General features: G+C 42.1%; 50 protein-coding genes, 1 tRNA gene and 2 pseudogenes. 27 read left to right on the top strand and 26 right to left on the bottom strand.

The features are described 5' to 3' along the window. Positions 1 to 180: 180 nt before the first annotated feature. Positions 181 to 708 carry a M28 family peptidase gene (locus Q0017_RS05530; RefSeq protein WP_298143866.1) on the bottom strand — a complete coding sequence of 176 codons (528 nt, stop codon included), beginning with the start codon at positions 706 to 708 and terminating at the stop codon, positions 181 to 183. A 20-nt stretch (positions 709 to 728) separates the two neighbouring features. Next, positions 729 to 1,202 (bottom strand): M28 family peptidase, encoded by a 474-nt coding sequence (locus Q0017_RS05525; RefSeq protein ID WP_298143863.1) that lies wholly within the window; start codon positions 1,200 to 1,202, stop codon positions 729 to 731. 157 nt (positions 1,203 to 1,359) lie between these two features. On the opposite strand from Q0017_RS05525, the gene Q0017_RS05520 reads away from it, so the two are divergent. The 3 genes from Q0017_RS05520 to ruvB all read left to right on the top strand — a co-directional run bounded on the left by Q0017_RS05520 (position 1,360) and on the right by ruvB (position 4,389). Next, positions 1,360 to 2,700 (top strand): deoxyguanosinetriphosphate triphosphohydrolase, encoded by a 1,341-nt coding sequence (locus Q0017_RS05520; protein ID WP_298143859.1) that lies wholly within the window; start codon positions 1,360 to 1,362, stop codon positions 2,698 to 2,700. 69 nt (positions 2,701 to 2,769) lie between these two features. After that, complete coding sequence (gene ruvA, locus Q0017_RS05515; protein WP_297422808.1) at positions 2,770 to 3,372, top strand: Holliday junction branch migration protein RuvA; 603 nt, start codon at positions 2,770 to 2,772, stop codon at positions 3,370 to 3,372. A 9-nt stretch (positions 3,373 to 3,381) separates the two neighbouring features. Beyond that, positions 3,382 to 4,389 (top strand): Holliday junction branch migration DNA helicase RuvB, encoded by a 1,008-nt coding sequence (gene ruvB / locus Q0017_RS05510; protein WP_298143855.1) that lies wholly within the window; start codon positions 3,382 to 3,384, stop codon positions 4,387 to 4,389. A 14-nt stretch (positions 4,390 to 4,403) separates the two neighbouring features. Here ruvB and Q0017_RS05505 read toward each other — a convergent pair whose 3' ends face one another. Continuing rightward, complete coding sequence (locus tag Q0017_RS05505) at positions 4,404 to 5,204, bottom strand: hypothetical protein (RefSeq protein ID WP_298143852.1); 801 nt, start codon at positions 5,202 to 5,204, stop codon at positions 4,404 to 4,406. A gap of 198 nt (positions 5,205 to 5,402) precedes the next feature. Here Q0017_RS05505 and Q0017_RS05500 point away from each other — a divergent pair, with 198 nt between their 5' ends. The 7 genes from Q0017_RS05500 to pal all read left to right on the top strand — a co-directional run bounded on the left by Q0017_RS05500 (position 5,403) and on the right by pal (position 11,368). Next, positions 5,403 to 6,305, top strand: coding sequence for a hypothetical protein (locus Q0017_RS05500; protein WP_298143849.1), 903 nt, complete (start codon positions 5,403 to 5,405; stop codon positions 6,303 to 6,305). Positions 6,306 to 6,497: 192 nt separating this feature from the next. Then, positions 6,498 to 6,905 (top strand): tol-pal system-associated acyl-CoA thioesterase, encoded by a 408-nt coding sequence (gene ybgC / locus Q0017_RS05495; protein WP_298143846.1) that lies wholly within the window; start codon positions 6,498 to 6,500, stop codon positions 6,903 to 6,905. Between the two features lie 24 nt (positions 6,906 to 6,929). Beyond that, a complete protein-coding gene (gene tolQ, locus Q0017_RS05490) occupies positions 6,930 to 7,628 on the top strand; it encodes a protein TolQ (RefSeq protein ID WP_298143843.1) in 699 nt (232 codons plus the stop codon). Continuing rightward, positions 7,628 to 8,074 (top strand): protein TolR, encoded by a 447-nt coding sequence (gene tolR, locus Q0017_RS05485; protein WP_298143841.1) that lies wholly within the window; start codon positions 7,628 to 7,630, stop codon positions 8,072 to 8,074. Before tolQ ends, tolR begins: the two co-directional genes overlap by 1 nt. Before the next feature lie 3 nt (positions 8,075 to 8,077). Then, on the top strand, positions 8,078 to 9,304 hold the full coding sequence (tolA, locus tag Q0017_RS05480) for a cell envelope integrity protein TolA (protein WP_298143839.1): 1,227 nt from the start codon (positions 8,078 to 8,080) through the stop codon (positions 9,302 to 9,304). 175 nt (positions 9,305 to 9,479) lie between these two features. Next, positions 9,480 to 10,757 carry a Tol-Pal system beta propeller repeat protein TolB gene (gene tolB / locus Q0017_RS05475; protein ID WP_298143836.1) on the top strand — a complete coding sequence of 426 codons (1,278 nt, stop codon included), beginning with the start codon at positions 9,480 to 9,482 and terminating at the stop codon, positions 10,755 to 10,757. 32 nt (positions 10,758 to 10,789) lie between these two features. Further along, positions 10,790 to 11,368, top strand: a complete 579-nt coding sequence (pal, locus tag Q0017_RS05470) for a peptidoglycan-associated lipoprotein Pal (protein ID WP_298143833.1) — start codon at positions 10,790 to 10,792, stop codon at positions 11,366 to 11,368. A 36-nt stretch (positions 11,369 to 11,404) separates the two neighbouring features. Here pal and Q0017_RS05465 read toward each other — a convergent pair whose 3' ends face one another. Then, positions 11,405 to 11,590, bottom strand: a complete 186-nt coding sequence (locus Q0017_RS05465) for an NF038105 family protein (protein WP_298143831.1) — start codon at positions 11,588 to 11,590, stop codon at positions 11,405 to 11,407. A gap of 182 nt (positions 11,591 to 11,772) precedes the next feature. Here Q0017_RS05465 and Q0017_RS05460 point away from each other — a divergent pair, with 182 nt between their 5' ends. From Q0017_RS05460 to Q0017_RS05440, 5 genes are all read left to right on the top strand, one after another. Beyond that, complete coding sequence (locus tag Q0017_RS05460) at positions 11,773 to 12,744, top strand: class 1 fructose-bisphosphatase (RefSeq protein WP_298143828.1); 972 nt, start codon at positions 11,773 to 11,775, stop codon at positions 12,742 to 12,744. Between the two features lie 48 nt (positions 12,745 to 12,792). Continuing rightward, entirely contained in the window at positions 12,793 to 13,569 is a 777-nt protein-coding gene (locus Q0017_RS05455) for an RNA methyltransferase (RefSeq protein ID WP_298143824.1), read from the top strand. Positions 13,570 to 13,721: 152 nt separating this feature from the next. Continuing rightward, on the top strand, positions 13,722 to 14,336 hold the full coding sequence (locus Q0017_RS05450; protein ID WP_298143874.1) for an RNA polymerase sigma factor: 615 nt from the start codon (positions 13,722 to 13,724) through the stop codon (positions 14,334 to 14,336). Continuing rightward, positions 14,333 to 14,653: a hypothetical protein gene (locus tag Q0017_RS05445; RefSeq protein WP_298143821.1), complete on the top strand. Its 321-nt coding sequence runs from the start codon at positions 14,333 to 14,335 to the stop codon at positions 14,651 to 14,653. Before Q0017_RS05450 ends, Q0017_RS05445 begins: the two co-directional genes overlap by 4 nt. Next, the gene (locus Q0017_RS05440; protein WP_298143818.1) at positions 14,643 to 15,041 is read left to right on the top strand and encodes a DUF3106 domain-containing protein; all 399 of its coding nucleotides are present in this window, start codon (positions 14,643 to 14,645) and stop codon (positions 15,039 to 15,041) included. Before Q0017_RS05445 ends, Q0017_RS05440 begins: the two co-directional genes overlap by 11 nt. Positions 15,042 to 15,066: 25 nt before the next feature. Here Q0017_RS05440 and hda read toward each other — a convergent pair whose 3' ends face one another. Both hda and cxpE read right to left on the bottom strand, forming a co-directional pair. Further along, the gene (hda, locus tag Q0017_RS05435; protein ID WP_297422757.1) at positions 15,067 to 15,777 is read right to left on the bottom strand and encodes a DnaA regulatory inactivator Hda; all 711 of its coding nucleotides are present in this window, start codon (positions 15,775 to 15,777) and stop codon (positions 15,067 to 15,069) included. Positions 15,778 to 15,817: 40 nt separating this feature from the next. Then, entirely contained in the window at positions 15,818 to 17,020 is a 1,203-nt protein-coding gene (gene cxpE / locus Q0017_RS05430) for a chloramphenicol efflux transporter CxpE (RefSeq protein ID WP_298143814.1), read from the bottom strand. Positions 17,021 to 17,154: 134 nt separating this feature from the next. On the opposite strand from cxpE, the gene purM reads away from it, so the two are divergent. Both purM and purN read left to right on the top strand, forming a co-directional pair. Further along, positions 17,155 to 18,225 carry a phosphoribosylformylglycinamidine cyclo-ligase gene (gene purM, locus Q0017_RS05425; protein ID WP_298143811.1) on the top strand — a complete coding sequence of 357 codons (1,071 nt, stop codon included), beginning with the start codon at positions 17,155 to 17,157 and terminating at the stop codon, positions 18,223 to 18,225. Positions 18,226 to 18,231: 6 nt separating this feature from the next. Continuing rightward, positions 18,232 to 18,861 carry a phosphoribosylglycinamide formyltransferase gene (gene purN / locus Q0017_RS05420; RefSeq protein WP_298143808.1) on the top strand — a complete coding sequence of 210 codons (630 nt, stop codon included), beginning with the start codon at positions 18,232 to 18,234 and terminating at the stop codon, positions 18,859 to 18,861. A 36-nt stretch (positions 18,862 to 18,897) separates the two neighbouring features. Here purN and Q0017_RS05415 read toward each other — a convergent pair whose 3' ends face one another. Together Q0017_RS05415 and sppA are read right to left on the bottom strand one after the other, a co-directional pair. Beyond that, positions 18,898 to 19,686, bottom strand: coding sequence for an alpha/beta hydrolase (locus Q0017_RS05415; protein ID WP_298143805.1), 789 nt, complete (start codon positions 19,684 to 19,686; stop codon positions 18,898 to 18,900). Further along, positions 19,683 to 20,705: a signal peptide peptidase SppA gene (gene sppA / locus Q0017_RS05410; RefSeq protein WP_298143802.1), complete on the bottom strand. Its 1,023-nt coding sequence runs from the start codon at positions 20,703 to 20,705 to the stop codon at positions 19,683 to 19,685. The genes Q0017_RS05415 and sppA overlap by 4 nt, the downstream gene beginning before the upstream one ends. A gap of 125 nt (positions 20,706 to 20,830) precedes the next feature. Between sppA and Q0017_RS05405 the strand changes: the two genes are divergently transcribed. Further along, positions 20,831 to 21,817 carry a lysophospholipid acyltransferase family protein gene (locus Q0017_RS05405; protein WP_298143800.1) on the top strand — a complete coding sequence of 329 codons (987 nt, stop codon included), beginning with the start codon at positions 20,831 to 20,833 and terminating at the stop codon, positions 21,815 to 21,817. Positions 21,818 to 21,839: 22 nt separating this feature from the next. Here Q0017_RS05405 and Q0017_RS05400 read toward each other — a convergent pair. The 3 genes and pseudogenes from Q0017_RS05400 to Q0017_RS05390 form a co-directional block, all read right to left on the bottom strand. Beyond that, positions 21,840 to 24,104 (bottom strand): annotated as a pseudogene (locus tag Q0017_RS05400) (DNA internalization-related competence protein ComEC/Rec2); the annotation flags it as partial. A 124-nt stretch (positions 24,105 to 24,228) separates the two neighbouring features. Then, on the bottom strand, positions 24,229 to 24,909 hold the full coding sequence (gene lolD / locus Q0017_RS05395) for a lipoprotein-releasing ABC transporter ATP-binding protein LolD (protein ID WP_298143797.1): 681 nt from the start codon (positions 24,907 to 24,909) through the stop codon (positions 24,229 to 24,231). After that, on the bottom strand, positions 24,902 to 26,137 hold the full coding sequence (locus Q0017_RS05390) for a lipoprotein-releasing ABC transporter permease subunit (protein WP_298143794.1): 1,236 nt from the start codon (positions 26,135 to 26,137) through the stop codon (positions 24,902 to 24,904). The genes lolD and Q0017_RS05390 overlap by 8 nt, the downstream gene beginning before the upstream one ends. A gap of 24 nt (positions 26,138 to 26,161) precedes the next feature. Here Q0017_RS05390 and Q0017_RS05385 point away from each other — a divergent pair, with 24 nt between their 5' ends. Beyond that, entirely contained in the window at positions 26,162 to 26,728 is a 567-nt protein-coding gene (locus Q0017_RS05385) for a PilZ domain-containing protein (protein ID WP_298143791.1), read from the top strand. Here the strand turns inward: Q0017_RS05385 and Q0017_RS05380 are convergent. Both Q0017_RS05380 and Q0017_RS05375 read right to left on the bottom strand, forming a co-directional pair. Beyond that, complete coding sequence (locus tag Q0017_RS05380; RefSeq protein WP_298143789.1) at positions 26,725 to 27,633, bottom strand: EamA family transporter; 909 nt, start codon at positions 27,631 to 27,633, stop codon at positions 26,725 to 26,727. The genes Q0017_RS05385 and Q0017_RS05380 overlap by 4 nt on opposite strands. After that, positions 27,634 to 28,101: a YaiI/YqxD family protein gene (locus Q0017_RS05375; protein WP_298143787.1), complete on the bottom strand. Its 468-nt coding sequence runs from the start codon at positions 28,099 to 28,101 to the stop codon at positions 27,634 to 27,636. It abuts the gene before it with no gap. A 197-nt stretch (positions 28,102 to 28,298) separates the two neighbouring features. On the opposite strand from Q0017_RS05375, the gene Q0017_RS05370 reads away from it, so the two are divergent. Then, a complete protein-coding gene (locus Q0017_RS05370) occupies positions 28,299 to 29,228 on the top strand; it encodes a hypothetical protein (RefSeq protein ID WP_298143784.1) in 930 nt (309 codons plus the stop codon). A gap of 43 nt (positions 29,229 to 29,271) precedes the next feature. On the opposite strand, the gene serC is transcribed toward Q0017_RS05370, so the two are convergent. The 5 genes from serC to Q0017_RS05345 form a co-directional block, all read right to left on the bottom strand. Beyond that, complete coding sequence (gene serC / locus Q0017_RS05365) at positions 29,272 to 30,354, bottom strand: 3-phosphoserine/phosphohydroxythreonine transaminase (RefSeq protein ID WP_298143781.1); 1,083 nt, start codon at positions 30,352 to 30,354, stop codon at positions 29,272 to 29,274. A 245-nt stretch (positions 30,355 to 30,599) separates the two neighbouring features. Beyond that, entirely contained in the window at positions 30,600 to 31,004 is a 405-nt protein-coding gene (locus Q0017_RS05360) for a DUF3887 domain-containing protein (protein ID WP_298143778.1), read from the bottom strand. Positions 31,005 to 31,061: 57 nt separating this feature from the next. After that, positions 31,062 to 34,004 (bottom strand): DNA gyrase subunit A, encoded by a 2,943-nt coding sequence (gyrA, locus tag Q0017_RS05355; RefSeq protein ID WP_298143775.1) that lies wholly within the window; start codon positions 34,002 to 34,004, stop codon positions 31,062 to 31,064. A 298-nt stretch (positions 34,005 to 34,302) separates the two neighbouring features. Continuing rightward, complete coding sequence (locus Q0017_RS05350) at positions 34,303 to 35,235, bottom strand: FAD-binding protein (protein WP_298143772.1); 933 nt, start codon at positions 35,233 to 35,235, stop codon at positions 34,303 to 34,305. 13 nt (positions 35,236 to 35,248) lie between these two features. Further along, positions 35,249 to 36,001 carry an electron transfer flavoprotein subunit beta/FixA family protein gene (locus Q0017_RS05345; RefSeq protein WP_298143769.1) on the bottom strand — a complete coding sequence of 251 codons (753 nt, stop codon included), beginning with the start codon at positions 35,999 to 36,001 and terminating at the stop codon, positions 35,249 to 35,251. Between the two features lie 815 nt (positions 36,002 to 36,816). Here Q0017_RS05345 and Q0017_RS05340 point away from each other — a divergent pair. Further along, complete coding sequence (locus tag Q0017_RS05340; protein ID WP_298143766.1) at positions 36,817 to 37,305, top strand: Lrp/AsnC family transcriptional regulator; 489 nt, start codon at positions 36,817 to 36,819, stop codon at positions 37,303 to 37,305. A 36-nt stretch (positions 37,306 to 37,341) separates the two neighbouring features. Here Q0017_RS05340 and Q0017_RS05335 read toward each other — a convergent pair whose 3' ends face one another. The 6 genes and pseudogenes from Q0017_RS05335 to Q0017_RS05310 all read right to left on the bottom strand — a co-directional run bounded on the left by Q0017_RS05335 (position 37,342) and on the right by Q0017_RS05310 (position 42,608). Beyond that, complete coding sequence (locus Q0017_RS05335; RefSeq protein WP_298143763.1) at positions 37,342 to 37,704, bottom strand: hypothetical protein; 363 nt, start codon at positions 37,702 to 37,704, stop codon at positions 37,342 to 37,344. A 95-nt stretch (positions 37,705 to 37,799) separates the two neighbouring features. Further along, complete coding sequence (xerA, locus tag Q0017_RS05330) at positions 37,800 to 38,717, bottom strand: site-specific tyrosine recombinase/integron integrase (RefSeq protein WP_298143761.1); 918 nt, start codon at positions 38,715 to 38,717, stop codon at positions 37,800 to 37,802. A 46-nt stretch (positions 38,718 to 38,763) separates the two neighbouring features. Next, a complete protein-coding gene (gene dapF, locus Q0017_RS05325; protein ID WP_298143758.1) occupies positions 38,764 to 39,609 on the bottom strand; it encodes a diaminopimelate epimerase in 846 nt (281 codons plus the stop codon). A 13-nt stretch (positions 39,610 to 39,622) separates the two neighbouring features. Then, positions 39,623 to 40,867: a diaminopimelate decarboxylase gene (gene lysA / locus Q0017_RS05320; protein ID WP_298143755.1), complete on the bottom strand. Its 1,245-nt coding sequence runs from the start codon at positions 40,865 to 40,867 to the stop codon at positions 39,623 to 39,625. A gap of 94 nt (positions 40,868 to 40,961) precedes the next feature. After that, positions 40,962 to 41,087 (bottom strand): annotated as a pseudogene (locus Q0017_RS05315) (lipoprotein); the annotation flags it as partial. Positions 41,088 to 41,207: 120 nt separating this feature from the next. Then, entirely contained in the window at positions 41,208 to 42,608 is a 1,401-nt protein-coding gene (locus Q0017_RS05310; protein WP_298143872.1) for an amino acid permease, read from the bottom strand. A 298-nt stretch (positions 42,609 to 42,906) separates the two neighbouring features. Between Q0017_RS05310 and Q0017_RS05305 the strand changes: the two genes are divergently transcribed. Then, positions 42,907 to 44,253 carry a sodium:alanine symporter family protein gene (locus Q0017_RS05305; protein ID WP_298143752.1) on the top strand — a complete coding sequence of 449 codons (1,347 nt, stop codon included), beginning with the start codon at positions 42,907 to 42,909 and terminating at the stop codon, positions 44,251 to 44,253. 33 nt (positions 44,254 to 44,286) lie between these two features. On the opposite strand, the gene Q0017_RS05300 is transcribed toward Q0017_RS05305, so the two are convergent. Further along, the gene (locus tag Q0017_RS05300; RefSeq protein ID WP_298143749.1) at positions 44,287 to 44,658 is read right to left on the bottom strand and encodes a hypothetical protein; all 372 of its coding nucleotides are present in this window, start codon (positions 44,656 to 44,658) and stop codon (positions 44,287 to 44,289) included. 163 nt (positions 44,659 to 44,821) lie between these two features. Between Q0017_RS05300 and radA the strand changes: the two genes are divergently transcribed. Continuing rightward, positions 44,822 to 46,213 carry a DNA repair protein RadA gene (gene radA, locus Q0017_RS05295; RefSeq protein ID WP_298143869.1) on the top strand — a complete coding sequence of 464 codons (1,392 nt, stop codon included), beginning with the start codon at positions 44,822 to 44,824 and terminating at the stop codon, positions 46,211 to 46,213. Positions 46,214 to 46,320: 107 nt separating this feature from the next. Then, positions 46,321 to 47,319: a TIM44-like domain-containing protein gene (locus Q0017_RS05290; protein WP_298143746.1), complete on the top strand. Its 999-nt coding sequence runs from the start codon at positions 46,321 to 46,323 to the stop codon at positions 47,317 to 47,319. Between the two features lie 48 nt (positions 47,320 to 47,367). Here Q0017_RS05290 and Q0017_RS05285 read toward each other — a convergent pair whose 3' ends face one another. Then, positions 47,368 to 48,555 carry a trypsin-like peptidase domain-containing protein gene (locus tag Q0017_RS05285; RefSeq protein WP_298143743.1) on the bottom strand — a complete coding sequence of 396 codons (1,188 nt, stop codon included), beginning with the start codon at positions 48,553 to 48,555 and terminating at the stop codon, positions 47,368 to 47,370. Between the two features lie 129 nt (positions 48,556 to 48,684). On the opposite strand from Q0017_RS05285, the gene Q0017_RS05280 reads away from it, so the two are divergent. The 3 genes from Q0017_RS05280 to Q0017_RS05270 all read left to right on the top strand — a co-directional run bounded on the left by Q0017_RS05280 (position 48,685) and on the right by Q0017_RS05270 (position 50,434). After that, positions 48,685 to 49,443 carry a Nif3-like dinuclear metal center hexameric protein gene (locus Q0017_RS05280; RefSeq protein ID WP_298143741.1) on the top strand — a complete coding sequence of 253 codons (759 nt, stop codon included), beginning with the start codon at positions 48,685 to 48,687 and terminating at the stop codon, positions 49,441 to 49,443. 141 nt (positions 49,444 to 49,584) lie between these two features. Beyond that, positions 49,585 to 50,211 carry a superoxide dismutase gene (locus tag Q0017_RS05275; protein WP_298143739.1) on the top strand — a complete coding sequence of 209 codons (627 nt, stop codon included), beginning with the start codon at positions 49,585 to 49,587 and terminating at the stop codon, positions 50,209 to 50,211. A gap of 147 nt (positions 50,212 to 50,358) precedes the next feature. Further along, a tRNA-Asn gene (locus Q0017_RS05270) sits at positions 50,359 to 50,434 on the top strand. The last annotated feature ends 233 nt before the right edge of the window (positions 50,435 to 50,667 follow it).

The raw sequence follows: 50,667 nt of genomic DNA, 5'->3' as shown, positions 1-50,667 counted from the left end.
CATCATTAAATCTAGTTAAATTTTCATATTTCATGGGACTAGTATAAACAATTTTTTACTTTCGCAAGAGGTCTATTTATTTAAAAAACAAAGCCAACAAAATAAAAGCTGATCTAAATACAGTGGCTTTGTGATATCACCTTGCCAATCTTGTCTAAAAAATCGACTTAGGATGCTATTTTACTTTAAAGGCGCAGTTTGTGCTGCCTCAATCAGTTTTAATACAGCCTCATAAGCCAACTGTAAAGATGCAGGATCAATATGGCTTAAATCATCACACGCTTGGTGATAACACGGCGCAAATTCTAAAACGTCACCTTTGATTTGTTCATTAAATAAAATGATGGATGCGACCGGAACTTTGCCTAAAAAACCTGCCGTGTCACTGGCCACCAAGATAGATACATCTTCGCGAATTGGAATATTTTTACGCTTTAAAAAATCGCTTAACACCTGTTGTAAATGTGCATCACCTTGATGGCTTGGAATACTACGCAGCCCATCTAACATGGCTGCATAATCATTAAGTGGCATTCCATTGGCTTTGAGCTGCTGCTCTAAGTCATTGACTGAAGATTTATCGGCATCTAGTACCAAAGCAGTTGGATTTTTGGTGCCCACCATATCCACATTAATGTAGGCCAAAATAGCTTGCATTTGTGTGTCGGTCAGTTGCTTGGCAAAATGTTGCGAACCGGCAATCCCCACTTCTTCTGAATCCCAAAAGGCTAGATAAATATTATAAGGCGGTGCTGTGTTGTGTTGTGTTGGGCATAGTGTTGTAGCACAGCCAAAAGTACCGCAACCCCTGAGGCATTATCATTGATGCCGGGTCCCGTTGTGACTGAATCATAATGCGCGCCCACCATAATGGCTTTATTGGGGTTTTGACCTTTGATCTCGAGCATAATATTTTGCCCAACGGTTTTTTCACGATTTTCAAATGGCAACATTTGCACGCTATAAGGCGTGGTCTTGGCAATTTTTAAAATATATTCAGCACTGGCTTGGCCACCTAAACTTCCCACACTGCGTTGATTGTCGTGTTGCTTAGCAATGTTTTGAAATTGTTCAAGATGCTGCCACATGCTTGGCGCTGTATTGGCTGTTTGATGTGGTGTAGCTGGGCTTAGCGGAGGTAAATGGCTACAGGCAGTTAAACTCAAAGCTCCACATAAAGCAGCAATTAATGTGCGTTTCATAAATTATCTCGCTCTTGTTATGTCATTAGCATATCTGAGTTTTTAAGTTCGTAGCTTGAATTTTAACCACAAGACAAGTTATGTCGCACAGCGCTAGGCAGGCTGTGGTTTTTTTGGCATGATGATATTCACCGTAACACAATAAAATCGAGATGGCATGACACAAATGCGTTGGTTAGAGTTACTGTCCACAATACGCATGGGCAGCAAGACCCAAAGTTCTGAACAAGCCCGTAGCCCATTTCATAAAGATTATGATCGGATTATTTTTTCGCAAAGTTTTCGTCAGCTCAACCGTAAAACCCAAGTGCATCCAATGGCACAGCACGATGGGATTCATACCCGTTTAACTCACTCGCTTGAAGTATCCTGTATTGGGCGTTCATTAGGCATGCTTACCGCAGAAAAAATCAAAGACCAATTACCGCCTTGGGTCAGTGCCGCCGATGTGGGTGCCATTATTCAAGCAGCCTGTTTGGCACATGATATTGGTAATCCTCCGTTTGGACATGCCGGTGAATACGCCATTCGTGAGTGGTTTGACGATGCAACGCATAGCAATTTTTTAACTGCGCTTTCACCTGCTGAACAAGCCGATGTACGCCAATTTGAAGGCAACGCGCAAGGCTTACGCTTACTGACTAAAATTGACAATCATCCTGATGATGGTGGGATGCGTCTCACGTATGCCACTTTAGGTGCCTATTTAAAATATCCGTGGTTGTCTAAAACCATTGAAGAACAAGGTGATATTGCTGCCAATCAACGTGCAAAATTTGGTTGTTATCAATCTGAAAAACACATTTTGCAGCAGATTGCTGAACAGTTGGGTTTAATTCAATTAGGAAATTTACATTATTGTCGTCATCCATTGACCTATTTATTAGAAGCGGCTGATGATATTTGCTATGCCTTAATTGATTTGGAAGATGGCATTGTTTTAAATATGCTCAGTTATGAACAAGTGGAGCCGATTTTCTTAAATCTATTGGGTGACTATCCTCGTCCGCAAGAACTTGCTCTGCCGTTGAGCACATGGCAGCAAAAAATTGCCGCCTTACGTGGTCGAGTGATGAAACGCTTGGTAGAGGAAGTGTCCAATGCTTTTGCACGTTGTCATGACCAAATTTTAATGGGTCAATTACAAGGTTCACTGTTACAGTATTGTGCGCCCGATATTGCCCCCGGTATTCAAGCGGCAAAAAACTTAGCCCGTGATCACATTTTTGAACATCCACAAAAAGCCGGTCTTGAGATTATTGCCCATCAAAGTTTGCAAAATATTTTAGATGCTTTTGTGCCGCTGACCACACCGCATAAAACCTTAAATTTTAAGGAACAGCGTTTAATGGCCATGTTACAACGTGCAGGCGCCCAATTTAGCGATCATCATTACAGCAATATTATGCAAGTGTTGGATATCATCTCTAAATTTTCGGATCATCAAGCCTATCAATTGGCACAGCAACTACAAGGCAACAAGGTTGGTTTAATCTAAGCAAACTTTGCCTTTTTTAAGCTGCCTGTCTACTATGTAAAGCAGTCAAAATAGAGTGAATCAAAACAAATGATTGGATGTTTAATCGGTGAAGTCTTTGCCTTAGAAGCCCCAACCGTGGTGCTTAATGTCAATGGTGTGGGCTACGAAGTCGATACTTCGCTGTCGACTTTTTGCCAACTGCAAAAAGGTCAGCAGGTCACTTTATGGACACATTTGGTGGTACGTGAAGATGCGCAACAACTGTATGGCTTTTTAACTCAGCAAGATAAAACCATTTTCCGCACCTTACTCAAAGTTAATGGAGTTGGGCCTAAAATGGCGCTTGGTATTTTATCTACCTTAAGTGTGGAAATGCTCATTCATACCGTAGAACATGAAGATGTCAATACTTTAGTTAAAGTGCCCGGAGTAGGTAAAAAAACCGCTGAGCGTTTAATGATTGAACTGCGTGATCGTTTTAAAGCCTTAGCGGCTGCACCAAGCAGCATCAATGCCACCACCACGCAAATTCAGTTTGATTCGCATTCAGCTGTGGCTGAAGCCGAAGCTGCTTTACAATCTTTAGGTTATAAACCACTTGAAGCGCAAAAATTGATTAACGCGGTGAAAGGTGATTACACCGAAGCCAGTGACATTATCCGTGCGGCGCTCAAGTCGTTGAATAAATAAGTTGAGATTATGCAAGAACGTTTCATGAGTGGCACTGAAAAGCCCGAAGATCATTTTGACCGTGCCATCCGCCCCACCTCACTTGCCGACTATATTGGTCAGCCTGTGGTACGCGAGCAGATGGAGATTTTTATTGGTGCGGCGCGTGGTCGTGCCGAGGCGCTCGATCACACTTTAATTTTTGGTCCACCCGGTTTAGGTAAAACCACACTTGCCAATATTATCGCGCGTGAGATGGGCGGTAGTTTAAAATCCACTTCGGGGCCTGTCTTGGAGCGTGCCGGTGACTTAGCTGCCATGCTCACCAATTTAGAAGAAGGCGATGTATTGTTTATTGACGAGATTCATCGTCTGTCGCCAATGATTGAAGAGATTCTCTATCCTGCGATGGAAGATTATCAACTCGATATTATGATTGGTGAAGGTCCGGGTGCGCGTTCTATTAAACTGGATTTGCCTCCATTTACTTTGGTGGCTGCCACTACGCGTGCCGGTTTATTAACTTCACCCTTACGTGACCGTTTTGGTATTGTGCAGCGTTTAGAGTTTTATTCGGTTGAAGATTTAACCCATATTGTAAAACGCTCGGCAAGCTTAATGGATGTACCCATGACCGATGAAGGCGCGATGGAAATTGCCCGTCGTGCGCGTGGTACACCGCGTATTGCCAACCGTTTATTACGTCGTGTACGTGACTATGCCCAAGTCAAAGGCACAGGCGAAGTCAATCAAGATATGGCGCAACGTGCGCTTGATATGCTAAACGTAGATAAATCCGGTTTAGATACTTTAGATCGCCGTTATTTAAGTATGTTGCTTGAACGTTTTGATGGTGGCCCTGCCGGTGTGGAAGCCTTAGCAGCAGCGATGGCAGAAGATTCCGGCACTTTAGAAGACGTGATTGAACCGTATTTGATTCAGCAAGGCTACGTGATGCGTACTGCACGAGGACGTATTGCCACCAATATGGCGTATATGCAGTTTGGGATGACGCCACCTGAACCTAAAGATAAATAATATACAAGGGAGATTTATTCTCCCTTTAATGCTTTTTCTAATTCTTTAGATAAAAATCTATGAATGTGTTGCTTTAATTGTTTACTAATTTCAACAAAATTATCTACGTTTCCTAAGTCTTCGTTATCAAGAATCTTGTATTTAATTTTTTCATATTCTTCAAAATACTCTAACCACAAATCTGCTAATTTTTTTTGCAATTCATCATCAGTACTCAACAAAAAAATTAATCTATCAAGTGCTAATTTTATTTTTAGTCTTGTTTCATCTATGCGATTAATATTATCCCCTAATAGAGTATCTCCTAACTCTAATCTCATATCTGTAATTTTAGCGTGATCACCATAAGTTTTATAAAAATTTACTCCAAACTCTACTAACATGAGAACCTCGTGATCAATTAGGCTACTCAATGAACTCATCTCATTTCTTGCTTTCTCTATAAAGTCCAATCTTCTCTGGGATCTAATTTCGAGCGTTTTCAAAGCAATTTGTACATCTGAAAGTTTCACATTTGATTTTAAAGTAACATCTTTTGCAGCTTCAATTTGCGCTATCACCGTATCAAACGACTGTTTAGTTAAATCAAAGCTTTTCCGTCCATACCAATAAGCCAACCACGTTGCGAATCCACCTAAAGCCAATGCAACGACAGTTGCAATCACAAAAGAAGAAATTGCTGTTTTATCGGTTGTGGCATCTAAACGTAAATGTGTTTCGCTCGGCTGTTGTAAAATCACCGCTTGAGTCTGTGGCTGCGGTTCAACTGTCCACGGTAAAAAGACAATAGTTTCTTTATTTTCCTGTTCTGCCATTTTCCCCTCTTAAAATCGCACATATATAAAACCGCTATGCTATTGGGCAAAACCTATAAACACAAACACATTTTAAACAACAGATAAATTCAAGCATGACTCCTAAAATTTGAATCTAAAAACAATAATGAGAATTATTTACTTTAATTTTTTATGTATTTTCCTTAACATATATAAAAAATCATCCAATGAATAAGCATGAACATTAAAATATTTTTAGTCAGCCTGATCTGGCTCATTGCCTGTATCAATGCACAGGCACAACCAAGCAAAGACCTTGCAATTGCTCAACCACAATGGGAAAAAGCACCCGTACTTCAATACACCAATGTTGAGTTAGCGCATCAAGATCGCAACCTTAGCCTAAAGATCATTGGCAATTCAGCAGGTGACATTTTGAAAACCGAGGTCTTAAACAGCTCTGGTATCATTGAACTCGATCAAAAAGTACAACATGACATTATGCAAGCAAGATTTAAACCGCAAGGGCAAAGGTGGTATGCCACCTTACCTGTGGCGCTTAAATTAAATCAAGCTCCTTTAGATGCCAACAGTTGGCTGATTCAACCCAATCTGAGCTATCACCATACAGAACTACAAGGTCAAAATAGACGTCTAAACTTACGCCTCAGCCGCGATCACCAAGGCTTTATTCAGCGCATTGAAATTCTTGACAGTACAGGCTTAAAAAATCTGGATGAAAAAATCATGGCGCAAGTCCAAAATGCACGTTTTAACCCAAAACTCACACCTCAACATATTAGCCTGCCCATTGTGCTAACCAGCCCTATATATACACAACAAAGTCAGCATATTCAGTTACACGATGATCTTGATCCTGAAGATGCGGCAAAAATTTGGCAATATTTCCCTAAGCTTCAATACACAGCAGCTGATTTAAATGGGCAAACTCGCTATATCAGCTTTAGCTTAAACTTTAATACCCAAGGTAAATTGGTTCAAAGTCAGATCACACAAAGTACTGGTATAAAAGCGCTTGATCATAAAATTTACCAACAAATTCAAACCTCGCTTTTATATCGCCACCATGCTCCTGCGCGCTTAAATGTACCTTTCGTCCTTGAGCTCCTGCCACAGTAACGCCAGTTAAGTTTTTATAATTGCGCTTTGATTTTAGATACTTTTTGCCAATCGGGCTTTTTTGCAATTGATGACTTCAGCCATAGGACTCAGATCATGTTCTGCTAAAATGCGTTTTATCTAAGCAATCGCTTTTGGAGTGTTAGGCGTATAGTCGCGTACACTTCTAAACTTCATCGATGGAAACCCTATATGCAGAATAAATTTGAATTTCCTATTCGTATTTATATTGAAGATACTGATGCAGGCGGCATTGTATATCATGCCAATCATATTCGCTTTATGGAGCGTACCCGTACCGAATGGTTACGTGCTTGTGGCATCGAACATTATTGGCATCAAAAAGACTATAATTTTGTGGTGCACAAAATTGCCCTTAAATATATGCGCCCCATCTTAATGGATGACTTAATTACCGTCACAGCGACTGTTGTTTCTTGTAAATCCACATCTTTTGTATTGCAACAAAATATTTATCGTGATGAAATCATGCTAGCTTCAGGTGAGGTGGAATTGGCATGTATTGATGCCAATATGAAGCCGCGCCGACTTCCAGATGAAATGCGTGAACTAATTGCGCGCCACTTGGAAGCACATTAAAAAAATTAATTGGCACATGTAACTATGGCAACACAAATCGAATCTTCACTTCAGATCTCAGATCTTATTTTACAAGCAAGTCCAGTGGTACAACTGGTGATGTTGGTTTTATTATTGGCATCCTTTTACAGTTGGTATTTGATTGCTAAGTTACATTTGACCTATAAAAAAGCCCAGCGTGATGATGAACATTTTCAAAAAATGTTTTGGTCTGGCGCTGAAATTTCAACCTTATATAACAATGCCCAACTCAATACCCAGCGTACTGGTTTAGAAGATGTGTTCTACCAAGGTCAAGGTGAGTTTTTAAAATTACAAAAACGCCAAGCCACTTTAACGCAAAGTATTGATGGTACTGAACGCATTTTGCGCGTGGGTTTAAGCCGTGATCAGGGTCATTTAGAACGTGGTTTAAGCCATTTGGCCAGTATTGGTTCAGTTGCGCCATATATTGGTTTATTTGGTACAGTTTGGGGCATTATGAATGCGTTTATTGGTTTATCTGATGTTGCACAGGTGAGTTTAGCAACTGTAGCCCCAGGTATTGCTGAAGCCCTCATTGCCACTGCAATTGGTTTATTTGCCGCCATTCCTGCGGTATTGGCGTTTAACCACTTTACCAGTCAAAGTGACAGCATTTATGGTGATCGAGCCTTATTTGCCGAAGAAATGGTCGCATTTTTACAAGCACAATCGGTGGGTTCAAAACAGGATGATGCCTAATGCGACATTCAGGCCGTTTTAACCGTATCAAAAAACCACTCAACAGTGATATGAACGTGGTGCCATATATTGATGTCATGTTGGTATTGTTGGTGATTTTTATGGTCACAGCACCTATGATCACCAGTGGTATTCAAGTGGATTTGCCTCAAGCCAATGCCACACCGCTTGAAAACAATGCACCACCTGCGATTGTGACGCTTGATAAAAATGGTGAATATTTACTGAAATATCAAGACCATAATAACGATCAAGCATTAACATTAGCGGAACTTGAAACTGTTTTACAAGCAGCACAAAGCACACAGCAACAACAAAACAGTCAACTTACTGTCGTCATTAATGGCGAAAAATCACGTCCTTATGGTGATGTGATCCTTCTCATGCACCATTTACAAAATGCAGGTTTAAGTAAAGTGGCCTTGCTCACCGAGCCGGTGTCTTAAAGCATGAAAAAGTTTGAAAAACCGCCTTTTGCTCAGAAAAAAATTGCCCTTGCTTTTACCGCAGGGGTACATATTATTGCAATTGTGGGGTTATTGTATGTGGGTATGAATCAACCCCTTAAGCCACCTAAGCCGCTTGAAACTGTGTTGATTCGTCCGGAAGACTTAGTGCCTGAACCAATCCCTGAAAAGCCTGTTCCTGCCGAAATCGAAGAAGCAGACACAACACATACACAAGTGGCTGAGCAAATCACGCAAACCGCTGACCCTGTTGCTGCAGCTCCGATTATTCCTGTGCCTGCACCAAATAGCAGTCAGTTAAATGTGGCGAAAGCTGCGGAAGAAAGCAAACTCGCTGAGCAACAAGCTGCACGTTTAGCAGCACAAAATAAAGCGGCAGAAGCAGCACGTATCAAAGCACAAGCCGATGCCGATGCCGCCCAAAGAGCTGCCACCAAAGCACAAGCGGATGCTGCCAAAGCGACTGCAGCAGACAAAGCCAAAGCTCAGGCTGTGGCAGAAAAAGCGCAAGCTGAGGCAAAAGCCAAAGCTGACGCAGCTCAAAAAGCCAAAGCTGACGCAGCTCAAAAAGCCAAAGCTGATGCTGCTGCAAAAGCCAAAGCTGATGCTGCTCAAAAAGCCAAAGCCGACGCTGCTGCAAAAGCTAAAGCCGACGCTGCTGCAAAAGAACGTGCTGAAGCTGCTGCAAAAGCCAAAGCAGATGCCGCTCAAAAAGCCAAGGCTGATGCTGCTGCAAAAGCCAAAGCGGATGCTGCTGCAAAAGCTAAAGCAGATGCTGATGCAAAAGCCAAAGCCGACGCTGCTCAAAAAGCCAAAGCTGACGCTGATGCAAAAGCCAAAGCCGACGCTGATGCAAAAGCCAAAGCAGATGCCGAGGCAAAAGCTTCCGCTGCGCAAAAAGCCAAAGAAGAAGCTGCTGCTAAAAAAGCTGAAACCAAGAGGATTGCATCTACTGCCAAGCGTGATTTTGAAACTAAAATCCGCCGTGCATGGGACATTCCAAGCGGTATTGCAGGACAAAGAGCAACAGCGCGCGTGACTTTAAGTGATAGTGGATCAGTACAATCTGTGGTGGTGAGCGCCAGCAATCCAGATTTAAAAGCCAGCATTGAAGCTGCGGTACGTGCAGCTGCCCCTTACCCAATGCCATCCGACCCAGATGCACGCCGTGAAGCACGCAGTTTCACCTCAAGCTTTACTGCAAACTAAGCTTAAGCACAGTGCTACTTTTTTTAAAAGTAGCACTTTTTAAAAAAAGTGCTTACATCAATTGTGCAATAAATGCGAGCCACAGGGCTTTTTTCTGATGCAATATCTGTCATCATAACTGTTAAAATTTTTACAAAAATTCCAATCTTTTGCGTATTAAAATGGACCCAAGGATATGACGCGTAAACACCTACTCGGCTTAGCCATGATCGCAGCCTTAGGCGCGGGCTTAAGCAGCCAAACTTTTGCTCAATTGCATTTAGAAATTGTCAAAACTGCGGCAGAAAGCCCCAAAATTGCCATTGTACCGTTTAGCAGTGATTCTAGTATTTATCCGATTGTTGAAAATGACTTAAATCGCTCTGGTAAGTTCTCAAGTGGCTCTAAAAACTTACCTGCTACCGCTGCCATTGATCAACCCAATGCAGCAGCATGGAAAGCCACAGGTGTACCGTACGTGGTCACAGGTTCAAGTAAAACCAATCCCGATGGTAGCATTGCTATTCACTATCAATTATATGATGTGGAAAAAGGCAGTTATTTACTTAATGAAATGCTGACTGTGCCGGCTACACGTACTCGTCAAGCGGCACATTTAATCAGTGATACTATTTTCCAAGCCTTAACTGGAATTGCAGGTGATTTTAGCGGTCGTATTGCCTATGTATTACGTAATCCTGCCACGCCTGATCAACGTTATACCCTACAAATTGCCGACACCGACGGTGAGCAACCAAAGACAGTTCTGAGCTCACGTGACCCAATTTTATCTCCTGCATGGACGCCCGATGGCAAAGGCATTGCTTATGTATCATTCGAGACCAAACGCCCTGCAATTTATTTACAAAATCTCTCTACCGGTAGCCGTGAAAAACTCACCAGCTTCCGTGGTTTAAATGGCGCGCCAAGCTTCTCACCTGATGGCAAAAGCATGCTGTTTACTGCCTCTATGCATGGCAATCCTGAAATTTATCAAATGGATTTAGCTTCACGTAGCCTACAACGTCTAACCAACAACAGCGCTATTGACACCGAAGCGCGCTATACCCCAGATGGTCAAGGTTTTATTTTCACCTCAGACCGCGGTGGCTCAGCACAGATTTATCGTTATAATTTTGAATCAGGCGACACCAAACGTTTAACTTTCCGTGGTGCATTTAACGCGCGTGGTAGTTTAAGTGCCGATGGTAAAAAAATTGCCCTCGTGCATCGTCCAAGTGGCAGCAATTACAAAGTGGCTATTCAAGATATCAACAGCGGTGTGACCAACGTGTTAACCCCAACCAGTTTGGATGAATCACCGAGCTTTTCACCTAATGGTCAAATGGTGGTGTATGCCACGCGTGAAGCCAATCGTGGCTTATTGTCGATTATGTCGCTCGATGGACGTTTTCGTATGAACTTACCAAGTGAAGTGGGTGAAGTGCGTGAACCTGCTTGGGCACCCAAATAAGTAAAACTGATTTAATTTAAGGAAAAATAACCATGAAAACCATGCAATTGATGATGTTACCACTTTTGGCTGGTGCTTTAATCATGACAGGTTGTGCCAACCGCAAACCTGTAACACCCACCATTACTGATGCCGGTTTAAGCAACACTACCCCAAGTATCAGCGTTGACACTCAAGGCTTAAGCGAAGATGCCGCTCTTGCAGCACAAAGTCTAACAGGCGCATCAGCCAAAGGTGTCACCGAAGCCAACAAGGCGTTTTTAGCCAAACGTGTGGTACATTTTGACTATGACAGCAGCGAGCTTTCAAGTACAGATCTACAAACCCTACAAGCCCATGCACAATTTTTAATGGCCAATGCCAATTCACGTGTTGCACTCACAGGCCATACCGATGAACGTGGTACACGTGAATACAATATGGCATTGGGTGAACGTCGTGCCAAAGCTGTTGAAAGCTTTTTAGTGACTACAGGTGTGAGCCCAACACAACTTGAAGCGGTCAGCTATGGCAAAGAAATGCCAGTCGCGACGGGTCACACTGAAGCTGCATGGAAAGAAAACCGCCGTGTTGAAATCAACTACGAAGCTGTGCCACCTTTACTTAAATAAGCAGACACAAAAAAGCGCTCTTATGAGCGCTTTTTTTTATGAGCTTTGTTGCTCGTCTGGTTTATCTTGTAAAGATTCAATCAAATCATGTTTGTTAAATTCTTTATATTCAGGCTTGGCTGAATAGTCTTGCCATGCTTGTTTCATATGCTCAGCTGAAATTTCATCTAAGCTAATGCCCTCACTTGGCGTTGGGGTGGCATCAAATTTTTGGGTACTCATTGTGATACTCCTCACCATGTTTTTATCCTTTTCATCAACATAGCAGCTTTTAATGAACTTGCAAGCCCAAAAGATCGGTAAAAGGTCGAGTTTAATTTTTCTTTTTGTTGGTTCTCCTCTAAAATAGCCCTCAACTTTTTTAATTATCTATGTGTTTATTCACACTGTGGAGTCTTCCAGCGATGGCCTATCTTACTCTTTCCCAATTTTTACAACAACAAAGCGGCAATCTTACCCCTCAACTTGCGCAAGTCATTGACACTATTAGCAATACCTGTAAACGTATTGATGTGTTATTACAAAAAGGCGCTTTAGCAGGCGTTTTAGGCAGTGCAGAAAATGAAAACGTACAAGGCGAAGAGCAAAAAAAGCTTGACGTCATTTCAAATGATTATCTAATTGATGCTTTAAAAGTCCATCCGCATGTCGGTGGTTTGGCCTCTGAAGAACTCGATGATTTCACCCCTGCACAAGAAAATGGTGAATATTTAGTTTTGTTTGACCCATTAGATGGTTCAAGCAACATCGACATTAATATGTGTGTGGGTACGATTTTCTCCATTTTACCGGCAAAAAATGCAGTCACGCAAGCAGCTGACTTTATGCAAGCGGGTCATCAACAAGTTGCGGCAGGCTACGTGCTGTATGGCCCATCGACCATGATGGCACTCACTGTTGGGGCAGGCACTGTCTTCTTTACCTATGACTTAGACAGCCAAGAATTTTTATTGACCTCACAAGACATCCAAGTGGCTGCTGATACCAAAGAATATGCTATTAATGCATCGAATCAACGCCATTGGGAACAACCAGTCAAGCGTTATATTGATGAATTATTAGCAGGTAAAACAGGTCCGCGTGAAAAAGACTTTAACATGCGTTGGGTGGCGTGTATGGTGGGTGATATTCACCGTATTTTATGTCGCTCTGGTATCTTCATGTATCCATATGACCTAAAAGATCCTGCAAAAGCGGGTCGTTTACGTTTAATGTATGAAGCTAACCCAATGAGTATGCTGATGGAACAAGCCGGTGGTGCTTCAACCACAGGTCGCGTGCGTATTTTAGATATTCAACCAAATGACTTGCACCAACGTGTACCAGTGATTATTGGTTCAAAACATGAAGTTGATCTTGTCACCAGCTACCACTAATTTTTTATTGCCCGTAAGTCATTTGGCTTATGGGCATGAGCCTCTCCCATGTCTGTTATTTTTTTAGAATCAAAAGATAATCCAAAGATTAAGCATTTACGTGCCTTAATTGAACAAAATAGCTACCGTAAAAAGCAAGGTCAAACTGTGCTTGAAGGTACGCATTTGTGCCAAGCGTGGCTTGAACAAGATAAGAAAATTAATTCAATTTTCACAACCGAAAAATCACTCACACATCCTGAAATCTGCGATATTTTGGATTTATATCAAGGTTCGGTGTTTGTGATTGCAGAAAGCTTATATCGTGATTTAAGTACACTTGGCACTACCTTGCCATGTTTAGCGGTGATTGATCAGCCTACATCTCGCTTAAGCCTTGATTTTTCTTTAGATACCTTAATCTTAGAAAATGTCCAAGATCCAGGCAATGCGGGTACTTTGCTGCGCTCTGCTGCTGCGGCCGGCATTAAACAAGTGATTTGTAGCAAAGGTTCAGCGTCACTTTGGTCACCGCGTGTGTTACGTGCTGGTATGGGTGCACACTTTAGCTTACAAACCTTTGAAAATGTAGCCTTAGAAGATGTGTTGTCACGCTTTGAAATTCCGGTTTATGTGACCAGCTCACATCGCTCCACCAGTCTGTATGAACAAGATCTTACCCAACCTTGCGTATGGATTTTAGGCAATGAAGGTCAAGGTGCATCGGAATATGCTTTAGAACATGCCAAAGCACTTGCCATTCCACAACCGGGCGGTCAAGAATCTTTAAATGTTGCCATTGCAGGTTCAATTTGCTTCTTTGAAATGGTCCGTCAACGCCTGTAATGTTTTGACTTAAAACCGCATTTTTTGTCAAAACTCTACACTTGATTAAAAAAATAATAATTGCATTGTCAACCAAAGCATTATTTCTAACGTTATAACACTATGACAATGGAAATAATGCTGGGGATCCAATGACAGGATTTTCCATCTCTATGGATGTAGCACCGAAACACGCGCAAAGCCAAGATGCAAGTATGTTAAAACGTACCAGCGAACAACGTCTGAAAGTTTTTATGCAAGACGTAACTGGACGTGCTTTGGTGATGATGGAAAGTGCCACCCAAGGTCAACATGGTATTGCCATGGATTTGGTGCAAGAGGCTTTTATTGCACTACACGGCGCTTATAGCGATCGTCCAAGTGAACAATGGTATCCCCTGTTTTACACCATTTTAAACAATAAATTGCACGATTGGCGGCGGCGTGAAATGCGCCGTGCTCATCCATTTTCTTTTTTTAAAAAAGTCAGCTTAGATGATGAAGATCTCGCCGTTCAGGATGTGGTTGATGAAACTGCACTTAACCCGCTCGATTTTTTAGATCAAGCTGTCACTGCCGAGGAAATTCAAGCCGCCATTCAGCAATTGCCACTGCGTCAGCAGCAAGCCTTTATGTTGCGCGCTTGGGAAGGGTTTGATACTCAAACCACAGCGCAAATCATGAATTGTTCCGAAGGTAGTGTCAAAACTCACTATCACCGTGCCATTCAGGGGCTTCGTGCCACACTCGCACACTTAAATCCACATCTGGGAGGGTCATCAACATGAAACATGATGATTACTTAAAACAAGTCACTTCCAAACTCGACCATTTGGCCCACCGTCCACACGATCAAGCTCAAGTGATGAATCAGGTCTTGGAGCGTATTCAACAAAAAAAGACCGCTCGTTATGGTCTTTGGAAAATGTCAGGTTTTGCATTGGCAGCGGCCGTTACCGGTATTGCCATTTTACCGCAATCTCATGACCTGACCGACGCACAGATGAATCAGGCTGTGGTTTCACCTAAACTTTCACCACAAATGGTGGAAGATTTAGATATGTTGTTAGTTTTAGGTGAAGATCGAGGTCCACATGGCAGCTAAAAAGGTCGCCTTGGCACTGTGTGCTGTTGGTTTTTTACAAACCAGTTTTGCCGGTTTTGAACGTTTTTGGCTGTTTAGTCACGATGCCAATACGCAAGTGGACAGTTGGGAAGGGATGAGTGATGCCGAACAGCTCGCCGCGATCCAACGTTATCAAAGTTTAAAAGAATTACCTGAACAACAAAGCCATACGCTGCAACAACGTATTGATTGGTTTACGCAGTTACCTGAGCAAGATAAACAAAAAATGCGTGAAGTGTGGCAAAAAATGAGCAGTAGCGAACGACGTGATCTTGGCCAGCGTTTAGCAGAGGCCACGCCTGAAGCACGCAATGCCATCCGTGAAGAATACATCTTAAAATATACCTCACTCCCTGCTTCGCCATAAAAAAAGCCTCAAATGAGGCTTTTTTTTATTCTTGATGATATTCGTCAATCAAGGCAAAAATTTGTCTTAAGGTGGCACCACTGAGTTTGGTTTTCTCACCTTTGAGTAATTGAATCAATTGTTCGAGACTTTGCAATAAAATCGCAGCTTGATGTGGTCCATGATTGAGTAAATAGTCAATAATTTGTTGATCAATATGAATACCACGCCGGTCAAGCACAGAATTGACCAAAGCGTAGCGGTCAGCATATAAGCTGCCATTGGGAACACGTACACTCACCGCTTGGGTTAAACGCGACTGTAAATCAGGCAGTTCAAGTTTGAGCTCTATTGGTGCCATACGTGATGAAAACACCAATTGTCCGCCTTCTTCATTGTTATAGTTAATCAAATGAAAAACGGCTTTTTGCCAATGTGGTACACCACTAATCGCTTCTATGTCATCAAGCGCAACTAAATCATAACGTTCAAGTGAGGTAATGGCTTCTGTGGGTGCATCCAATAGCTCTAACAAAGACACTTGAATCGCAGATTTACCTACATCTAAATAAGAGTCACAAATTGCCGAAAGTAAATGACTTTTTCCTGTGCCAGCACCACCATAAACATAAAAGCGGCTCATTAAACCTGCGTGAAGCTGACGGACTGCATCAATCACATGGCCCCATCCCGGACCCGAAAAATCACTAATTCGAGCGTCGAGTTGAGGTTCAATATCGAGTTGCAATTGGCGCATATAGATCGTATAGCCTTTTCACTTACATGTTATTGTCAGGTCAATCCATCTTACTAGATTTTTCATCGAGTTGCTGTGTTTTTAGCTCAGGATCATTCATTTCTACATGAATATCTAATTGCTCTGTCACAATATTGACCGAACCATCTTGGCGACTATGAACCACTAAAGTCGGCTCATTTTGATACAACTGGCTACTTTGATAAAAATCACGTAAATGGCGCAGTAAAACTACAATCACTGCTGCAACTGGTAAGGCAATTAACATGCCTAAGAAGCCAGCCAACTGTGCCCCTGCCAATACTGCAAATACTACAGCCACTGGCGATAAACCAATTTTATCACCCAATAAGAAAGGCTGTAACACATAGCCTTCAATGGCTTGCCCGACCATAAACACCACCAATACCAGTGCCAACTGCATCCAATCTAAGCCAAATTGAAAAAGACTGGCAATCACCGCAGCAATAATACCTACAGCAAAGCCTAAATAAGGAATGATACTGGCAAGACCTGCAATCATGCCAATAATTAAACCAACCTCTAAGCCAATCAGTTGTAAACCAACTGCATAGACAACCCCAAGCAACACCATCACCAAAAGCTGACCTTTAACAAATGCACCCAAAACGCTATGGCATTCATTCACTACATGTAAGGTGCCATTTTCATAACGACGTGGAATCAGGCGGCGTAAACCATCTAACATACGATCCCAATCAAGTAGAAAATAAAAGGCAATGATCGGAATCAAAACCGCTGTGCCGCCAATTTGGATAAAATTTAAACCTGACTGTGCCAAACGCATGGCCATGACTTGTAAGCTGTCGGCACTGTAGTTGGTTTGCACATAATCCATGATGACCGTTGAAAATTGTTGCGTGTCAATTTCCATTTGATCAACGTTAAATGTTTCAGACACCCAAGGCAAAAAAGTATAATTAACCCAATGAATCCCTGCAGGAATACTGTCTCTTGCGTACTTTAACTGCTCCCAAATCAGTGGAAATAGATACCAAATTGCAAGTGTCATAAACACAGCAATACCGACAAAAACTAAAGTAATCGACAGCCATCTTGGCAAACCATAATGATGGAGTTTATCCACCAATGGGCTAAATAAATATGCAATTAAAAACGCGCCCACAAACGGGATTACAACAGGCTTTAATAAGTATAAAATCCAAACGAAGAGCGCGATGCCTGCCAATATAAATATACGACGCAAGGTTTTGTCACCCATAATTTCGCCTTTTTCCTTGTTATCGCTTATGAAACGTAAAATATTTTAATAAAGATAGCATTTTAGGTCATAAATAACATAAGAGTTTCGTATATTCAGGTTATAATCGCCGCGCGAATGCGGAGACTTCAATTATGAGCAACTCAACTTCTACCCCAAACACCGGTTTAAGCTACAAAGACGCAGGTGTCGACATTGAAGCGGGCGACGCGTTAGTCGATCGTATCAAATCAGTCGCAAAACGCACATCACGTCCAGAAGTGATGGGAGGCCTTGGTGGCTTCGGCGCACTTTGTAAAATTCCTAAAGGTTATGAAGAACCTGTTCTCGTATCAGGCACAGATGGTGTTGGTACAAAATTACGTTTGGCACTCAATTTAAACCGTCATGACACCATTGGTCAGGACTTGGTGGCAATGTGTGTAAACGACCTTCTTGTCTGCGGTGCTGAGCCGTTATTCTTCCTAGATTACTATGCAACAGGTCACTTAAATGTAGACGTTGCTGCCAATGTGGTGACCGGCATTGGTGCAGGTTGTGAACTTGCAGGCTGTGCATTGGTTGGCGGTGAAACTGCTGAAATGCCAGGCATGTATGAAGGCGAAGACTACGACCTTGCAGGTTTCTGTGTGGGTGTGGTTGAACAAAGCAAAATTATTGATGGCTCTAAAGTAAAAGCCGGTGACGTGTTAATTGGTGTAGCATCAAGTGGTGCACATTCAAACGGTTACTCTTTACTTCGTAAAATTTTAGACGTGAAAAATGTTGATTTAACTCAACTTGTCGATGGTCGCCCACTTGCTGATGTTGCAATGGAACCAACACGTATTTACGTTAAATCAATCCTTGAATTGCTCAAAACTGTAGACGTACATGCGATGGCACACATCACAGGTGGCGGTTTACCAGGTAACTTACCACGCGTATTACCAAACGGTGCTCAAGCAGTTGTTAATGAAGGCTCATGGGAATGGCCTGACTTGTTCAAATTACTACAACGCGAAGGCGGCGTAGAACAATTTGAAATGTACCGCACATTTAACTGTGGCGTGGGCATGGTACTTGTGGTTGATGCAAACGATGCAGAGCAAACTGTTGAATTATTAAATGGCCTTGGCGAAAAAGCATGGGCAATGGGTTCAATTGTTGACAATGCTGAATCAGTTGCAGGCGCAGACGAAAAAATTCGTGTAATTTTTGCTTAAATTGTAATGATTAAAATTGCCGTTTTAGTTTCAGGCAGTGGTTCAAACTTGCAAGCTTTGATCGATGCCAATCTATCAGGGCAAATTGTTGGGGTAATTTCCAACAAGCCTACAGCGTATGCACTTGAACGTGCTCAAAATGCCAATATTGCTACGGCGGTCATTGAACATCAACATTACCCAAAGCGTGAGCTTTTTGATGCAGCAATGCATCAACAGCTTTTAGATTGGGATGTAGATTTGGTGATTTTAGCCGGCTTTATGCGCATTTTAACCCCCGGTTTTGTTCAGCAATGGCACGGAAAAATGATTAACATTCATCCGTCGCTGTTGCCTGTTTACAAAGGTATGCATACCCATCAACGTGTGTTACGCACGGGAGATGCATATCATGGCTGTACGGTACATTATGTCACCGCAGAACTTGACGCAGGTCAAGCCCTCGCGCAAGGTGTGCTGCGTGTACATCAGCATGATGACGAAGACAGTTTAGCCAAACGTGTGCATGTACTTGAACATCTGATCTACCCACAAGTGGCAGAATGGATTTGTAATGGTACCTTGTTGCATACTGAACATGGGGTGTTGTATCGCGGTCAAGCGTTGAATGAACCTGTACAATTTACCAAGATTTAAATGCTAAAAAACGCAGCCTAGGCTGCGTTTTTTTATTTATATAAGCTTCTTGATAAAATCCACCACCTCAACAGGATGTTCAAGCGGAAACATATGTCCGCCCTTAAACACACTATATGGAATGCCTAATTTTTGCTGAATCAGCTGCGGAAAGCCTTTTTCATTAAAAATACTGTGCTCTCCCACCACCAAATGTGTTGCTACACTTGGCTGTGGTTTGGGCTGCCAATAGCTTGATGGATTGGTTCTAAAGATATTCACCTCATCCATCTTAGCAATGCTTAGGGTCACCCCACCACGCACAGGATCATCCCTTAAAGCATGCTGTATGTAAGCTTGAAAACAATCTTCATCAAAATCTTGATAAAAGCCTTTAGAACCTAAGCTTGCGGCTGCCTGTTCACGACTGTCCCAATGATCACGACGTTTTTTGGATAAACCCGCAGGACTCAATTGATCAATCTTTTTGGGTTGCAATCGTTTTGCCAAATCTAGGGCAAAAGCGGCTTTACCGACCAACAATGGCGGATCAAGCAAAATCACTTGATTAAATAATTCAGGTCGCGCATAAGCGGCTTGCAAGGTCAATAGTGCACCTAAAGAATGCCCCAAACCAATCACAGGTCGGCCTGCGGCTTGACGCACAATACTATCAATCACTTGTTGGGTTAGACCACGCCACCCTTCATCAATTGGATAGCGTTTATCTGTGCCTAAGGCTTCGGTATAAATGACATCGTATTCATCTGATAATAAATCAAATAGCTTTTGATAAACTCGACTAGGTACACCGTTGGCATGCGCAAAATGAATTATTGGTTTCATTGTAATTTTGGATCTTGTTGTGTTTGCAATTGTTGTTGCACAGATGATGCCACACCTTGACCAATCTCGCTGCCCATTCGTCCTAAAATTGAATCTAATGGATTATGCTCAATGGTGTAATTAACCGTTTTTTCCAATTTTAGTTCACGTTTCAAGGTGTACATGCTACCGACGCGATCTGCAATACCCAATTGAACTGCCTGCTCACCTGTCCAAAATAAACCAGAGAAAATTGCAGGATCATTAGATTTAAGCTTAGTACCTCGCCCGTCTTTTACCGCCTGAATAAAGTGACCATGCACATTATCAAGTACGCCTTGTACGTGCGCTTGTTGAGCAGGATCAATGGGTTGTGTCATGGACAGTAAGGCTTTATTGTCACCTGAGGTCATGGTGCGATCTTGTACCCCTAATTTTTGCATTAAACCGTTAATGCCATAATTGGGCATAATTACACCAATTGAACCCACTAAACTTGATGGATTGACAATAATTTGATCTGCCGCAGAAGCAATATAGTAGGCACCTGATGCACCGGTATCCCCAATCACAGCATAGAGTTTCTTTTCGTTATGCTTTTGCTTTAAGTAACGAATTTCTTGCCAAATTTCATCCGATTGTACCGGTGAACCACCCGGTGAGTTAATGTTTAACACCACCGCTTTGGCTTGATTATTACTAAAAGCTCTATTTAAGGCTTTAATGGTGTTTTCACTATTGACGCTTTGTTTATCTGCGCCAATGGTCCCAATCACATCAACCACAGCAATATGCGCTGAAGTACTACCAGATACAGTCTCTGATTTACTGGCCGTTGAACAGCCTTTGCCTAAAGCCAACAACACAAATAAAATATAAGCGAAAGTCAGGCATTTAAAGAAAACGCCCCAACGGCGAGCACGGCGCTGCTCTTCTACTGAAGCCAATACTGCTTTTTCTAAGAGTTTCCATTCTTGACCTGTCGGCTGAATAGGTTGCCCACGTGTTTCATCTTGTGGTTTTGGTGGCCAATCAGACATAAAAACAACCCAAAGTAATTTAAATTGTCCTCATTATATACAATGATTTTCACCTTGCTGTCTAAACACAACATTTTCGCCTATAATAATTTTCTTCTTTTGTTGCATCTGCCCTCGCGATCACCATGCCCACTAAGCAAAATTCAACCTATCGCTTGCTGAACTTGTTCAGCCGTCAGCCGATACAGTTATCTCGTTTTGTTGCCAAAATGTTGGCAGGTTTAGTCAATCATTTAAAAATTTCTAAAACTTCAAATACCATTCGGCTCAATTTACACATCGCTTTTCCACATTTACCCGAAGCCGAGCGCGAACGAATTTGCCGAACTGCGATTCAAAATGAACTGTGTTCATATTTTGAGTTCTTTAGTATTTGGGGCGCGAGCAATCAAAAAAATATTAGCCGTATTCACAATATTTATGGCAAAGACATTTTAGATGAAGCTTTAGCTGCACAAAAAGGTGTGGTATTGGTGGTGCCACACTTTGGTACATGGGAAGTCATGAACGCATGGCTGGCACAATATACCCAAATGACCATTATGTATAAGCCTGTGAAAAATCCTGCTGCGGATCAATTTGTGCGTAATGCACGTAGCCGTGAACAAGCAAACTTAGTTCCAACCGATGAATCAGGGGTTCGGCAAATTTTTAAAGCCTTAAAACAAGGCGGTACAACTGTAATTTTGCCCGATCACACCCCTAATATTGGTGGTGATATGGTGCCGTATTTTGGTGTGCCTTTGGCATCGAGCAACTTAAGTGCCAAACTGATTCAAAAAACCAAAGCCAAAGCTATTTTATTGTACGCAATACGTAATGCAACTGATGGTTTTGATATGCACATTGAAGCCATTGATGATGCGATCTATCAAGGTAGCGCTAATGAAGGCACCCAAGTGATTCATCAAGCCATTGAAGATTTAATTGCACGTTATCCTGAACATTATCATTGGAGCTATAAACGTTTTAAGGCCAACCCTGCCTTGGGTGGTTTATATAATGTTCCAACAGCTGAGGCTTTATCGCGGATTGCAGACCTTCGCGCTGCAACCAAAGCCGCTCATGCCGCTGCGCCTGTAGCCAAAGCTGATGACTTTGATCAATCTTAAACTGTACACTGCCTTGATCAATGGTGGTCAGCAGTGGCAGATTCAATGCCTCAACACGCGCATATAGCGCTTGACTTGGATGCCCATAACGATTGGCAAAACCGGCTGAGGCCAACACCAACTTGGGCTTGTAATGCGCTAAAAAAGCATAGGCTGAACTGTTTTTACTGCCATGATGCCCAAGCACCAATACATCCACCTTAAGATGCGGACGATTGAGCAGCAGTTGATGTTCTGTGGGCCATCCAGCATCCCCCATCAATAAAAAATACCGATTAGGCTCGCCCAAATAAGTCACATACAGCACACAGGACGTTTCATTCCTTGCATTTTTAGCACCCGCCAACACTGCCTCAGGTGGTGATAACACTTCAAATTTGACCCGTTGCCATTGCCAAGTTTTGCCACCATAACAATAGTCAATTGGCAACGGCGGATGCTTTGGTTGTTCATTACTAATGAGCTGCTTAATGGCAATTTTTTGGCTCAATGCTGGATATGCACCACTATGGTCTTGATCTAAATGGCTCAGCACCAACTGATCTAAATGTTGAATGCCTTGACGCATCAAAAATGGGAAAATCACGTTTTCACCAATACTAAAACGGCCTTCATCCATACTGCCGCCAACATCGACCATCAAACTTTGTCCTTGATCACGAATTAAAATCGCTTGACCTTGACCGACATCTAATACATGTAACTCAAAATCTTGCCGTGTTGAGTCATAAAAAAATAATGGTAATAAAGCCAGCATGCCCCAAGTTTTTGGCACAATACCGCGTGGTAAAAATAACAACAGCAAGGCCAAAATCAATGCAGCCAATTGCCATACATTCATTGCCCAAGGCACTAAGCTTGGGTTTAAAAGATGATCAAGAAGGTGAAGACAACCCAGTAATAGCTTTAGTAATTGATCATTGATTTGCCACAACAACAAGCCTAAAGGTTCAAAAAACAGCCAAGTCAAACCTGCCAGAATATCCAGTGGCACCACCACAAGTCCCAAATACGGAATTGCAATTAAATTGCTTAAAGGACTGATCCATGCCACTTGTTTAAAGAAAATCAGCATCAGTGGCAATAATGCGATGAAAATTTTCCATTGCGATTCAATAAATAGTTTAATGCTGTGTAGCAGCTGTTGACGGCCACTGACCACGCGTTGATCTTGCGCCTGTATGGTTTGATAAATTCTCAGCAAAATAAAGCAAGCACCATAAGACAGCCAAAAAGCCGCCGACAAGACACTAAACGGATCAAATAACAATAAAACAGCAGCGCTATAGAGCAACAAAGTGAAGGGCTGTAATGATTGGCGTAGCAACATAAAGGCACAGGTTAAGCTGCAAATCAGTAGCGTACGTAATGCCGGAATATCAAAGCCTACACAAGCGGTATAAATTGCCACACACAGCAAAAAAGGCACAATCAATACATATTGTTTGGGCCATTTTAAATACATATCAGCTCGGTAACGCGCTAATAGCCGTTGCAAAACAAAACACAGCATAGCTGCAAAAATTAATACATGTGGGCCTGAAATAGCCAATAAATGACTCAGACCAAAACGCTGAAAATCCGCCTCGGTTTGACCATCTAAACCGCTACGATCTCCGGTCAGCAAACCCAACAATAACCCATGTTGCTGTAAAGATTGATTTTGCAAATAATCACGTACTGCCAAACGCTGTTGATCCACAGATAAACGTAATTTTGCCCAAAAGCTTGGCCGATAAGCCAATGCTGCAATGTCTGCACTCGAGAGTTTTTCTACTTGCTCGATACGCAAAAAAGCCATGATATTTTGCTGCACATACCACTTTTCTTGATCGAATGCACCTTGGGTGGCATAGCCATGTGCAGGACGAACTTGCCCTGTAACCCGATAATATTCACCTAATTGCAAAATTTCGGTTTTGGGTTGTTGCGTACGCTCATTAATTGGCGTTGAGGTTAACCACTGCACAGGTTGAGCATGTGCATTTAAAACGGTGACTTGTTGCGTCACACTACGAGGACTAGGCTGATTTAAATGATTCACATAAACAATGACTTCGGCTGCTGCAATGTGGGTTTGCCTAAGATCAAGACGTTGTTGTAATTGTTGCTGCGCATAGCTGTAACCTAAAACCACCACCAAGGCCGCCGCAAGCAAGCCATTCAATAGTTTTAAAGTGGGATGTTGTAAGATGGCGTGTACATATATTTGCACAGCTACCAAGATGATGATCACAAGCGCAAAAGCCAAACTCAGCCTTGGAAGCAGCAGCCAAGACTGTCCCATGAATGCAATACCCAACAACCATGCCAACGCGAGTCCTTGGCGCATGACCCCACATCCATTGTGATCTTTTAAATAGCATAAAGCCCACATACGTGGGCTTCAATGAAAAACAGATTAAGGGTAATTAATTGACCCACACACCATCTTGCATATGCAAAATTGAATCGGCAGCTTGGGCAAGCGCTTCATCATGGGTCACAATCAACATCCCCATATTGAATTCACGGCGTAAGTCGCTGAGTAATTCAAAAATTTTCACTGCGGTTTTACGGTCTAAATTACCGGTAGGTTCATCGGCAAGCATTAAAGCCGGTTGAGTGACTAATGCCCGTGCCATGGCCACACGTTGTCGCTCACCGCCCGATAATTCACCCGGTTGATGGGTCAAACGATGCGACAAACCCACGCGCTCAAGTAAATATTCAGCCTGTTGCTTCACTTGTTTGTAATTGGTGCCTTTACGCAGCATTAACGGCATAGCCACATTTTCAAGTGCAGTAAATTCAGGCAGCAAATGATGAAATTGATAAACAAAGCCTAAATGCTGATTACGCAAAAACCCACGTTCTGCTTCACCTAAATGATCAAAGCGCTTCCCTTGTAAATACACTTCACCACGTGTGGGTGCATCTAAGCCACCCAACACATGTAATAACGTACTTTTACCCGAACCACTCGATCCTACAATGGACACAAACTCACCGGCTTTTACACCAAGCGATAAATCTTGAATCACCTCAACATGGTTTTTGCCATCATTAAAGGTTTTATTGATGTGGCGCGCTTCTAATACAAAATTACTCATAGCGTAACGCCTCAGCAGGTTGAATTTTTGCAGCACGCAAAGCCGGATAAATCGTGGCCAAGAAGCTCAGCAATAACGATAAACTGACAATGACTGCCACATCTTGCCAACGTAAATGCGAAGGTAAATAGTTGATAAAGTAAGCATCAAATAAATTTAAACCCAAGGTATTGTTTAACCAACCCATCAATCCACTAATATTTGAGGCAAATACCACGCCTAAAATTGCTCCTGCCACGGTACCAATCACCCCAATGACCGTACCTTGCACCATAAAAATTTTGGTAATGGTACTTGGTGATGCACCTAAAGTTCTTAAAATGGCAATATCGGCTTTTTTGTCGGTCACAACCATGACCAAACTTGAGACAATATTAAACGCAGCCACCAAGACAATTAAAAATAGCAACAGGCTAACCATGGCCTTTTCCATTTGAATGGCGCTAAATAAATTACCGTGGGTATAGGTCCAATCGGAAGCGTAGAAGTTGCCCGGTAAATCCGAGACAATCTCATTGGCCACTTTAGGTGCTGCAAAGATATCATCAAGCTTCATACGTACCCCTTGTGCACCATCGGGTAGACGTAACAAAGTGGATGCATCATAAAGCGCGATATAACCCATCATAGAGTCAACTTCGGCACCAATACTAAAAATACCCACAATTTTAAAACGTTTAAAACGTGGTACAACGCCTGCCGGTGATGGTGTCGCCTCAGGCAGTACCAAAGTAATGCTATCACCCACCCCAAGACCTAAGGCATCGGTCATTTGTTTGCCTAAAACAATACCAAACTCACCTTTTTTTAAGTCATCTAAATTACCCGCCACCATATGGTTTTGAATGATCGACACTTTACGCTCGTACTCAGGCTCAATCCCTGTGACCATAATCCCAGACACTTGACCTTGTGCTGTAAGCATGCCTTGTAGTTGGGTAAAAGGGGCTGCCCCAACGACATGCTCGTTTTGCTCAACTTTTTTGGCAAGTTCAGGCCAATCTGTTAAAATTTGTGTCGAAGAGACCGTGGCCTGTGGCACCATGCCTAAAACACGATTTTTAAGTTCACGGTCAAACCCGTTCATGACGGACAGTACTGTAATCAATACGGCCACCCCAAGGGTTAAACCGATCATTGAGACCAGTGCAATAAAAGAGATAAAGTGGTTACTTCGCCGTGCGCGAGTATATCTCAACCCTATATACAGCGAGATTGGTTTAAACATACCATCTAATCCGAGGTAATAATCATGGAAAACATTCAGCCTCAACACGAAAGCAGTGAACGTCGTGTAATGTCTCGTATTGATGCCGCTTTAAGAATAAATTATCAGCTGATTTGTGAAGCTGCAGCTTTAGATGATCCATATGCTGCCAATTTCATTTTACCGCGTTATTTTTTACTGCAAGCAGAATTGGATCAGTGTGATCATGCTTTAAATACCGAACTCAGCAAACTCACTGAAAAAGATCAACATGTGGCTAAAATCTTATCCTTATTCAATCAAAAGTTAAACTTATTTTCAGGGGCATTGTACGATTCTATTGTACAAAGCGTGTTACCTGAATCTGAACAGATCAATATTTCAGAAACCGGCTTGAGTTTTTATAGTCGTGAAAAAATTAGCAAAGACAGTTATCTGCATTTGACCTTAAGCCATGCTGATAATTTCTTCCATATTGCTGCCACAGCCCAAGTGGTCTATAGCGAATTGCAAGACAATGGTCAGTACCGAAATGGCGCATATTTTGTCACTATTTTACCCAGCGACCGAGCTAAACTTGCCCAATGCATTGAACAACACAGCGCTGTTTAATGCAGCTTACGCTTTAAATTACGGCTGGCTTTAAAATCACGGTAAAAATACACTGCCAAACCCAATAGCAACACCAATGCACCTACAAATACCATCAGTGATAATTTCTCTTGATTGAGCCATGCACCTAAAAAAATGGCCAACATGGGGGTCATCACGGTGGTTAAAGACAAGGTGGTGGCTTGAACGTTTTTCACCAATTTAAAGTAGCAAAACATGGCAATCAGTGAGGCCATAATCACGGTATACAATAAAGCGGTAAAGCTTTTTAGGCTAGGCAATTGGGTCGGTAGATACTGCCAAATAAACGGTAAAATACAAATAGCAAGCAAGGTAGATACAAAAATTGAACCGGTGGCTTGTGCTACAGGCGCAACATGGGCATTAACTTTTTTGACCCAAAAAATAGATGCAGCATAACTTAAAACGCTTAACAACATCAGGCCAATACCCATAGGGTTAACACTGGCTTGCTCACCAGCAAAGCAAATTAAACCCAAACCGGTTAATGCAATTAACATCCCTAACCATTGCAAGTAATGCAGTTTTTGCCCAAATACCAACCAGCCAATTAAACCCGCCATAATGGGTGCCAGCCCAAACATCAAAGCAATCATGCCAGAGCTTAAATAAGCGGTGGCCACATAAGTAAAAAACTGTGAGCCAATTAAGCTAAAAGCGCCTGCCAAATAACTGTGCCATGCCGTTTTGCTCATCGGAAAATGCTGCCTTAAAATCAGCATTAAGCCAATGGCCAATGGCAATGCAATAAAAAAGCGCAGCACCAACGCCCACAAGGCATGTAAGTCATCGACACTCCACACAATTGCTAAAGGCGTGGTCGACCAAATAAATACCAATAAGGCATAGGTCAGCACAATATTGGTTTTGCTTAGAGGTGCCATTTAAGCAGTCTTACGTTTTTGCTTAAAAATGGTTTGTTCTAAGCTATTGGAAAATTCACGTTTATCACGCTCAGATAAAGGCGGTGGACCACCCGTTTGTACCCCAGCGCCTCTTAAAGTATCCATAAAATCACGTAAATGTAGGCGTGCTTTGACATTGGCGGTGGTATAGATTTCCCCACGCGGATGAATGGCAATCCCGCCTTTTTCAATCACTTGTGCTGCAAGTGGAATGTCTTGTGTCATCACAATATCATTCGGTTGCATACGATCTAAAATTTCTTGATCGGCTTGGTCGGCACCACTCATCACCTGAATTGAATTGATACGCACCGAAGGTCGAATGCCCACATTTTGATTGGCCACAAAAGTCACTTCTAAGTGATGACGGTCGGATGCACGAATAATCACGTCACGCAAAATTTTAGGCAATGCATCTGCGTCAACCCACAGTTTAAATGGCAGCAACTTAAATACCTTTTTACTTAAAAACAAAACCAAGTGTAGCAATAATCTTTCAGCAATTGTGGTTGATCTTTGCTTTAGCTGTAGATCAGGTTTTATCGCTTTTGGATTTTATTTGTCTAAATTTACCTCAGCTCCCTTGAAAAAACCAAATCATCCTCGATTAAATCATTTAAACCACTCAAAGTTCTATTGTGCATATGAAAAATCAAAATAGACCAGAAATGATCACCATTGAAGATCAAAACTTCGGTAGCCACGTTGAGCATTGGAATTTACTCACCGAAAATCCAAGCGACGATGTACCTGCATGGTTAGGACTTGCACTTGATGCACCAGTCATGCCAATGGGTCTATGCATGCAAGAGTGTGATATGGATGAAAATACATGGCTCATTCAAGGCCCAAAACAATCTTCTGTTCTAATTAACCAAGTGATTGATGTTGAAAATCATCGTCCTAAAAAAGTCAAAACTGCGTTTCCAAGTTTTCCAAGTCCTTACAAAATTCGCGCCCAAATTGAGCGTATTATTACTTGTAGGACCAATACCCAAGCTGTACTGCGTTTAAATTTAGGCAACAATAATATTGTCTATGCCTTTGATAATTTATATAGCGTGAATCATCATCGTTATCAGCAACAACAAGCCTATAGTGGCGAACTAAACGCATGGGCTTATGTATTAGAGGCTGTGGGTGACCATGAACAATTGGTGGTCGATGACCCTGCATCGATTAAACATCATCGTGCTTTAAATGATATTTTAGCCGCCAATGACGGTGTCGCACCGCCTAATTTGCAAGAACAAATTGATGCATGGCAGCCTCAGTCTGAACAAGATCGTGAACCTGTCACGGTTGATTTTTCTCAGATGGTGGCTTATTTATACGGCGAAACCTTAGGCCAAGAAGACGAAGCATGGTTCCAAGGTCAAGTGGTGGGTAAAACCCAGATGCAATTTATGCAGCATGATTACACCTTGTACGATGTGACTTTGTTGCGTGAAGATAATGCTGAAGCAACCTTAGTGCGTGTGGCCACCCGTGACCCCAAATATGCAAATTTTAATGTGGGACAATACATTCGCGGTAATATTTGGCTGCAAGTCAATTTGCAACACACCGCATAAAAAAAGCCCAAGTTTAAACTTGGGCTTTTTTTGACTTTAAGTTTTAAGCATTGCGTTTAGCAAAGTCATCCATAAAGTTAACCAAAGCTTGCACGCCTTCTAGTGGCACAGCATTATAAATACTGGCACGCATACCACCCACTGAGCGGTGACCTGCAAGATTAAGCAAATGCTTCGCTTCAGCTTCTGCTAAGAACTGTTTTTCAAGTTCAGGTTTTGCCAACGTAAATGGTACGTTCATAATTGAGCGGTATTCTTTGGCAATTGGGTTGGCATAAAAATCACTAGCATCAATATAACCATAGAGTAATTCAGCTTTAGCCAAATTCACTTGATGCATTGCCTCTACGCCACCTTGTTCAAGTAACCATTCAAATACCAAACCTGACAAATACCATGCATAAGTTGATGGCGTATTCACCATCGAATCATTTTTAGCTTGATCTGCATATTTTAAAATGCTTGGAATGCTGTCCATCGCTTGGCCTAACAAGTCATCACGAATAATGACCAAGGTTAAGCCTGCAGGACCAATATTTTTTTGCGCGCCTGCGTAAATTAAACCAAACTTGGTGACATCAATCGGTGCAGCTAAAATGCTTGATGATAAATCGGCAACCAATGGTTTGTCGGTTTCAGGAATATGGTTAAATTGCAAACCACCAATGGTTTCGTTATCAGCATAATGCACATAAGCGGCATCTTTTGATAAATTCCAAGTGCTTGGTTCAGAAATGGCGAGTTTGCCATCTTGATCTTGAATACCCGCTTCAACCACGTTGATGTCGCCATAACGCTTGGCTTCTTTGAGTGCTTTTTCTGACCAAATTCCCGTGTGAATATAATCAGCTTTGTTATTTTTACCTAACAGGTTTAAAGGAATCGCAGAGAATTGTAGCGATGCACCACCTTGTAAAAACAACACTTTGTAGTTGTCAGGAATGTTCATGAGCTTACGTAAGTCAGCTTCAGCTTTTTCGGCCACAGCAACATAATCTGCACTACGGTGGCTCATTTCCATAATCGATAAGCCTTTGCCTTGCCAATCGAGCATTTCAGCTTGAGCTTTTTCTAAAACGGCAGTGGGTAATGCAGCAGGACCAGCACAGAAGTTGTACGCGCGCATGATTTTTCCTTGTCAATGTGAAACACAATAGAGATGGCATTTAATCATATCTTGTGCTGACTTGCATAAAATTATTTCAATGTAAATTTTAAAATACAGTCAAAAAATCAATATAGATTCAATAGATAATTTAAATCCGTCACTTATGGCTAAGCAAGCTTGGATATTTTTTTAAAAGCACCGGTTTGATCAGTTGTGATCTACAACCGATGCATTTTTATATACCACGTGGTGATAAGAAATACTTATTCACCAAAGACTTGAATATTAATATTATTAATTTGCGTGCTGCCATTGGGGCGGTCAAAGCTGACATCGTATTGCACTAAGTTTTTTGGATAAGCAATCTCATAGCTGACTTTGTATTCTGCTTCACTTTGCATGCGTTTGCTCATTAAAGTTTTGGACTTGATGTGCTCTTTTGGAATAGCGCTTGCAAATTTCTTTAACACCCTTGGGTTTTCTTGAAAATATGCCTGTAACTTGGGATCAAGATGCTGCATAAATTGCTCAAAATTACGCGCGCTTAAATCTTGATAAGCAGCATCTGCTGCTTGTACTTGAGCTGCGCTTGGATCAGCAAGATCTTGTTGTTCTGCACAACCGACTAAACCCACAAGCGAAGCAATTGCCCATAACTTTATGTTCATGTCTTTATCCTAAAAGTAAAAAGGACGCCGAAGCGCCCTCATGTGTTAACCCAAAACTTAGTTTTGCGCAACATCTTCATTTAAAATCGCGTCTGTTTCCACAACCACTGTATCTTCAACAAGATCAATCTCATCTTCTTCTACAGCTTCAATTGCTTCTACACCCACTAAGATTTCGTCTTCCGCTAAACGGATTAAACGAACACCTTGTGCATTACGACCAGTTTGTGCCACTTCTGATGCACGGGTACGTACCAACGTACCGCCATTAGAAATAAGCATTAACTCTTTGCTTTGATCAATGGCAACTGCACCCACCAACTCACCATTACGCTCTGAGGTTTTAATGGCAATAATGCCTTTACCACCACGTTTTTTGGTTGGGAAATCATCAACAGGGGTACGTTTACCAAAACCATGAGCCGAAGCACACAGCACTTCACCTGTTTCAGGCACCACTACAAGCGAGACAATACGACTGACAAATGCGCTTTCGCCGTCTTCATCATCTTGCTCAAGCTCATCTTCGGCATCGTCAAGCGTCGCACCAATGGTGACACGCATACCACGTACACCACGCGCTGAGCGACCCATAGCACGTACATCAGTTTCTGCAAAACGAATCGCTTTACCTTCATTAGAGAACAACATAATTTGTTGCTCGCCATCGGTAATTGCAACCCCAATTAAGGTGTCTGCTTCGTTTAACTCAATCGCACGTAGACCATTTGAACGCACGTTACTAAATTGATCAAGCTCAACACGTTTAACTGTACCTGACGCTGTTGCCATAAATACAAAATAGTTTTTACGCAAATTTAACGTTTGTGCAGCAAACTCAGCAAACAATGCATCATCAAATTCAGCAGTTTCGGCATCAAGTTCAGTGCTTAATGTTTTTAATACCAAACGTAATTCGTCTGACAATTCATCGCTGTTGTCATCAAAATTAGTTAATGCTTGGCTTAAATCATCAAACTGAGTTGCCACCACTGCATGTTGTTGTAACTTGGCTGCATTGTTGGTCACAAAGGCTTTAAATTCAGCAATACGCACTTTAAATTTCTTCGGTGCATCAATGACCGGTAAAATTGCAGTAATGCTCTCGCCTGCTTCAAGCGGCAATAAGTTTACAATCGGGCGACCTTTAGCACCACGCGAAGCTTGTGGCACTTCAAATACGCGTAAGCGATACACCTTACCGACATTGGTAAAGAACAACACTGTGGCATGATTGGAGGTGACAATTAAATGACGAATATGATCATCATCTTTCATGCTCGTGGCTGATTTACCACGACCACCACGACGCTGTGCTTGATAATCTGACAACGGCTGAGTTTTGGCATAACCTGAATGTGAAACTGTGAGTACCACTTGCTCTTCAGGAATTAAATCTTCACGTGAAAAATCCACGCGCGATTCAACAATTTGGGTACGACGTTGGTCACCATATTGTTGAATGATCATCGCCAATTCTTCACGAATCACCGTCATTAAACGATTAAAGTCATTTAAAATGTCGGTTAAGTCGGCAATTTGCGCCAAAATCTCTGAATATTCAGCTTGTAATTTGTCTTGCTCTAAACCGGTTAAACGGTGCAAACGCAACTCTAAAATTGCCGCTACTTGCGCAGGTGATAAACGATACACTGCATCATTTAAACCAAATGGACGGTTTGGATCTTCGCCTTCAATTTCATCAGGACGAATCGACACAGAACCTGCTGCATCTAGCAAAGCTTGTACACCACCGGCTTGCCATTCACCCGCTTGCAACAATTCGCGTGCTTGAGCCGGATTGGCTGATGAACGAATGGTTTCAATAATTGAATCAATATTGGCCAAAGCGACCGTTAGACCTTCTAAGATATGCCCACGTTCACGTGCTTTACGCAATTCAAACATGGTACGACGTGTCACCACTTCTTGGCGATGACGGATAAATGCCGCAATAATATCTTTTAAGTTCATCAATTTTGGCTGACCATTGTCAAGGCAAACCATATTGATGCTAAATGAGTTTTCTAATTGCGTATTTAAGAATAAGTTATTGACCACAACTTCGGCGTTTTCACCGCGTTTAAGATCAATGGCAATACGCATACCGTCTTTATCAGACTCATCACGTAATTCAGAAATACCTTCAAGTTTTTTCTCTTTAACCAATTCAGCAATACGCTCAATGGTTTTGGCTTTATTGACTTGATACGGAATTTCAGTAAAGACGATGGTGGTACGACCGGTTTTTGCATCTTCTTCAAAGTGGTATTTACCACGAATATGCAAACGACCTTTACCCGTGCGATACGCATCGACAATGCCTGATTTACCATAGATGATACCACCTGTTGGAAAATCTGGACCTGAGATGTGCTCCATCAAGCCTTCAATCGAGATATTCGGGTCATTGGCATAAGCAAGACATGCATTGACCACTTCGGTCATGTTATGCGGTGCCATATTGGTTGCCATACCAACAGCAATACCGGTTACTCCATTAATGAGCAAGTTCGGTACACGCGTTGGCATGACTTGAGGAATACGCTCAGAGCCATCGTAGTTATCTTCCCACTCCACCGTGTCTTTTTCTAAATCAGACAACAATTCATGGGTGAGTTTTTGCATACGCACTTCGGTGTAACGCATGGCAGCTGCCGAGTCGCCATCGACCGAACCAAAGTTACCTTGGCCATCGACCAATTGATAACGTAAGCTAAACTCTTGTGCCATACGAACAATGGTTTCGTATACAGCAGAATCACCGTGTGGGTGATATTTACCGATCACATCGCCGACAACACGGGCAGATTTTTTATACGCTTTGTTATAATCATTGCCCAGTTCGTGCATAGCGAATAGCACACGACGATGCACAGGCTTTAGACCATCTCGAACGTCTGGTAATGCACGAGATACAATCACACTCATAGCATAATCGAGATATGAACTTTTCAGCTCATCCTCAATGGCAATCGGTCTAATTTCCGATACGCTCATGCATACTCCTTATTATACAAGCCCAAATCAGACTTATATTTATCTCTTAAATCTTGCACACTTTTAGCTTAAAAAATATAAGCTAAAATCTAAAAATCAGCCGTAAATTATAGCATAAAAATGCGCTATTGCGCTGATGCCAACGTGCTTAATTTTGCTTAATTTAAGCGATTTGGAGTATCGCTTTTAATGTGCTTTTAGCGCAGGATTTTGTGCTTTAAATTTTATAAATTAGCAGGTCTTTTACATAAAAAAAGCCCCTGTAAAAACAGAGGCTTTTTTTTAATACTTGGTCAAATTAGATCTTAGAAACTAATTCAGGTACCACAGTATTTAAGTCGCCCACTAACCAGTAGTCAGCCACTGCATTAATTGGTGCTTCTTCGTCTTTGTTGATTGCAACAATAACTTTAGAATCTTTCATACCCGCCAAATGCTGAATCGCACCTGAGATACCCACTGCAATATACAAATCTGGTGCAACGATTTTACCCGTTTGACCCACTTGCATATCGTTTGGTACAAAGCCTGCATCTACAGCAGCACGAGATGCACCTTGCGCTGCACCTAATTTGTCTGCTAATGGGTCTAAAATTGTGTGGTAGTTTTCACCTGAACCCACACCACGACCACCTGATACCACAATACGTGCAGCAGCAAGTTCAGGACGCTCAGATTTTACAATTTCTTCGTTAATGAAGGTAGAAACACCAGCATCACCCGTTGTAGCTACCGCTTCAACTGCCGCAGAACCACCAGTTGCCGCTACAGGATCAAATGCTGTACCACGCACTGTACCCACAACGATAGACTCTGAAGACTCTACGGTTGCAATCGCGTTACCTGCATAGATTGGACGCTTGAAAGTATTTGCAGATTCAACCGCAATAATATCTGTGATCATGCTCACATCAAGTAAAGCCGCTGCGCGTGGCAATACGTTTTTACCTGAAGTGGTTGATGCTGCTAAAACGTGTGAATAACCTTGTGCCACTTGAGCCACAAGTTTCGCTACGTTTTCAGCCAATTGGTTGGCATAGACTGCATCATCAGCAAGTAATACTTTGCTTGCGCCTGCAACTTGTGCTGCTTGGTCTGCAACCGCTTGCGCGCCTGAACCTACAACCAATACCGCAACCTCACCACCGATTTTTTGTGCTGCAGCAACAACATTTAAAGTAGCAGCATTAAGCGCTTTGTTGTCGTGTTCAGCAATAACTAAAATAGCCATGTTCAGTCCTGCCTTAGATCACTTTCGCTTCGTTTTTAAGTTTTTCAACAAGCTCATCAACTGATTTCACTTGTACGCCCGCTTTACGCTCTGCTGGTGCTTCAACTTTTACAGTTTTAAGCTTAGATGCAGTCGTCACGCCAAAATCAGCAGGAGACTTAGTATCCAACGGCTTTTTACGCGCTTTCATGATGTTTGGAAGGGCTGCATAACGCGGCTCATTCAAACGTAAATCTGTAGTGATAATGGCAGGCAGTGCTAATTCAACAGTTTGTAAACCACCGTCGATTTCACGTGTCACTTGCACTTTAGCGCCATCTACTTTGACTTCTGATGCGAATGTACCTTGACCTGCGCCAAGTAACGCACCAAGCATCTGACCAACTTGGTTTGAGTCATCATCAATTGCTTGTTTACCTAAAAGGATCAATTCTGGTTGTTCAGCAGCAACCACACCTTTTAAGATTTTTGCAACTTCTAACGCGCCAAGCTGGCTGTCATCTGCTTCAACTAAAATCGCACGATCAGCACCGAGTGCCATCGCTGAACGTAATTGTTCTTGCGCTTCTTTAGGACCGATTGAAACCACCACGATTTCAGAGACTGTTCCCTTTTCTTTTAGACGAACCGCTTCTTCCACTGCGATTTCACAGAACGGGTTAATGGACATTTTAACGTTAGTAAGGTCAACCCCACTGTTGTCCGGTTTAACACGAACTTTAACGTTGGCATCAACCACACGTTTTACTGCAACAAGAGCCTTCATGTAATCCTCGGCTGTTTTAGCAAATTAGATATTGAAAAAAGTTAAAAAACTTTTCACTTAAAATTTTTTAGGTGCCCTATCTTGCAATGCTGATGGCATTTCGGTCAAGCACCATTTCAGCAAAGGTTGGCAAAAAAGTCATATTTTTACTGAACGATGCGTTCATATTTTTTTCACTTGGATAAATTGACAACAGGTTGTTTAATTTTTGTTATTTTTTAATATTTGATTTATATTATATTTTTCTCTGATTTTAAACATCAATATATCTTATGTAAGCCAACTTCACCCTCAAAAACTGCGATTTAAGTATATAAAAGTGTAAGCGAGCCGTGCTTATTTTTGCACAAATCTTAGGCAAAAATAATGCAATTTTAAGGCAACTTATCCCATATCATAGAGTATGAATAAGGAGTTTAAAAAAACACATCGCGCTTAGGTTGACCTAAATAATACTTCGTAGTCAGCAGCATCAATATCAATCTATTCTTCATCAAGATTTATGTCTTTAACATCTAGATTTCTTCACCTACATTACAATCGAGTTACAATACTACAAGCCATTCATATTTCTTATCTTGTGTATTTTTTACATCAAAACCAGTCAAATCTACGCCTCATTTGGCAACTGATCTTGTGTTAATCAAGATATATTGCTTCATTTCACTGCGCTTTGCTGGAATATTCGTGTGATTCAAGCAAATAAAAAACCAAAAGCAGTTTAGGTTTTTCAAAAATACTGTTCACAAGCCTCTACAAAATATCTTTAAAATTATTCTATAATGGTGCTTATTTTTCGAATTTAATTCTAATTCATGAAGCTTTCTTCCAAACATATTGCAGTGAAATTAGATCGTATCGATAAAACGATCATTCAAGCCTTACAACATAATGGTCGTATTCAAAACAATGATTTAGCACGTCAAATAGGGCTATCGCCTTCTTCATGCTTACGTCGCGTCAAGTTACTTGAAGAAGCAGGCGTGATTCAAAGCTATACCACAGTGATTGATCCGCAAAAAGTGGGACTACAACTGATTTTGTTTTCACGCATTTGGTTAGTCGGACAAGATGCCGAAACCATTGATACCTTTATTGAAGCCATGCGTGGGCTGCCACAAGTCATGGAGTGTTATATTATTTTGGGTGAATGCGATGCCATGCTTAAAGTGGTGGTGCCAGATTTAGAAAGTTACCGTCAGTTTCAGTCCACGCATTTGACCAAAAAAAATGGCATTACCAGTGTTAAAACAGATTTGCCGAGTCAAATTATTAAACAAAGTTTCCAATTGCCCTTGGATTAAAACATGCCCTGTTGCGGGCATATTTTTTTAAAACTGTTATTGCGATAAAAAATCACGATGCACATGACTTAAATCAATTAAATCATACTGACTTAACTCAAAGACTTGCCATACCACCACAAAATCTTCGGCCAAATCAATCTCGCCTTGTTTGACTGGGCGTGCTTGCCATTGTTGATCAGAAATCCAAAGAAAGGTTTGACCACCTTCAGGCTGTATGGCTTGCGCCTTACCGTCAATATTAATGCCTTGAATGTGAGCACCTTGAGGCAGCGCTGCTTGGAGTTTAGGTAAACTAATCTCAACAAAGTGTTTAATTTGACGTAAACCATAACCGGCAAAAATGTCTTGTTGTCTGGCGGTGAGTTGTTGATATTTTTCTTCAATATTTGCAATCATACGACTTGCCCACTTAAAAACTCTATTGTTGTCTTGCGCTCTTTATAGCCTAAATGGTGACATTTTATTATTGGACAATAGTTTAAAAACTCGCCTTATTTGTGTTGTTGCGCACGTGGATGTGCTTGATCGTACACTTGCGCCAAACGATCAAAATCAAGATGGGTATAAATTTGCGTGGTGGTTAAATTGGTATGGCCCAACATTTCTTGCACGGCGCGTAAATCACCACTATTAGACAACAAATGACTGGCAAAGCAATGGCGTAATAAATGTGGGTGTAAATCTACATTGACCCCGGCACGTTGTGCTTGATATTTCACCCGATTTTCAATTTGCCGCGCACTTAACGCCCCACCACGTTGGCTAATAAATACTGCGCTGTCAGGTTGTAGGTTACGATTAAACATAGTATAAATTTTAAGCCATTGTTGTAAGCTGTCTTTGGCTTTACTGCCAAACGGCACAATACGGGTTTTATTGCCTTTACCGGTAATGCGCAATAACTGCCGATTAAAGTCGATGTCTTTAATTTTTAAATTTTGCAACTCTGCTAAACGTAAGCCACTAGAATACAGCACCTCCAACATGGCTTTATCACGTTGCCAAAGCATGTGTTCTTTTGGCTCACTCGGTGCAGCTTGATCTAAAATTTGATTAACGGTTTCAATGTCCATCATACCGGGCAATGCACGCGGTTGTCTTTTAAGCTGAAAATCGGCAGCTGGATTGTTCTGTAGATACTGACCTTCTACGGCCCATTTCATAAACTGACGAATCGCGGACAACAAACGTTGTACGCTGTTGCTGCTTAAACTTTGCTGTGCCACCTTATGGGCAACATACTCACGTAAGTCACTGCTTTCTAGATTAATCAGGGCAAGTTGTTTTTGCTCACAAAAACCTAAAAAATCACTGACATCACGTTGGTAAGCCAACAAGGTATGTGGCGACTGCTGTTGAATTTCACGTGTGGTCAGCCAAAGTTCAAGTAATTGCGGTGCAGTGTGCATTGAGTGCCTCAAAAAATTAAGCCGGTACATGTACCGGCTTAACAGCTTAACCTTGGAAGTAATTTAAGTCGAGCCGACCTTCATAGACATTTGCAGTTGGACCGGTCATCCATACTACATCGCCCTCTTGCCACTCAATTAACAGCTTACCTCCTGCCAGTTCAATCTCTACTGCATTGCCCAACAAACCCTGACGGATGCCAGAAACAGCCGCAGCGCAAGCACCTGTACCACATGCCAGTGTTTCACCTACACCACGTTCAAAGACACGTAAACGTGCATGTTGCGGGTCAACAATTTGCATAAAACCGGCATTCACACGCTGTGGAAAACGCGTGTGCGATTCCACTTGTGGCCCTAAACGCAGTACATCGGTTTGCAATACATCTGCAACCACAGTCACAGCATGTGGATTGCCCATATTAACCACATCAATCATAAGATGTTCATTGTGAGCTAAATCCAAGCGATACAATGCTTGTGCTTGATCGGCAAGAAACGGGATGTCTTGCGGCAAAAACTTAGGATAGCCCATATTGACCCGTACCCAACCATTGGCACCCAGCTCAGGTTCAACAATCCCTGCTTTAGTTTGCACTTTAATCTTGGTTTTATTGGTCAATTGACGCTCATGCACAAAGCGGGCAAAACAACGTACGCCATTGCCGCATTGTTCCACCTCTGAGCCATCTGCATTAAAAATGCGATATTTAAAATCAACATTGGGTAAATCAGGTGGCTCAACCACAAGCAATTGATCAAAACCAATACCAAAGTGACGATCTGCGAGGCGCTGAATGGTGAGTGTATCCAAATAGGCACGTTGGCTAATTAAATCCACCACCATAAAGTCATTGCCTAAGCCATGCATTTTGGTAAATTCGAGTAACATGTTTGGCAGTTCCTTAAGGCAGTAAGCGCTCACGCTCCCACAAAGATTCAATGCTTTCGCGCTCACGAATTACATAAGCTTGATCGGCATCCACCATCACTTCTGCTGCACGACCACGACTGTTGTAGTTTGAGCTCATTACAAAACCATAAGCACCAGCGCCCATCACCGCAAGCACATCATTTTCTTGAATGGCAAGCTCACGCTCTTTACCTAAAAAGTCGCCAGTTTCACAAATTGCACCCACCACATCCCACTCTTTGACTTCGGTGTCAGTGCGTGGCGTCACTGCTTGAATATCCATCCATGCTTCATACAATGCCGGACGAATCAAATCGTTCATCGCAGCATCAATAATGGCAAAATTACGATGAGCAGTTGGTTTTAATAAATCAACTTTAGTCAGTAACACGCCTGCGTTGGCAGAAATACTACGCCCCGGCTCCATATACACTTTTAAACCGAGCTTTTCTAAAGCAGGACGTAAAGCATTGGCATATTCAGTGACCGTAGGTGGTAGTTCATCTTTATAAGTCACCCCTAAACCACCACCAATGTCGATGTGTTTTAAGTGAATACCCATGTCTTTGAGTTTGTTGATCATGACAATTACACGATCAAGCGCATCAACAAAGGGTTGAGTTTCAGTCAACTGTGAACCAATATGACAATCGATACCCACAATATCTAAATGTGGCAAAGTGGCTGCATAGGCATAGGTGTCGAACACGCTGTCTGATGGAATACCAAATTTATTTTCTTTTAAGCCCGTTGAAATATAAGGATGGGTTTTGGCATCTACATCTGGATTGACACGCAGTGAAATTGGGGCTTTTTTACCCACACGCGCGGCAACTTTTTCAAGACGATCTAATTCAGCATAAGATTCCACGTTAAAGCAAGCAATGCCCACTTCTAGTGCTTTTTCGATATCGGCTTCTGATTTACCTAAACCTGAAAATACGATTTTGCTTGGTTCGCCACCTGCTTTTAACACACGTGCCAGTTCGCCACCAGTCACAATATCAAAACCGGCACCTTGCTTGGCCAATACATTCAATACAGCAAGATTTGAGTTTGATTTCACCGCAAAGCAAATCTGATGATCAATAAACTCAAAGGCACGATCCATATCTGCATAATGCTTTTCAAAGGTGGCCTTTGAATACACATATAACGGTGTACCATGTTGCTCAGCTAAGGTTTGTAATGAACATTGCTCGGCGTGCAACACCCCATTAATACGGGTAAAACTCATGAATGTATCCTTTTTTCAAATAAGCAATTTAAGGCATAGCTTCAGCACTAGGCTGAACTACAGCTGGCTTGGGATTGACCGCTTGCGCTGAAGGCAGCATATATTTAGCACGATGATCGTAATTTGGATCACTTGGCAATTGCAATGCACCCGTTTGACCACATGCAGATAAAGCAACAGTTAAGCAACACAGACTTAAGCCATAAAAGACATTTTGCATGGTGATGATCTCTAAATCCTGTGGACGCAGTATAACGCGATCATTTCGCTGACCCAAGAGATTAACCACAGATAAAAAAAAACGCCAGCAGTAGCTGACGTTTTTTGGGATTCAAATTAATTATTTGTTTTTAGGTTTATAAAAACCAAAATAGCCAATAATTAAAATCACAAACCAAATTGGGCTGACCATTAAAGCTTGACGGGTGTCACTTTCTAAAGCCAAGACCACAATCATGCTTAAGAAAAATAAAATCACCACGGCGCAGGTGAATAAACCACCGGGTAATTTAAACGTCGATTTTGCATGTAAAGCCGGACGTGTTTTGTAATACACGATATAGCTCCACATGATAATGAGCCACACACAAATAAATAAAATTGTCGACAGTGTGGTTGCCAAGGTAAAGGCACGTACTGTATCTGGTACAAAATACTGTAATGCCGCACCAAGCAATAAACACACTGATGAGAAATACAAGGCATTGGCAGGTACAGCACGTTTATTTAAACGCGCAAAATTTTGCGGTGCTTGTTGCTCACGCGACAAACCAAACAGCATACGTGAAGTTGAAAACACACCACTGTTCATAGATGACATTACCGATGACAACACCACCAAATTCATAATAATCGCCGCAGCTGCAATCCCGGCTTGGCTAAATAAATTCACAAAAGGTGAGATATTCGGGTTAATCTGATTCCAAGGCGTCACCGACATCACAATCAATAAAGCCAAGACATAGAAAATAATAATACGAATTGGAATTGAGTTGATGGCTTTGGGTAAGTTCTTTTCAGGATCCTTGGTTTCAGCTGCGGTCGTCCCCACCAATTCCACGCCCACAAAAGCAAAAATAGCAATTTGAAAGCCGGCTAAAAAGCCCATAGCACCGGTTGGGAAGATACCGCCGTGTGACCAAATATGGGTAAAAGATGCCACATGACCGGTGTCTGAGGTAAAGCCGGTAAAGATCATCCATAAGCCCACCCCAATCAGCACCACAATGGCAATAATCTTAATTAAGGCAAACCAAAACTCAAGCTCACCAAAGAGTTTTACCGTGACTAAGTTTAAGCCCATAATAAAGATAATTGCGGCAACACTAATCATCACGCCTTCAAGTGGGGTAAAGGGCAAACCATGATTAAAAAATTGTAAGTAATAAATAATCGCAGATAAATCGGCAATACCAATGGTGATCCAGCACAGCCAATAGGTCCAACCGACAAAGTAACCCGCCCATGGGCCAATTAAATCGGTGGAAAAATCAATAAATGATTTATAGTTCAGGTTAGACAGTAATAGCTCGCCTAAAGCGCGCATTACTAAAAACACCATAAAGCCAATAATCATATAAATGACAAGAATAGACGGTCCGGCCAAACTAATGGTTTTGCCCGAGCCCATAAATAAACCTGTACCAATGGCGCCACCAATTGCGATTAATTGCAAATGACGATTGGACAAGCTTCGTTGTAATTCACCACTGTTGGGTGAATTGTGTTGTTGATTTGACATTTTTTTCATTTCATCTTCGATGTCCATCGCGACAAAGTAGCCTAAAAACACCAAATCACAAAAAAAAATTGCCCCCAATCTATATTTTTTGAGAATACTTTAGTCTTAATTGTTTTTTCTGATGCTCAAAATCAACCACTTAAATATAGGCTAAGTTGAATGATTCAACCCTATTCACTGCTTGAAAAATACGCAACTTTATGGGAAAAATAGCCAAAGCTTTGCAAAAATCATAAAAAATACTGTGTGGCATAGCCCTTGCATACAGTGATCACAATACACAACAAGAAGAGAATTTATGCAGCTACAAAGTTTAATGGAAACCTTAAGTGGTTGGGTTTGGGGGCCTTATATGTTGGTGCTGATTGTCGGCACTGGGGTATTTCTGACCTTTCGTTTGTTGTTTTGGCAATTTCGCATGCTGCCCTTGGCTTTTAAACAGGTCTTTGGCAAACATCCCCAGCATAAAGAAGGCGATATCTCTCAATTTGCCTCGCTCATGACTGCCCTGTCTGCCACCATTGGTACAGGTAATATTGCAGGGGTCGCTACAGCTTGCGTACTCGGTGGACCCGGTGCGGTGTTTTGGATGTGGATGACCGCGCTATTTGGCATGGCCACCAAATATGGTGAAGGGGTCTTGGCGGTTAAATACCGTGTTAAAAATGAAAAAGGCGAAATGTCGGGTGGTCCGATGTATTACATCGAACGCGGCTTAAAGTGGAAATGGCTGGCGTTAATTTTTGCCCTGTTTGGCACCTTAGCGTCATTTGGTATTGGTAGTTCGGTGCAATCAAATACCGTGGCCTTAGCGGTTGAAAATAGCTTAGGCATTGAAACATGGATGACCGGCGTCATCATTACCGCTTTTTCTGCTTTGGTGATTTTAGGCGGTATTCAATCTATTTCTAAAGCATCTTCAGTGATTGTACCTGTGATGGCAATTGGCTACGTCACAGGTGGCTTGATTATTATTTTAAATAATCTTGAACTGGTTATGCCGGCTTTAAAGATGATTTTTACCTATGCTTTTACTGGTGAAGCGGCAGTGGGTGGTGCAATTGGTGCTGCTATTCGCTACGGTGTGGCGCGTGGGGTGTTTTCCAACGAAGCCGGTATGGGCTCTGCCCCTATTGCGGCGGCAGCAGCAAAAACTGACCATCCGGCGCGTCAAGGTTTAGTGTCTATGACAGGCACCTTTATTGACACCATTATTGTGTGCTCCATTACCGGTGTTGTCTTAGTGATGGGCTTTATTATTGCAGGCAACAGCTTTGGCGAGCAAACAGGGGCGGTATTAACCATTCATGTATTTGATCAACTCTTACCCGGCATAGGGGGATGGGTGGTGACCTTTGGTATTATTTTCTTTGCCTATTCAACCATTTTGGGTTGGAGTTATTATGGTGAAAAATGTGCCACCTATTTGCTTGGTGAAAAGTTCGTGTTGCCCTATCGCATCATCTATATTGCATCGGTGTTTATTGGCTGTATCGCCACACTTGATTTAGTGTGGTTATTTGCCGATACCTTTAATGGCTTGATGGCAGTACCCAACCTTATTGCTTTATTGCTGTTATCCGGTGTGATTGCCAAAGAATCTAAGGACTTTATCGCGCGGCGTAAGTCCGGTGAATTGTACTAATATTAAAAAAGCCACTTAAAAAGTGGCTTTTTTTTACTGTAAGCGTGTGGTCATGGCCACGGCGCGATCTGCTGCAAGTTCTAATGCCGTTTCTAAAGACAATACAAAGAACAATACGCCATCGAGCTTCATATTGCCGTCGTCATCTTCTAAATATTCACATAACTCGCGATAGGTTGGATCTTCTTCATCGACGGCTAAGTCAATATAGGTATGCTCAAGTTCATGGTTGTGTAGGCTTTCTTCTTCTAAACCCAAACACGCAGCATAGCCAATTTCATGATCTTCTAACCAAGCCAAAACAATTTCACAAATCGGGCTGTTGGGATCTTCAAAATGTACAAATAAGACATCACGATTTTTTTCGCGAGCAATGGCATCAATATAAGGCAGTGACTGTGACATGCTTACCTTTTAATTCTTTCAATATAATGCTGCATTATACGGAGCAAAGCAGGCGCTTTGCATGTTTTTTCATAAATAAAGCGACAAAGCATGGCGTCAGCATTTGGGATTTTATGGCTTTATGGCTATGCTTAAACAGTCTTTTCATCCTGTGCGTAAAATTATGGCTAAAGCAAAAAGTGTCTATCGCTGTGAACAATGTGCGGCTGACCATCCTAAATGGTCAGGTCAATGCAGTGAATGTGGTGAATGGAATTGTTTGGTTGAAGTTAGTATTGCGCCTATGGTGACCCATCGTGCCAGTCCAAAACAAAGTGTGGGTTATGCCGGACAAGCCGCCAACATTACCACTTTAAATCAAGTTTCGGTGTCGCGAGAATCGAGGCTACATACTGGCATTGGTGAGTTTGACCGTGTTTTAGGTGGTGGTTTAGTCACCGGCTCTGTAGTGCTGATTGGCGGTGACCCCGGAATTGGTAAATCTACCATTTTGCTGCAAACTGCAACGCATATGGCAGCGCAAAATAGTCCGGCTTTATATGTCACAGGTGAAGAATCTTTATCACAAGTGGCATTACGTGCCCAACGTTTAGAGTTACCCACCGAACACCTTAAAGTTATGGCGGAAACTTGCGTTGAGCGAATTTGCGAAGTCTTAGCACATGAACGCCCTGCGGTGGCGATTTTAGACTCGATTCAAACTCTGTATACCGAAAGCTTGCAATCTGCGCCCGGTGGCGTTTCACAAATCCGTGAATCGGCAGCAATCTTAACCCGCTATGCCAAAAATAGTGGCACTGCCCTATTTTTGGTGGGTCATGTCACCAAAGAAGGCGCTTTGGCAGGTCCACGTGTGTTAGAACATATGGTCGATTGCGTGCTGTATTTTGAAGGTCAATCTGATTCACGCTACCGTATGATTCGTGCAGTTAAAAACCGTTTTGGTGCAGTCAATGAATTGGGCGTGTTTGGTATGACCGATAAAGGCTTACGTGAAGTGGCCAATCCATCCGCCATTTTCTTAAGTCGTTATGATGAAGCCATTCCCGGTTCCATTGTCATGATTAGCCGTGAAGGGACACGCCCTTTATTGGTTGAAGTACAAGCCTTAGTCGATGATGCACATGGTCAACCGCGCCGTGTAGCTTTAGGTTTAGATCAAAACCGTTTAAATATGCTCTTGGCAGTGATGCATCGACATGGCGGGGTGCAAACCTCAGGGCAAGATGTTTACGTCAACGTAGTGGGTGGTTTAAAAATTACCGAAACCGGCTCCGATTTAGCCGTGCTACTAGCTTGTGCCTCAAGCTTACGCGGTAAAGCACTACCCCAACAAATGGCCGTGTTTGGTGAAGTCGGGCTATCTGGTGAAATTCGCCCAGTTCCCAATGGTCAAGAACGCTTAAAAGAAGCAATTAAACATGGCTTTAAATATATTATTTTACCGCGCGGCAATGCCCCACAAAAAGAGATTGATGGCGTGACCTTAATTAGTGTAGCGCGTTTACATGAAGCTTTATCTGAGGCAATGCGTTTAAGTGAAGAGTTAAGTTAAACTTAAACTCATCTGGATGCAAAAATATATATTTTTAGTGTTGAAATTCACGCTAAATCACGGCATAAATACACAGTAAATTCGATTTTTAAATACAGGATACTTTAATGGAAGTTCGACAGCGTAGTTTGATGACGGGTATTTTAGCTGCTGCTCTTTTAGTTGCACCTATGGCAGAAGCAAAACGTGCGGGTAGTGGTAAGAACCAAGGGATGAGCCGTCAAGCTGCCCCTGCGCAATCTTATCAACAGCCGCGTCAAGCCGCACCTGCTCAACAACCTGTCGCACCTGCTACAGCACCAGTTCAACAAAAATCTGGTCCAGGTGTGGGTGGTATGGTTGCCGCGGGTGTTGCCGGTGCTGCAATTGGTGCTGTTGCGGCCAATGCACTAGCAGATGATACGCCTGCTTCTCAAGCAGCTTCGCAAGCCGTACCTGCTGAAGAAGAAGGTGGTATTCCAGGTTGGATTTGGATTTTACTGGCCGCTGCTGCTGCTTTCTTTATCTTCCGTAAATTCGGCGCAAAAAAAAAAGTAGCTCCTAATCCCTATGCACCAAATCATGGCGCAAACAATGCGCCATTTGGTCAAGTACCACCACCAGCATCAGGCGACAATGCCAATATCTTTGGGCAAAATGTAGGTGGTTCAACGCCACAAAACAATGCGCCATTTGGTCAAGCGCCTCAGCAAGCACCGGTGTTTGGTTCGGCATATACCAATAGCGGTAGCCAATTACCTGACGGTACAGAACCTGCTGCGTTTTTACGTATTGCGCGTCAACGTTTTAACCATATTCAATCTATGAATAATGCAAGTAACGTGAATGAAATTCAGCGCTACTTAACACCTGATCTTTACCAGTCGATGTATAACGACATCATGGCCAATCAAGATCACGATGTTGCTGAATTTTCAAACTTAAATGCAATGGTCACTGACTCAACCACTGAAAATGGTCAATACATTGTCAGCGTACGTTTTACGGGTACAGTCAGCGAAGATTTAAACAGCTTACCGCAACCGTTTACCGAAATTTGGCATTTTGTAAAACCTGCTGGCTCTGACCAAGATTGGTTAGTGGCAGGTATTCAACAAGAAAGTTAAGTCTTAAACACAAAAAAGCCAGTGCATGTCACTGGCTTTTTTTATGCCTTAACGCGGCAATGGAATATATTGCTGATTTGGATCAAGCTGTGGCTTGTCCATACGCTCAGCGACAATCACTTCAGTTTCAAGCGCTTGACCTGCTCGCTGTAGATCGATTTTCACTTTACTGTTGGGTGCTTGAAAACCCACATAATTGACCAAATAAGCAGATGAATCAATCTCTTGACCATTCACTTTTAACAACACATCATCTTTTTGAATACCCGCTTGAGCTGCAGGTCCACTTGGATCAACAGCAGCCACCACCACACCTGAAGGTTTAGTGGCAAGCACATCTTGTTGTTCTACAGGCAACAATTGTAAGCCCACATAACCACGAATGACCCGACCATGTTCTAAAATTGAGTTTAAAACATGCTGACATACTGGTGCTGAAATGGCAAAACCAATACCCAGTGAGCCACCAGATTGCGAGAAAATAGCTGTATTAACACCAATCAAATTGCCCGCCACATCAATTAAAGCACCACCTGAGTTGCCCGGATTAATCGCAGCATCGGTTTGGACAAAATCTTCATAACGGTTAATGCCTAAACCACTACGCCCTGTGGCTGAAATAATGCCTTGGGTCACTGTTTGTCCCACACCAAATGGGTTACCAATGGCAAGCACCACATCACCAATTTCATTGCCACTTAATTTAAAAGGTAACACTGGCAATTGATTCAGCTCAATTTTAATCACGGCTAAATCTGTTTCAGGGTCAGAACCAATGACTTTTGCCAATGCACGACGCCCATCATGCAATGCCACCACAATTTGCTCAGCTTGTTCAATCACATGATTATTGGTTAAAATATAGCCATCTTCACGCACAATCACGCCTGAACCCAAGCTATTTTCATTATGATCTTGGCTAAATTGGTCAGGCAATTGGTTGCCAAAAAACTCTCTAAACATCGGATCATTGAGTAAAGGATGCGAAGCTTGTTTCACTTTTTGGGTGGTAAAAATATTGACCACCGCAGGCGCAGCCACTTTAACGGCAGCACTATACGAGGTCACGCCGCCTGCTCGTGAAGTGTCAATTAAAGGCTCGACTTTTTCAGCTGGCATTTTTACCCCATCAACCGCAATCGGTGCTTGAGGTTGTTGGCGTTGTTGCCATATAAAAAATCCGGCAATCACCAACACAAGTAATAGCCAAGGTAACCAAGTTAAGGTCCGGCGCACAGTGTTTTCCTCTAGTTAATATTGTCATCATGTAAAGGGGTTATTCTAAGTCCAACACACAGATTCTTTTGTTGGCTTTAGTTACAATTTATCATAGCCTGATGCATAAGCTAAGATCGAGAATTATTTATGGCAAAGTTAACAGATATTATTGCGTGGTGTGATCAAACCTTAAAAGCCGCTGAGTTTAAGGATTACGCACCCAATGGTTTACAAATTGAAGGACGTGGTGAAGTCAATAAAATTGTCTGCGCGGTGAGTGCTTCACAAACTGCAATTGAGACTGCCATTGCCCAAGGTGCTGACCTTTTATTGGTGCATCATGGTTACTTTTGGAAAGGCGAAGCCTACCCCATTACCGGCATGCGTGGTCAGCGTATTAAACGCCTAATTCAGCACGATATTTCCTTGGTTGCTTATCATTTACCGCTCGATAGTCACCCAACATTAGGTAATAATGCGGCGATTGCTGATTTATTAGAACTTAAATCAATTGAAGCACTTAATCCCAATGAGCGTCATCCTATTGGCAATATTGGCTATTTAGATGCACCCATGACTCCTGAGGAGTTTCAAACTTATGTATCAAAGCGTCTAGGTTTTAATGCAATACATTTGCCTGCGCAAAAAACACATATTCAAAAAATTGGTTTTTGTACCGGTGGTGCCCAAGACTTCATTCATCAAGCCGCAGCACAAGGCTGTGATGCCTATATTTCAGGTGAGGTGTCGGAGCGCACCTTTTATGAAGCCAAAGAGCTTGACGTACACTACTACGCTTGTGGTCACCATGCCACCGAACGCTATGGTGTACAGCGCTTAGCACAAGCGTTGAGTGATGAGTTTGGCATCCAAACCAGCTATTTTGAATTGAATAATCCAATCTAATCTTTTATTTTTAATGAACTGTATAAATTCAGGTTTTATTATGTATTGTTATTCAAGATCAATACACTATTTGATCAAGAATGGATTACAATAATCACACTTTTTAATCTCAAAACCCAGCACATGCAAGGAATTGGACACATGACAACGATTACTTTACCGGCTCTTCCGTACGGTTATGAAGATCTTGCTCCACACATCAGCAAAGAAACTTTAGAATTTCACCACGACAAGCACCACAACACTTATGTTGTTAACTTAAACAACCTAATCAAAGGCACTGAACTTGAAGGTAAAACTTTAGACGAAATTATCCTTGCTTCTGCAAATGATGCGTCTAAAGCAGGTATCTTCAACAATGCAGCACAAGTTTGGAACCACACGTTCTACTGGAACTGTATGGCTAAAAACGGTGGCGGCGCGGCAACTGGCGCGTTAGCAGCTAAAATTGACGAAGCGTTTGGTTCTTACGAAAAATTTGCTGAAGAATTTGCTGCTGCTGCAACCACTCAATTTGGTTCAGGTTGGGCATGGTTAGTGGCTGATGAAGTAAACGGTAACTTATCAATCCTTAAAACTTCAAATGCTGATACGCCAATGGCGCATGGCAAAGTAGCTGTATTAACAATTGACGTTTGGGAACATGCTTACTACATCGATTTCCGTAACGCACGTCCTGTTTACATCAAAACTTTCCTAGAAAGCCTTGTAAACTGGGATTACGCTAACGCGAAATATGCAGGCCTTGAAGCTGGCGTTGAAAAATAATTTTTATTTTTTAGCTCTAAAAAATCACCCTGTTTTGGGTGATTTTTTTTCACAACTGAAAAATTTGCTCACAAAACATGCAAGTGATTCATTTTTATTAAAAAATAATTGACGCATTTAAATCTTCATTTATAATCGCATTCAGATTCTCCAATAGCTCAGTCGGTAGAGCGACGGACTGTTAATCCGCAGGTCCCTGGTTCGAGCCCAGGTTGGAGAGCCAAGATTCTTAAAAAAACCCACTTCAAATAAGTGGGTTTTTTATTGCCTAAAATTTTGTACTTTTAAGCTAATTGCTTAATTTTAAAACATTTAAACTTTTTTTTTGATTTTTTTTCAATTGGCGCTTGACCCTTTAAAAAAACGCTCTATAATCGCATTCAGATTCTCCAATAGCTCAGTCGGTAGAGCGACGGACTGTTAATCCGCAGGTCCCTGGTTCGAGCCCAGGTTGGA

The organism is uncultured Acinetobacter sp. (genome assembly GCF_947624825.1).
GTDB lineage: Bacteria > Pseudomonadota > Gammaproteobacteria > Pseudomonadales > Moraxellaceae > Acinetobacter.
The sequence above is the reverse complement of the archived record's forward strand: the minus strand, read 5'-3'. Positions and strand labels throughout refer to the sequence as shown.

Coding starts and splice junctions, on each gene's coding strand:
- Q0017_RS05370 (WP_298143784.1), top strand. CDS start 28,299: ATGAAAAATCAAAATAGACCAGAAATGATCACCATTGAAGATCAAAAC.
- Q0017_RS05500 (WP_298143849.1), top strand. CDS start 5,403: ATGAACATTAAAATATTTTTAGTCAGCCTGATCTGGCTCATTGCCTGT.
- Q0017_RS05520 (WP_298143859.1), top strand. CDS start 1,360: ATGACACAAATGCGTTGGTTAGAGTTACTGTCCACAATACGCATGGGC.
- Q0017_RS05450 (WP_298143874.1), top strand. CDS start 13,722: ATGGATGTAGCACCGAAACACGCGCAAAGCCAAGATGCAAGTATGTTA.
- Q0017_RS05390 (WP_298143794.1), bottom strand. CDS start 26,137: ATGTTTAAACCAATCTCGCTGTATATAGGGTTGAGATATACTCGCGCA.
- Q0017_RS05380 (WP_298143789.1), bottom strand. CDS start 27,633: ATGGCACCTCTAAGCAAAACCAATATTGTGCTGACCTATGCCTTATTG.
- tolB (WP_298143836.1), top strand. CDS start 9,480: ATGACGCGTAAACACCTACTCGGCTTAGCCATGATCGCAGCCTTAGGC.
- xerA (WP_298143761.1), bottom strand. CDS start 38,717: ATGCACACTGCACCGCAATTACTTGAACTTTGGCTGACCACACGTGAA.
- Q0017_RS05305 (WP_298143752.1), top strand. CDS start 42,907: ATGCAGCTACAAAGTTTAATGGAAACCTTAAGTGGTTGGGTTTGGGGG.
- Q0017_RS05415 (WP_298143805.1), bottom strand. CDS start 19,686: ATGAAACCAATAATTCATTTTGCGCATGCCAACGGTGTACCTAGTCGA.
- tolQ (WP_298143843.1), top strand. CDS start 6,930: ATGGCAACACAAATCGAATCTTCACTTCAGATCTCAGATCTTATTTTA.
- sppA (WP_298143802.1), bottom strand. CDS start 20,705: ATGTCTGATTGGCCACCAAAACCACAAGATGAAACACGTGGGCAACCT.
- Q0017_RS05290 (WP_298143746.1), top strand. CDS start 46,321: ATGGAAGTTCGACAGCGTAGTTTGATGACGGGTATTTTAGCTGCTGCT.
- hda (WP_297422757.1), bottom strand. CDS start 15,777: ATGCGCCAATTGCAACTCGATATTGAACCTCAACTCGACGCTCGAATT.
- ruvB (WP_298143855.1), top strand. CDS start 3,382: ATGCAAGAACGTTTCATGAGTGGCACTGAAAAGCCCGAAGATCATTTT.
- Q0017_RS05445 (WP_298143821.1), top strand. CDS start 14,333: ATGAAACATGATGATTACTTAAAACAAGTCACTTCCAAACTCGACCAT.
- Q0017_RS05335 (WP_298143763.1), bottom strand. CDS start 37,704: ATGATTGCAAATATTGAAGAAAAATATCAACAACTCACCGCCAGACAA.
- lolD (WP_298143797.1), bottom strand. CDS start 24,909: ATGAGTAATTTTGTATTAGAAGCGCGCCACATCAATAAAACCTTTAAT.
- radA (WP_298143869.1), top strand. CDS start 44,822: ATGGCTAAAGCAAAAAGTGTCTATCGCTGTGAACAATGTGCGGCTGAC.
- purM (WP_298143811.1), top strand. CDS start 17,155: ATGAGCAACTCAACTTCTACCCCAAACACCGGTTTAAGCTACAAAGAC.
- tolR (WP_298143841.1), top strand. CDS start 7,628: ATGCGACATTCAGGCCGTTTTAACCGTATCAAAAAACCACTCAACAGT.
- Q0017_RS05505 (WP_298143852.1), bottom strand. CDS start 5,204: ATGGCAGAACAGGAAAATAAAGAAACTATTGTCTTTTTACCGTGGACA.
- Q0017_RS05280 (WP_298143741.1), top strand. CDS start 48,685: ATGGCAAAGTTAACAGATATTATTGCGTGGTGTGATCAAACCTTAAAA.
- Q0017_RS05340 (WP_298143766.1), top strand. CDS start 36,817: ATGAAGCTTTCTTCCAAACATATTGCAGTGAAATTAGATCGTATCGAT.
- Q0017_RS05525 (WP_298143863.1), bottom strand. CDS start 1,202: ATGAAACGCACATTAATTGCTGCTTTATGTGGAGCTTTGAGTTTAACT.
- Q0017_RS05360 (WP_298143778.1), bottom strand. CDS start 31,004: ATGAACATAAAGTTATGGGCAATTGCTTCGCTTGTGGGTTTAGTCGGT.
- dapF (WP_298143758.1), bottom strand. CDS start 39,609: ATGTTACTCGAATTTACCAAAATGCATGGCTTAGGCAATGACTTTATG.
- Q0017_RS05465 (WP_298143831.1), bottom strand. CDS start 11,590: ATGAGTACCCAAAAATTTGATGCCACCCCAACGCCAAGTGAGGGCATT.
- tolA (WP_298143839.1), top strand. CDS start 8,078: ATGAAAAAGTTTGAAAAACCGCCTTTTGCTCAGAAAAAAATTGCCCTT.
- Q0017_RS05310 (WP_298143872.1), bottom strand. CDS start 42,608: ATGTCAAATCAACAACACAATTCACCCAACAGTGGTGAATTACAACGA.
- purN (WP_298143808.1), top strand. CDS start 18,232: ATGATTAAAATTGCCGTTTTAGTTTCAGGCAGTGGTTCAAACTTGCAA.
- Q0017_RS05345 (WP_298143769.1), bottom strand. CDS start 36,001: ATGAAGGCTCTTGTTGCAGTAAAACGTGTGGTTGATGCCAACGTTAAA.
- ruvA (WP_297422808.1), top strand. CDS start 2,770: ATGATTGGATGTTTAATCGGTGAAGTCTTTGCCTTAGAAGCCCCAACC.
- ybgC (WP_298143846.1), top strand. CDS start 6,498: ATGCAGAATAAATTTGAATTTCCTATTCGTATTTATATTGAAGATACT.
- Q0017_RS05385 (WP_298143791.1), top strand. CDS start 26,162: ATGGAAAACATTCAGCCTCAACACGAAAGCAGTGAACGTCGTGTAATG.
- Q0017_RS05460 (WP_298143828.1), top strand. CDS start 11,773: ATGGCCTATCTTACTCTTTCCCAATTTTTACAACAACAAAGCGGCAAT.
- Q0017_RS05440 (WP_298143818.1), top strand. CDS start 14,643: ATGGCAGCTAAAAAGGTCGCCTTGGCACTGTGTGCTGTTGGTTTTTTA.
- Q0017_RS05350 (WP_298143772.1), bottom strand. CDS start 35,235: ATGGCTATTTTAGTTATTGCTGAACACGACAACAAAGCGCTTAATGCT.
- Q0017_RS05275 (WP_298143739.1), top strand. CDS start 49,585: ATGACAACGATTACTTTACCGGCTCTTCCGTACGGTTATGAAGATCTT.
- pal (WP_298143833.1), top strand. CDS start 10,790: ATGAAAACCATGCAATTGATGATGTTACCACTTTTGGCTGGTGCTTTA.
- lysA (WP_298143755.1), bottom strand. CDS start 40,867: ATGAGTTTTACCCGTATTAATGGGGTGTTGCACGCCGAGCAATGTTCA.
- Q0017_RS05455 (WP_298143824.1), top strand. CDS start 12,793: ATGTCTGTTATTTTTTTAGAATCAAAAGATAATCCAAAGATTAAGCAT.
- gyrA (WP_298143775.1), bottom strand. CDS start 34,004: ATGAGCGTATCGGAAATTAGACCGATTGCCATTGAGGATGAGCTGAAA.
- cxpE (WP_298143814.1), bottom strand. CDS start 17,020: ATGGGTGACAAAACCTTGCGTCGTATATTTATATTGGCAGGCATCGCG.
- Q0017_RS05300 (WP_298143749.1), bottom strand. CDS start 44,658: ATGTCACAGTCACTGCCTTATATTGATGCCATTGCTCGCGAAAAAAAT.
- Q0017_RS05405 (WP_298143800.1), top strand. CDS start 20,831: ATGCCCACTAAGCAAAATTCAACCTATCGCTTGCTGAACTTGTTCAGC.
- serC (WP_298143781.1), bottom strand. CDS start 30,354: ATGCGCGCGTACAACTTCTGTGCTGGTCCTGCTGCATTACCCACTGCC.